We start from the raw sequence: 57,671 nt of genomic DNA, 5'->3' as shown, positions 1-57,671 counted from the left end.
ATGACCGCCCGTGGGAGTGATGCGCAATGACCACCGCGATATCCGGCCGGCCAACGGGATCGGCCGCACATACGAGACGCCCGCGCACGCGCGGGAACACACGCGCGAGAACGCGCGCCGGGCGCCTGCTGGGCGCGCTGCTCGTCCTCGTCTGTGTGGTGAGCGGCCTGTCGGGCCTCTCACCGGCCGTGGCCGCGCCCACCGACGCCGCCTTCAACTCCTCGACCGGCGCGCTGAACGTGGACTACGCGAAATACCTGTCCAAGCACGACATCGTCTACAACCGGCCGACCACTGAGCCCAAGCACGGTCTCACGGTCGGCAACGGCCGTACCGGCGCGATGGCCTGGCAGAACAACGGCCTGAACATGCAGGTGTCCGGTGTGGACACCTCGCAGCAGACCGCCTTCGGCGCCGGGCTGATCAATCTGTCCACGACCCCCGCGATGGACAGCGGCTACTCCACCTTCCAGCAGCGCCTCTCCCTCTACGACGGCACCCTCACCACCACGTACGACAACAACCGCACCGTCACGGTGATGGGCAAGCCCAACTCGGAGGTCATGGGCATCCATGTGGAGGACACCCGCTCCGGGGTCTCCGCGATCAACCTGGATCTGAGCCTGTGGGACGTCGCCGGGCTCGGCAACAGCGGTGATGTGCCGAACATCGACACCTGGCGGACGGTGTCCACGTACGCGGACTCCACCGGCGCCGGACTCAGCCGGGGCCAGGCCGACCCGCAGAACTTCGGCTACACCCTCGGCGCGACCGTGGAGGGCGCCGCGTACACCGCGCGCGTCATCGACGGCCGTAAGGTGCGGCTCTCGATCACACCGGACTCCAGCTACACCATCTGGTTCACGGCGAGCAGCCGGCTCAACGCCCCGGGCCACAACTCGGTCACGGAGGCCAAGCGCGCGCTCGCGGAGGTCAAGGCCGCCGGATACACCAGCACCAACAACAGCTACCTCAACTGGTGGCACGCGTTCTGGCAGAAGTCGTTCGTCCAGTACTCCAACGGGTCCCGTGAAGCGGACTACATGGAGAACGTCTACTACCTCTCCACCTACATGATCGCGGCGGCCGGATACGGCAACTATCCCGCCCACTTCATCAACGGCGTCTTCCGGGCCACCGGGGACGCCACGAAATGGAGCAACGCGTACTGGTACTGGAATCAACGGGACATCTACAACTCGTTCCTGGCCTCCAACCACACCGATCTCATGGCCGGGTTCAACAAGCTCTACAGCCGCAATTTCGACGCGCTGAAGGCGTACACCAGGACCCGGTACAACGTGGACGGCATCTGGGTGCCGGAGACGATGGGCTGGGACGGCAACGCGCGCGGCACGGTCAACAGCGACTTCACCAACAACATCTGGTCGACCGGCACCGAGGCCGCGTACAACATGTACCTCCAGTACACGTACACGAACGACACCGACTACCTGCGGAACACGGCCTATCCGTTCATGCGCGAGGTCGCCAAGTTCTACCAGGCGAAGCTGTCGTACAACAGCTCGACCGGTAAGTACTACGTGGCCACGTCCCACGCGCACGAGACGTACTGGAACGTGCCGAACGCGATCACCGACCTGGCGGCCGTACGCACCCTGTTCCCGCTCGCCATCAAGGCGAGCGGCCAGCTGGGCCTGGACGCCGCGCTGCGACCGCAGTGGCAGAACATCCTGGACAACCTGATCGCGTATCCCTCCGACACCAACGCGAACACCTATCTGCCGCACACGCCCCCGATCGCGCAGACGCGCAACAACGAGAACGTCGCGGCCGAACTGATCTGGCCGTACGACCTCACCGGTATCGGCTATCCCGACCAGCAGAAGGCGGTCAACACCTGGAACGCCAGGCCGTTCCCGTACGGGAACGTATGGGCCAACGACGCGATCCAGGCCGCCAGACTGGGGCTCGGAAATCAGACGCTCCAGGGTCTGAAGACCATGCTCCAGAAGTACCAGAACTACCCGAACGGCATGACCAGCAACACCAACGGCGTCTTCGAGTATCTCGGCGTCCATCTGGCCGCCACGAACGAGTCGCTGCTCCAGTCGTACAACGACAAGATCCGGGTCTTCCCCGCCGTGCCCACCGATTCCACCTTCGTCGGAAAGTTCAGCCTGCTGGCCAAGGGCGGATTCATGGTCAGTTCGGAGCGCGAGGCGGGCGAGGTCAAGTACGTCGGTCTGAAGAGCCAGTTCGGCAACGCGGCCCGCGTCGTCAACCCGTGGGGGACCCAGGAGGTCAGGGTCCGCAGGACCTCCGACAACGCCGTCGTGACGACGTCCAGCAGCGCCGAGATCACCTTCAACACCGGGGCGAACGAGGTGTACGTCGTCGAGCGGACCGCCAAACCGCTCAGCTCCTACAGTCAGACGCAGCTCACCGGCACCGCGAACCAGGGCATGAAGTCCCTGGCCGGCACCAGCTCCACGCTGGGGTCGAACGCGACCGCCGACCCGATGGTGAACAACACCGCGCTGACGTACGACAGCAACTGGCATCTCACGAACAGCCGCGGTTACGGAGACTTCAACGACGACACCCACCACAGCACCACGGTGGACGCGGTCGCGTCGTACACCTTCACCGGCACCGGGATCCAGTATCTGTCCGAACGCAACGGCGACATGGGGACGGTCGACGTCTATCTCGACAACGTCTTCCAGGCCACGGTGAATCTCAGAGCCGACGGCGCGCGACAGGTCCAGCAGGTCGTGTGGGAGAAACAGGGGCTCGCGCGTGGCTCGCACACGATCAGGATCGTGAACCGCAGTACGTCCGTGGGGATGGTGGACGCGCTGCGTATCACCCCCTGACCCACATCCTGACGGACCACCCATGATCGTGGCCCCGCGCGGAGGACGCCGCGCGGGGCCACACCATGAGGGAGGAGCCTCAGGCCGAGAGATCAGCCGCCGGCCGGGGTCACCAGGTGGACGGGGCCGGCGGGGCCACCACCGGCGGACGGTCGTCGCAGGTGATCGTGTTCGGCAGCAGCCAGGGCGCGAGCCACGACTCCGTGCTCCGGCCCCCGTCGTTGCCGCCGAGGTCGATGAGCGCGAACTCCGAACCGGAGGAAGGGAAGTTGAAGGAGCCGCAGTTGTTGACACCGACGGCGCCCACATTCCGCGCGTCCACGTTCTCGAAGGACGCGGACCCCTGCACGCGGGCGCTCACCGCCGACGTACCCGTCCCGTCGATCCTGACGTCCTTGAAGCGGACGCGGTCGATCGCGTACAGGTCTTTCACCGCGTAGTCGCTGACCAGCATGATCGCGTTGTAGGTGCTGTCGAGGTAGTGGTCGCCGGTCACCCGGACGTCCGCGTCGATGTCCTTGTCGAGCGCGTAGAGCCAGAGGGCACCCAGCCCGATGTTCCAGTTCAGCTCGTACGTCCCGGCGCGGACCGTGGTGTTGTCGGTGAAGCGCAGCGCGCCGGTGAACGGCTCGGCGCCGAAGCGGGACCCCGCGTGCAGCGCGCTGCCCTCCCGGACCGGGTCGGCGACGAGATTGGCGGAGACCGTGGTGTCCGTGCCGCCGTAGACCGCGATGCCGTTGGCCAGGACCGGTGACTGCACGGTGTTGCGTGTGAACGTGTTCCTCGCGTTGGCGGTCTTCTCCGACCACATCGCGAGGCCGTCGTCGCCGGTGTTGCGGACGAAGTTGTCGGACACCACCGAATTCGTCACGCCGGTATGGAAGTTGAGGGCGTCGGCGATCTGGTCGACGATGATGTTGCCCGAGACACGGACGTTCGACATCGGCCCGTCGAACCAGAGACCGACCTTGGTGTGCCGGATGTGCAGATCCTTGATCGTCGAGTCGCTCATCGCGCCGCCGACGCCGTTCACCTGGTCGGTGTCGATCCGTTCGCGTACGTCGCCCTCGATCGCGAAGCCCGACAGATGGACGTTCCGGCTTCCGCCGTCGGCCGCGTCCTTGCCGTAGAAGCCGACGCCCGTGTGGACCGAGCCGTCAGGCGCGGGCCGGCCGAGGGTGACCTGGCGGCCCTTGACGATCGTGTGCCAGTTGCCGGCGCCCTCGATCGTGACGTCGTCCACGATGATGTGCCGGTTCACCTGGTAGGTGCCCGGCGGGATGTACACCGTGAGGTGTTTCCGCTTCGCGAAGGCGATCGCCCTGTCGAAGGCGTCCGCCGAATCCCGCCGGCCGAGGGGATCGGCGCCGAACCGCAGGACGTTCGCGGCGGTGAGCCGGACGCGGGGCGCGCCGACGAGCTCCGAGTCGAGCAGGTCCACGACCGTCCAGTCGGCCTTGCTGCCCGCCGGGACCGTCAGCCGTACCTTGTCACCGGCCCGGTACGTCCTGCCGAGCTTCAGGCGCTGCTCGTCGTAGAAGTGGCTCGGACGGAACGGCTTCGTGATGACCGGCGCGGGCGTCGTCGCGGCGGGCACACAGGCGCACTCGGTGATCCACCAGTCGGGGTGGAGCAGGTCGGCGCCGGGGTCGTTCGAGAAGGGGTACTGGTTGTAGAGCCACGCGTACTGCGAGGTGAGCGTCATGGTCTTGCGGTCCTTGCCGTTGACCGTGACATCGAGGGGTGCGGTGATGCCGCCGCCTCCGGGCGCGTCCGGAATGCTGTACCGCACGGTGATCGCGTCGGCGGCCCTGGGCAGGGTGAACTCGACGTACTGCCTGGGCGCCAGCTTCACCGCCGTACGGCCGGAGGCCTCGGAGGGCAGGGTGTACGCGGCCCGGTCCGGCCCGATGACCGCGCCGTTCGTCGCGGCGTTCTCCGCCTCCTGCTCGGCGAAGGCGACGCGGGCGCCCCGGCCCGCGACGAGCGCGGGGTCGAGGGCGGCGCGGGTGACGACGGGTCCGGCGGGTCCGGCGGGTCCGGTGGGTCCGGCGGGTCCGGTGGGTCCGGCGGGTCCGGTGGGTCCGGTGGGTCCGGCGGGTCTCCCGGGCGGCGCGGCGAGGGCGCCGCCGCTCAGCAGGCTGAGACTCAGCCCCAGCCCGACGGCGGCGGCGGTCAGTGAGGTCCACGACGAGGTCCACGACATCTGCGGCTCGATTCTTTTGGGGAGGACGAACGCCGGTGGGGCTGACGCTCGGTGGAGCGGACGTCGTGGGGGTGAGGTGGACATTAGGACCGTCGTGCCGGGCTTCACAAGATGCCTGCGAGCAGTTTTCGCGCCGCTGCACCCGGACTGCGCTGAAAAGTCACCTTCTTGCGTTCCGAATCCTGGTTCCTTACGGATCGGCGGCGCCAACAGCCCCTGCGGCGATGCCAGGTCGCGTAGGGCCGCTCGACGCCGACCAGCCTGCGCGGGCCGGCGCTTTCACCAACCCGCGCAGGCGGGCGGTCTACGGCAGCCGGTTCACCGCGCTGCCGCCGAGGGCGGTCAGCGTCGCCTGGTAGGCCGCCTTCTTGTTGCCGTCGCGATCGAAGAGCAGCGGGTTCTCCCCACTGCGCCAGGAGTCGCTGTCGCGGATGCCCCATACGGTGATCCCGGTGCACCGTGAGACGTTCACGCACGCCCGGACGATGTTCGCGTACGCGGTCGTCGGCGCCTGGGCGATGTCGAGTTCGGTGATCTGTACGTCCACACCGAGGGCGGCGAAGTTCGACAGCGTCGTCTGGAAGCCGGCCGGGGGGCCACCGGTGCCGAAGTGCGCCTGGAAGCCGACGCAGTCGATGGGCACACCGCGTGCCTTGAAGTCGCGCACCATGCGGTACACGCCCTGCGTCTTGGCGTCGCTCCAGTTCTCGATGTTGTAGTCGTTGTAGCAGAGCTTGGCTACCGGATCGGCCGTCCGGGCGGCGCGGAAGGCCTCCTCGACGAAGCCGTCGCCGAGCAGGTTCTGGAACACCGAGGGGCGGTGCCCGCCGCCGCCCCCGTCGGCGAACGCCTCGTTGACCACGTCCCAGGCCTGGACCTTACCCCTGTAGTGGTTCATCACCGTGCCGATGTGGTTGTTCATCACGCCGCGCAGTGTGTTCGCGTCCGTGAGAGAGCTGACCCAGGAGGGCAGTTGGGAGTGCCAGACCAGCGTGTGACCGCGCACGCGCTGGCCGCGCGCCGAGGCGCGGTCGACGATCCGGTCGGCGGGAACGAAGTTGAACGAGCCGCGGGAGCGCTCGATGGTGTCCCACTTCATCTCGTTCTCGGGCGTGACCGAGCTGAACTCGCGGTCCAGGATCGTCGCGTACGTACCGTCGCCCAGCTTGCCGGCCGCCACGGCGGTCCCGAAGTACCGTCCGGACTGGGCCGCCTGGGCACCCAGGGTGCTCGCCCGGATCATTTCGGCCTCCGCGGCGGGCGCGGGTGCGGCGGCGACACCGGTCGTCAGCAGCGCGGAGGCGGTCAGCAGTCCTGACACCGAGGCGCGGGACCGGCTGCGTCGCTTGGGGGGATTCATGGCTCTCCTCGTACGGTCGGAGGCTGATACGGAAGCGCAAGCGGATGCGTGGTGCGTTGCGTTGCTGTGCGTTGCGTTGCTGTGCATTGCCGTGCGGATCGAATCGTTTCGACAACGTCGCGCGAAGTGCCGCCGGCCCTGGAGAACGACATGAGGAGCCGCCCGTCCCGCGCGGGGCCGCGCTGGGCGCGGTCCGCGTCGGGCCGGGCATGGTTCAAGACGTGTGCGTTCGAAGTATCGGACGGACACCGGGGCTTCGGACAGTCTGGATAATAGAAGTCCCGGCGAAGGCGTCAATACCCCTCGCCTCAGCCGGCCGGATGAGGCGGTTTCTCAGGCGTCCAGCCTCCTCAGATGGTGAAACCTCCGTCGACACTGATCGAGGTCCCGGTGATGTAGTGGGCGTCTGTGCTGGTCAGATACGTGACGGTGGCGGCGATGTCGTCCGGTTCCGCGTACTGCCCCAGCGCGGTCAGCCCGCGGATCGCGTCGGCGTTGGGTCCATCGGCGGGGTTGGCATCCGTATCGGTCGGGCCCGGGTGGACGAGGTTGACGGTGATACCCCGCGGCCCCAGATCGCGCGCCAGGCCCTTGGTCATGCCGATGAGCGCGGTCTTGCTCATCGCGTACAGGCTGAACCCGGGAAACGCCGCCCGCTCGGCGATGTTGCTGCCGATACTGACGACGCGCCCCCCGTCGCCCATGTACCGCGCCGCCGCCCGCGAGGCGATGAACGGTGCCCGTACGTTCACCGCCATGGTCCGGTCGAACTCCGCCGGCCCGAAGTCCTCCGCCGGTCCGACCAGGAATACGCCCGCGTTGTTGACGAGAATGTCGAGGGCGCCGAACGTCCCGGCCGTCTCGTCCACGGCTCCGGTCACGGCGTTGACGTCGGCGCTGTCGGCCTTGATCGCCAGGCCTCGACGGCCCTCCGCCTTGATCTGGTCGACCACCTTGGCCGCGCTCTCCGCGTCACGTTCATAGGTCAGCACCACATCGGCGCCTTCCCGGGCCAGCCTCATCGCCACCGCCGCGCCGATGCCGCGGCTTCCGCCGGTGACCAGCGCTACTTTGCCTTCGCTCGTGTTCATGGCAACCAGCCTGCTCGCGGGCGGACACCATGTCCGGCGGTATTACGGCATGACGTTCGATCACCGGCGAGGCTCAGCCACGCCGCGGGTCTGCTCCGGGCTGTTCCGGGTCTGTCCGACGGCCGTGACAGCCGACGGCCCCTCAGAAGGTGATACGGACCTTGAGGGCCGAGCGGTCGTCCATCGCGCGATAGCCGTCCGGGACGCCGTCCAGGTCCACGGTGCGGTCGAAGACCAGGCCCGGTTCGATCGCGCCGGACAGTACGTCCGGCAGCAGCTCGGGGATATAGGCACGGGCGGGGGCGACGCCACCCACCAGCGCCACATTCCGGTCGAACATCTGGGCGATGGGCACGCCGGCGGAGCCGCCGTGCGGCACACCCACGTAGCCCACCGCGCCACCGTCGCGGGCTATGGAGACCGCGGTGCGCATCGACTCCTCGGTGCCGACGGCCTCCAGGACGGCGTGCGCGCCCTGACCGCCGGTCAGCTCCTTGACGGCGTCGACCGCGGCGTCACCGCGCCCGGCGACCACGTCCGTGGCGCCGAAGGCGCGGGCGATGTCGGTACGGGCCCGGTGGCGCCCGAGCGCGATGATCCGCTCGGCGCCGAGCCGGCGGGCGGCGAGCACACCGCACAGCCCGACCGCGCCGTCGCCGACCACGGCGACCGTGCTCCCCGGCCGGACCCCGGCGGCGACCGCGGCGTGGTGGCCGGTGCTCATCACGTCGGACAGCGCGAGCAGGCCGGGCAGCAGCTTCTCCTCGCCGGCCGCCTCCCCGGGCAGCTTGACCAGGGTCCCGTCGGCGAACGGCACCCGGACCGCCTCGCCCTGGCCGCCGTCCGAGCCGACCTCGCCCCAGATTCCGCCCTCGGGACAGGAGGTGTGCAGGCCCTCCCGGCAGAAGTCACAGACACCGTCCGACCAGACGAAGGGCGCGAGCACGAAATCACCACGGGTGAAACCGGTCACCTCGGAGCCGGCCTCCTCGACGATGCCGAGGAACTCGTGTCCGATCCGCTGTCCGGCGACCCGGGTCGCCACGCCCCGGAACGCCCACAGGTCGCTGCCGCAGATACACGCGTCACCGCCTCCGCCGTCTCACAGCAGCTACGGCTCCTGGAGGAGGAGACGCGCACCCGGCTCCTGGAGCGCACGGGACGTTCCGTCCGCCTCACGGCGGCCGGGCGCCAACTGGCCGAGGACACCGAGAACGTGCTCACCGCTCTCGAACAAGCCCGTAACCGCCTGCGCACCGGAACCGGGAAACCAGCCGGCCCCCTCCATTTCGCCTGCTTCCCCAGCGCCCTGGTACCACTGGCCGCCCCGCTCCGCGATGCCCTGGAGAACGTCCACCGGGATCTGAGGCCGCACCTCACCGAGGCCGAACCCGAAGCCGCGGTCCGGCTGCTCCTCCAGCGCCGCGTCGACATCGCGCTCGTCTACCGCTACACCAACCTCGCCACTCCCCCACACCCCGGCGTCGAAACGCACACCTTGCGCAGCGATCCGCTGGTCGCGGTCCTGCGCGGCGATCACCCGGCAGTCCGCCCGGACGGATCCCCGATCGAACCGCGGGAACTCGCGGACACCCCGTGGATCACCGCCCCGCCGCGAACGGCGTGCGGGGACGCCGTCCTCCAGGCCTGCCGGTCAGCCGGTTTCACCCCGCGGGTACGGCACACCCGCACCGACTTCTCCGCCATGATCGCCCTCGCCGCGAGCGGCGGCCATACGGTCCTCATCCCCCGCATGGCAACGGCCCGCCTCCCGCGGGCACTGAGCGTACGACCGGTGACCGACAGCACGCTCGCCCGCACGATCGAGACCGCCGTCCGCCACGGCACCGCCGACGAACCCGCGATCGCCGCGTGCCTCACCGCGCTTCACGCCCTCACCCCCGGCAGCCCGGCGAACACAGCGGACCTGAACAGCGGTGGGGAAGGACTGTCCTCCGCTGTGCCGCCGCCGTAGCCCCGCCGCCCCCGCCCGACAGCGGCGCCGGCTGTTTCAGCGGCCGAAGTCGAAGCTGTCACCCGGCATCGGCGTCAGTCCCAGATCCGCGGGCTCGATGAGCGTCGGCCCGGACGTGCTGATGCCGGACGGGCCGCCGCGCAGGACCCGCACCGTGTCGTCGGCCCCGCTCTCATGCCACGTGCCGCCCGCCAGATCGGCCGCGCCGTCGCCGTTCAGGTCATGGAGCGCCAGCATGGGCCCCATCGGGAGGCCTATGCTCGTCGCGTTCTTGCCGGTCAGGCCCTTCGGTCCGCCGCGCAGCACCATGGTCACCGCATCGCCGGCCTCGCCGGTCTCGACCGGAGCGATGAACGCGACGTCGGCGTAACCGTCGCCGTTCACATCACCCGTCGCCGGCGCGTACCCGAAGCCGCAGCCGGAGGAGACCGGCCTGCCGGGCAGCCCCGCCGTCCCCTCGTTGATCGTCGACGGCTTCAGGCTGGTGCTCTGCCCGCTCCTTCCGCCGTACGCGACCATCAGCCGGCTGCCGCCCTCGGGCACGGCCATGTCGCCGATGGTCTCGCAGGTGAGGCTGACGATCACGTCGTCGAAGCCGTCCTTGTTCACGTCGGACGTGAGGGTGACCGAGCCGTACATGTCGTTGCCGCGCGCGTCCTTGAGGCGCGGGCCCCTCTCCAGTACGCCGTCGGCCGCTCCTCGGTACACGACGGTGGCACGGGGGATCGGCATCTCGTCCGCGAACACGTGCGACCAGGTGACCACCAGATCGTCCTTGCCGTCGCCGTTCACGTCGCCGACGCCGGTGGGCCGGGGTGTGTAGTACGACGACGTGTCGGGCGTGAGGTCGAGCGTCTTCGTACGCATGGGCTTGCCCGCCCGGGTGAACGGGCCGAACCGTACCGTCGCCTCGGAGCCCGTGCTTCCGCTCGTGACGAGGTCGGCGTGGCCGTCGCCGTCGAAGTCGCCGGCGACCGGCGTGGCGCCGGTCAGCCCGACCGCGCCGGAGAGCTTCTTCTTTCCGCCCCAGACCACGAAGACCGTACTGCCGCCGGCCTGCGTGATGAGATCGCTGCGGCCGTCGGCGTCGAGGTCGGCCGAGATGGCCTGGCTGCCGAAGCGGCCGCCGGTGCCCGCCTTGCCGAGGCCGAGACTGTCCTGGGTGATCACCTGGTGGCGCCGGATGTCGGGGCCGGCCGTCGAGCCGTACACCACGGCCGCGTAGCCGGCGGCGTACTTTCCGTCGACGGTGGCCGAGGTGTTGGTGATGACCAGATCCTCTTTCCCGTCGCCGTCGAAGTCGGCGTGGGCCCCGGCGGTGTCGGGGCCGGGGGCCGGCTCGGCCGCGGGCCGCTTCGTGGCCGTGGCGGTCCGCGTCGTGCCCGGTGGGACGGTGGAGTCGGGTACGACGCCGGGGGCCCCGCATGCGGTTGCCACGGTCAGGGCCAGAGGGACGAGAAGTCGTTTCCGCATGGGGAGTTGGACCGCGGCCGCTCCCGAATGGTTGTGCGGGCGGCCGGACCGGACCGTTCGTGGCCCCCTGGCCCACACCCCCCGGCGCCGGCACGCGCGCGTCCGAAGTCGGCTTGTTCTCCCGCACGGGTGCCTCACCACCCACTGTTCGGCGTCGTCCGCGCCTGATTGGCTGAGGCGGCCGGGCGGTGCCCCGCACGCCCGGACCACCGGCATTTCATGAATCACCTTGCGCCCGGCCACGGGATTCCGACTTGAGGAAGAGGTCCTTCATGCACGTGACTCGCCGTCTCACCGCACTGGCCGCGACCGTCGCCGCACTCACCCTGGCTCTCGTATCGCCGGCCGCGGCCTCCCCGGCCACTGCCCCGGCCCCCTCTGCCGCGGCCGCCTCAGCCGCGGCCGCAGTGGGGCCGGTGCAGCTCTACATCGGTGGCCTGGGAAGCGGCCCGTACAACGTCGCCGTGCAGTCGGCCGTCGGCACCGCCCTGGACAACGCCGTGGCCAAGGGCTTCGACCCCGCACGATGCAACCTGGTCAAGGGCCCGACGATCGTCAACCAACTCCCCAACGGATACGTGCAGGTCGCCGTCGAATACCTCTGTGCCGGAGAGCCGTACGCCCCGGGTCCGACGTTCGTCCTGAACCGGTACCACAAGAGCTCCGACACGCAGAGCAACAGCTGGTACCACCCCGCCGGGTACCAGTTGCAGGGGCCGCTGGGCTCGCTCTACACCTACGCGGCTCCGGAGACCACTCCGCTGTACCTCTGCCAGGTCAGAGGCGACCACTTCACCAGCACGGACGTCAACTGCGAGGGCCAGCAGTACGTGACCCGCCTCGGGTGGCTCCACACCAGTCCGCCGGCAGGCGTGGCCACGGTTCAGTTGTTCCGCTGCCTGCGGAACGAGAACCGGCAGATCTTCGACTCCATCCAGGCCACCTGCGAAGGGCAGATCCACGGAGGCGTACTCGGTTACACCCTCGCCTGAAACCCTCGCCTCAAACCCTGGCCTGAAACCCTGGCCTGAAACCCTGGCCTGAAACCCTGGTCGGGCGAGCCCCGCGCAGTGTCGTTTCGGCGATGAAATCGCTGGACCATACGGGTGAGTTGGTGTCCGCGCGGCTGTCGCGGGCGCCAGCGGACTGCCTTAATCCGGGGGTGTGATCAAGAAACTCGTGTGGCGCGGCCTTCCCGCGCTCGCCCTCGCGGCCCTGCCCATCCTGGCCGCCGTTCCCGCCGCCGACGCCGCGGGCAGTGACCGTACCGTCCGGAGCGCGCAGCCCCGAGAGGCGCTGCGCGTCGATTCCCGTTTCTACGCGCCCGCCACCCTCGGCAAGAACCAGGCCTGGACCTCCGGCAACGGCCGCGCCATCCTGCGCGTCCAGAGCGACGGCAACGTCGTCCTCTACAAGGACAATCGTGCCGCCTGGCAGGCCCCGAACGTCTACCCCAACGCCGACCGCCTCGTCATGCAGGAGGACGGCAACCTCGTCGTCTACAACAGGGCCGGCCGGGCTCTCTGGGCCGCCGGAACCTGGCAGAAGGGGCGCTACCTCGCCGTCCAGGACGACGGCAACGTCGTCGTCTACAACAGCGCCAACCGGCCCGTCTGGGCGACCAACACCGGCGACTGACCGGTACTCCCCCATCCAAGCGGCCGCCGCGCGCGTGACGTCGCCGAACGCGCGCGCCGGCCGCCCGGAGCGGGCGTGCCGGATCAGCCGAGGTCGAGCAGTTCCTCGTGGAAGCCGCCGAATCCGCGCTCCCGGTCGACGAGATGGATCTCCAGGATCCAGTGGCAGCGGCGCCCGGCCTTGTCGGTGCGCCGCAGCGGGGTGCCGTTGCCGGGCGCGATGTACGACTCGACGTCCGCGCCGTCGATCGTCTCGTGCGGGAACTCGCCGACCAGATGCCCGGCGTGCCAGCCGCCCAGCTCCCATCCGGCGTCGGTGGCGAGTCGCTCGACCTCGGCGTAGAGCGCCTTGCCGGTGACGCCGGGCTCGCTCTCGAAGAACCGCCGCCCGGCCGCGAAGACCCTCGGGAGGTCGTCCCGCAGCCGATGCCTGACCGGGTCGTCGCCGAGCACGAACGTCCGCCCGAAGTCGGCCTCGTACTCCTCGAAGATCGGGCCGAAGTCGGCGAACACGATGTCGTCCGCGCCGATCAGCCGGTCCGGCGGATTCTCCCGGTACGGCATGAGCGTGTTCGGCCCGGAGCGCACGATCCGCTTGTGCCAGTGCCGGGTCGTGCCGAACATCTCGTTCGCCAGGTCCCGGATGCGGTCGCTGAGCGCCCGTTCGCCCTCTCCCGGGGCGACGAGCCCGCGCTCCTCGATCTCCGCGAAGAGCCGGACGGCCTTCGCCTGGGCATCCAGCAGACGCGCGGCGCGCGTCGGTTCGTCATCCGCCATGTGGGCGACCGTAGGCACACGCATCGTCGTCCCGCAACCGAGTTCGCCCGACACGGCAGGTCAGGGGGTCGTGGTGGAGACGACGTACACCCGGGGGAAGCCGGGTTCCGTCAGGTCCACCACCACGTCCTGGCTGGGTCGCGGGCCCTTCTGCTGGTGGCTGGTGCCCGCCCAGTCGTGGCCAGGGATGTCGAAGTTCCAGCCGACGGTGCGGCGGTCGCGCGGTGTGATCGTGATCGCGTCGTCCTTGAGCGCGGAGCGGCTGGTGCCCATCTCGGTCAGGAAGGTGTCGAGCCGTCCCGAGGTGACGTCGAACTGGACGTAGAGCCGGCTGGTCTTCCAGTTGCTCGTCTCGAAGTAGCGCACCCTGGTGGCGCCCAGCGGTATCGGCACCTCGAAGACGCGGCGCTTCATCTTGGAGGGGCGCAGCGGCTGGAGACCGGTGGCCGAGGACTCGGCCTCCTTGTTCCGGCCGCTCTCGCGGCTCTGCCCGGCCGAGATGACGAGGTAGCCGGCCGGGATGCCGATGAGCAGCACGATGACGATGGCCGTCAGCCAGCGGCGGCGGTTGCGGTGCCCGCGGTCCTCGGGCGGCTTGCCGCTCTCGTCGCGCACGGGCACGGGGAGCTCCACGGTCATGAGGGCGGCTCCTGGGTCGTACGGGGTTCCTGCGTCGGGCGGGCGGTGCGGATGGCCTGGGCGTATCTCTCGTACCGCTCATGGCGCTCCACCCGGCGGCGGTTGGCGCGGCGGAAGCGCCGGGCCACCAGCCGGGCGAGGTCGGCGGCGCCGACCATGCCCGCCTCGGGGCCGAGCTGCGCCTTGGCGATCCGTGCCTCGGGGCGGTAGCCGCGGCCGGTGAGATGGCGGCGGAAGGCGTCGCGGGCGGGGCCGATCAGCAGATCGTCGGCGGCGCTGACCCCGCCGCCGATGACGAAGCAGGACGGGTCGAGCGCGGCGGCCAGATTGGCGATGCCGACGCCGAGCCACTGGCCGATGTCCTGGAACAGCTCGACGCACATGGCGTCGCCCTCGCGGGCGAGTTCGGTGATCAGCGGTCCGGTGATGTCGTGGACGTTGCCCTTGACGCGGTCGATGATGTTGTACGCGACCGGCGAGTCGGCGGCGGCCAGCTCCCTGGCCTCCCGTACGAGGGCGTTGCCGGAGCTGTACTGCTCCCAGCAGCCACGGTTGCCGCACGGGCAGCGGTGGCCGCCGGGTACGACCTGCATATGGCCGAACTCGCCGGCGACACCGAACTTGCCGCGCTTGACCCGGCCGTCCTCCAGGATGGCCCCGCCGATACCGGTACCGAGCGTGATCATGACGAGATGGTCCTCGCCGCGTCCGGCGCCGAAGCGCCACTCCGCCCAGGCCGCGGTATTGGCGTCGTTGTCGACCATCACCGGCACGGCGAGCCGTGAGGAGATCGCGTCCCTGAGGGGTTCGTCACGCCAGGCGAGGTGCGGCGCGAAGAGCACCTTGGAGCGGTCGGCGTCGACCCAGCCGGCCGCGCCGATGCCCACGGCGTGCACGTCGTGGCGGTCGGAGAGGTCGAGGACCAGCTCGACGATGGTGTCCTCGACGACCCGGGGGCTCTTGGACTTGTCCGGCGTCTCGGTCCTGAGCTTCTCCAGGATGTTGCCGTCGGGATCGACGACGCCGGCCATGACCTTCGTACCGCCGATGTCGATACCGACGGTCGGGACGCGGGGCGCGGTGAGGAGGGAGCGGCGCTCACGGGTGCCGACGGTCCTCAGGACGGTGGCGCGGGCGGTGCCGCGGTGTGCGAAGTCGCGGTAGGTGCTCATCGGCCCGGCCTGGTCTCGTCCGTCGGCGCGAGCGGTTCCGGCTCGCCGTGCCGGGTGAGTGGGCGGCTGCGTACGCGCACGAGTCGTGTCGTCCCTGCGGGGTCGGGGGCCGCCTGGCCCGGACGGGCGGCGGCGGCGGACGGTGTCCGCCGTGCCAGATTCTGCCATCCGGGGCGGGCATGGTCGCTGTGCGGCCCGGCGGGGGCCGTACGGTGGCGGCGGCGTCCCAGGTCAGTCCCTGTCGCCCGGACCGTCACCGGTGCGTCCGCCGGGGTGCCCGCCGAGATGGGCGGGCGCCGGAGCGCGCTCCAGTTCGTGGCTCAGCTCCTCCAGCTCGGAACCGCCCGCCATCTGCCGCGTCAGCTCATCCAGGGTGATCGAGTCCTTGGTATGGCTGCCCGACATGACGCCCCGCTTGAGCAGGACGAAGCGGTCACCGACCAGATACGCGTGGTGCGGGTTGTGGGTGATGAGTACGACTCCGAGTCCCGCGTCACGTGCGGCGGCTACGTACTTGAGCACCACCCCGGACTGCTTCACCCCGAGCGCCGCGGTCGGTTCGTCCAGGACGAGGACCTTCGCGCCGAAGTAGACGGCTCGGGCGATGGCCACACACTGGCGCTCACCGCCGGACAGCGTGCCGATCGGCTGGTCGACATCGCGGAGGTCGATGCCCATCCGCAGCAGTTCGGCCCGGGTGGTCTCGCGCATGAGGGCGACATCGAGCCGTTTGAAGGGGCCGCTGCCCCTGGTCGGCTCGGAGCCGAGGAAGAAGTTCCGCCAGACCGGCATCAGCGGTACGACGGCGAGGTCCTGGTAGACCGTGGCGATTCCGCGGTCCAGGGCCTCGCGCGGGGAGGCGAGGGAGGTTTTCTCGCCCTCGATCAGGAAGTCGCCCGCGTCATGCCGGTGCAGCCCGGCGATGATCTTGATCAGGGTGGACTTGCCCGCGCCGTTGTCGCCCAGTACACAGCTGATCTCGCCCGCGTGGACCTCCAGCGAGACGCCTTCCAGGGCGCGGATATTGCCGTAGTACTTACTGACGTCGTCGAGTTCGACCAGCGCGCCGCTCGTGCCGCCCGCCGCGGCACTGCCCGTTGCGCTGCCCGCCGTAGCACTGCCCGCCGTGGTGTCGCCCGTCATCGTGTCGCCTCCGCACGCTTGCGCACCCACGCGTTGAGCAGGGTGGCCAGAAGGAGCATCGCTCCGAGGAAGAACTTGAACCAGTCCGGGTTCCACTCCGCGTAGACGATGCCCTTGCTGGTCATGCCGAAGATGAACGCGCCGACCGCGGAGCCGATCGCGGAGCCGTAGCCGCCGGTGATCAGACAGCCGCCGATGACGGCCGCGATGATGTAGATCAGCTCGTTGCCGACGCCCTCGCCGGACTGGACGACGTCGAACGAGAACAGCAGATGCTGGCCCGAGACCCAGGCGCAGAAGGCCACGCCCATGTACAGCGCGATCTTCGTCTTCAGCACCGGCACACCGACCGCGCGGGCCGCCTCGGCGTTGCCGCCCACCGCGAAGATCCAGTTGCCGAAGCGGGTGCGCAGCAGGATCCAGGTGGCGAGCGCGACCAGCCCGGCCCACCACAGGATGGTGACCTTCAGCTCGACGCCGCCGAGGGTGAGCTGGGAGGCGAAGAGCGCCCTGGCGGAGGGGAAGCCCTCCATGTCGCCGATGCTCTTGGTCGAGACCGTGCCGCTGATCAGCTTCGTCAGCCCGAGGTTGAGCCCGGTGAGCATCAGGAACGTGCCCAGCGTGATGATGAAGCTCGGCAGTTTCGTACGGGTCAGCATGACCCCGTTGAAGACCCCGAAGGCCAGCGTGACCAGCAGCGACACCAGAACGCCCACCCAGACGTTCGCGGTCATCTGGAAGCTGAACATCGAGGAGACCAGCGCGGAGCTGGTCACCATCACACCGGCGGAGAGGTCGAATTCGCCGCCGATCATCAGCAGCGCCACCGGGACGGCCATGATTCCGATCGTGGAGGCCGCGTAGAGGACGGTGCCGAAGCTGGACAGCTGGAGGAACGAGTCCGCCACGAACGAGAAGAAGAGGAAGACGGCGAGCGCGCCGACGACCGAGCCCAGCTCGGGCCGGCCGAGCAGCGTGCGCAGCGGGGAGGCGTGCAGCAGCCGTTCGTCGTCGCCCGCGGGCCGGCCGGGGCGGTCCTTGACCGGCGGGGCGGTCGCGGTCATCGGGTGCCCCGCTTCGTGTACGCGGCGAGCGCGCCGGCGTCCTTCCGCGTGATGATCTGCGGCCCGGTCAGCACGGGGCGTCCGCCGCCGAGGACATCGGCGTTGTACCGGTAGAGCCAGAGCAGGTCCACGGCCTCGTACCCCTGGAGGTAGGGCTGCTGGTCGACGGCGAAGCCGAGCGCGCCGGAGGTGAGCGAGGAGGCGACCTTGGCGTTGAGGTCGAAGGTGTCGATCTCGGCCTCGCTGCCCGCGGACTCCTTGGCCTTGACGGCGGTGTCCGCGAAGGGGGCGCCGAGGGTGACGACGGCGTCGATGCTCCGGTCGGTCTGGAGCTTGGCCTCGATGGACGCCTCGACGTCGGGCATGTTCGTGCCGTCGACGTAGAGGTTCTGGAGCTGCCCGTCGAAGGTCTTCTTCGCTCCGGCGCAGCGCTGCTCGTGGCCGACGTTGCCCTGCTCGTGGATGACGCAGAGGGCCTTCTTCCTGCCGCGCTTGTCCAGTTCGTCGCCGACGGCCTCGCCCGCGATGGTCTCGTCCTGGCCGATGTGGCTGAGCGCGCCGAAGGACGCCGATTCCGCCGCTCCGGAGTTGACGGTGATCACCGGGATACCGGCCTTGACCGCCTTCTCCACGACGGCCTTCATGGCGTCGGGCTTGGCGAGCGTGACGATCAGTCCGTCGACCTTCTTGTCGATGTAGGACTGCACGAGCTGGGCCTGCTGCTGGCCCTCGTCGCTGTTGGCGTAGAGGAACTTGATGTTGTCCTTGACGGCCGCCTGCTTGGCGCCGCTCTGGACGATGTCCCAGAAGGTGTCGCCGCTGCCCGAGTGGGTGACCATGGCCACGGTCCACTCGGGGGTGTCCACCGCGGCCCGCCCCTGGGCCGCCGCCCGCTGGGCCCGCTCCTCCGCGCGCTTGCCGCCGGTGCTGCTGCACCCCGCGAGAACCGAGGCCGCGAGTACCGCCGCCAGCACGGCGCTCGTCGCGCGTACCCCTGTCCGAACCCTTGCCACGACGCCGCGCCCTTCTTGCCGTACTCCGCTGTGCGGCCGGGACCCGTTCGCTCCCGGCGCCGCCCAAGTATCGGTCATGCCGGTCCGGTGGCCGGTCGGCGGGTACCGGGGCGGGTGGACTCCCGGGCGGGCCGGGCCCGCTTCCCGCCCTCCGTTTCCGGTGGTTCGCGTGCTGCGAGGGGTTCGCGCCATGGATCCGCCTTCTGTCCCGGCCGCCCCGTTGCGGCTGGAGGGAGTTCTAGCCGGGCCCGTACGGACGCGTCAATACTTTGTCCGTACATGCTGACGAGGAGACGGCGGCGCCGTGGCCGCTAGGGGCGCACCAGCAGCTGGAACTCGAAGGAGTAGCGCGAGGCGCGGTAGATGTGCGAGCCGAACTCCACGGCCCGTCCGGTGTCGTCGAACGTGGTCCGCTCCATCGTGAGCAGCGGGGCCCCGGTGGGCTCGGTGAGCCGTTCGGCCTCCTCGGCGGTGGCGGCCCGCGCGCCGACCGTCTGCCGGGCGCTGTGCAGGGTGATTCCGGCGGAGCGCATCATCCGGTAGAGACCGGTCGTCTCCAGACGGGGGGTGTCGCAGTCGAACAGCCCGATCGGCAGATGGTTGCGCAGATACGCCATCGGCTCGTCGTGCGCGTACCGCAGCCGTTCGACGAGCCGTACCTCCGCGCCCTCCGACACGCCGAGCGCGGCGGCGACCTCGGCCGTGGCGGGTTCGACGGTGTTGCGCAGTACGCGGGTGGCGGGGCGCTGGCCGGCCGCCTCCAGATCGTCGTAGAGGCTGCTCAGCTCCAGCGGACGTTTGACCTGGCTGTGCACGACCTGCGTGCCGACGCCCCGGCGGCGCACCAGCAGCCCCTTGTCGACCAGGGACTGGATGGCCTGCCGGACGGTGGGACGGGACAGCCCGAGCCGGCCCGCCAGCTCGATCTCGTTGCCGAGCAGGCTGCCGGGCGCCAGTCCGCCCCGCTCGATGGCCGCCTCCAGTTGCTGCGCGAGCTGGAAGTAGAGCGGAACCGGGCTGGTGCGGTCGACGCTGAGCTGGAGCGGCGTGGCGTGATCCGTCTCCGGTCCTGGCGTCTCCTGTCCGGGGCGGGCTGATCTCGGCTGCTGGGGCACGGGGCGAGCGTAACCGCACGGCATGTTGACGGGAAGTCGGTACGTTCGATTGTCAGGACAAACTCTTGACATGACGAGCGCCCTGTGGCCAGCTTGGGGCCATGCGCATCGGACTCATCGGTACCGGCCGTATCGGCACCTTTCACGCGGACGTGCTCAGCCGCCACCCCGACGTCGGCTCACTGGTGGTCGCGGACACCGACGCGGAGCGCGCGGCCGTGGTCGCCGCCCGCACGGGAGCGACCGCGGCCCCCTCCGTCGACGAGATCTTCTCCCAGGGCGTGGACGCCGTGGTGATCGCCTCGGCCACCTCCTCCCACGCCGAACTGATCAGCCGCGCCGCCCGGGCCGGGCTCCCCGCCTTCTGCGAGAAGCCGATCGCCCTGGACCTGCCGGGGACGCTGGGCGCGCTGCGCGAGGTGGAGTCGGCGGGCACGGTGCTCCAGCTGGGCTTCATGCGCCGCTTCGACGCGGGGTACGGCGCGGCGCGCGAGCTCGTACGGTCGGGGCGGCTCGGCCGGCTGCACACCGTACGGGCGATGACCTCCGACCCGGCGCCGCCGCCGGCCGCGTATCTGCCGCTCTCCGGCGGCCTGTACCGCGACTGTCTGGTGCATGACTTCGACATCATGCGGTGGGTGACCGGACGCGAGGTGGTGGAGGTGTACGCGACGGGTTCTGACGCGGGGCCCGCGATGTTCCGCGAGGCCGGCGACGTGGACACCGCCGCCGTGGTCCTGACCCTGGACGACGGGACGCTCGCGACGGCCACGGCCACCCGCTGCAACGGCGCGGGCTACGACGTACGGATGGAACTGGCGGGCGAGCTGGACCAGGTGGCGGTCGGTCTGGACGACCGTACGCCGATCACGTCGGCCGAACCGAAGGCCCCGCCGGCCCCCGACAGCCCGTGGCCGGGCTTCCTGGAGCGGTTCGCCCCGGCGTACGAGGCCGAGCTGGACGCCTTCCTGAAGGTCGTCTCCGGCGAGCTGGAGAACCCGTGCGACGGCCGGGAGGCGCTGCACGCGCTGCGGATCGCGGAGGCGTGCGAGCGCTCCCGGCGCGAACGGCGCCCGGTGCGGCTGTCGGAGATCCCCGTCCAGGACGGTTAGTACTCCAGCGAGAAATCGCGTCCTGAGGTGGTTCTTCTGTCAGCCGAGGCGTCGTGTCAGCCGAGGGCCTTCATCGATCTCCAGTCCTTGGCCAGGGCTACCTTGACCGGCGCGTTCGTGTTGGTCTTCGACGGGTAGTAGATCCGCATCTGACCGTCGACGCCCGAAAGAGCCCAGATGTCGGGGATGCCGTCGTTGTTGACGTCGGGGATACCGAGAGCCGTCGAGATGTTCGCCTCGGTCCAGTTCGTTCCATAGGAGACGTCCCCGTTGAGGGAGTTCCCGGCCAGCTTGAGCGATTCGAGGTCGACGCCGTCGGCATTGCCGGGTTTGCCGTGGCGGACGTACATGTTGCCGTTGTCCAGGTTGCGCCACAGCAGGTCGGGCACGCTGTCGCCGTTGATGTCGGCGACATTGACGATGTCGCGGCGGGCCCACGCGTCGACGTTCATCAGCGTGGCCGTCCGGAACGTGGCGCCGGTGTAGCCGGACAGGACCCAGAAGGCCGGGCCGGCCCGCAGGGCGAGATCGGGCAGGCCGTCGCCGTCGATGTCGCCGACCGCCTTGATCTGGGTCCAGACGGCGGGGGCCGGGGCGTTGGCGGGGAGCAGGATTCTGATCCGTTTACCGATGTCGAAGCTGCCGTAGCCGTCGCCGGGGTAGAGCCAGAAGGCGCCGTCCGGCGTGACGGCGAAGAGGTCGGTGATGCCGTCGCCGGGGTAGGCGTCCCCGTAGTGGGTGATCAGCGCGGCCTTGCCGGTGGTGGGGTTATACCAGTGCTTGGCCGGGTGCAACTGCTTGTCCGAGGTGTACGAGGCGCCCAGGCAGCCGTTCAGCGAGCCGCCAGGGAGCCCGACGCAGTTGTACAGGTCGCCGTCGCCGCTGACCTGGAGGATGTCGGGGATGCCGTCGCCGCCCGTGTCACCAGGGCTGTCGCCCTTGTCGCCGGGCTGGACGTAGAAGGTGTAGTTGGTGACGGCGCTCTTGTTCCCGTTCACGTCGTAGGCGTACACCTGGAGCGAGTTGGGGCCCGAATGCGGGGGCTTCAGGGCGGGGATGGTGGCGGTGCCCTTGGTCGCCGTCACATCGGTCCAGCCCTGGCCGTCGATGCCATACTGGAACTTCGCTGTGTCCGGGGAGGTGAAGGTGACGGCTCCGGTGCCGGGGAATTTGACGGTCGCCCAGGTCAGGCCGTCGTCGGTGGCCTCGGGGAAGACATCGCTCTCGACGGTCGGCGGGGACGGGGCGGAGCCGTCGACTGTGACGGTGCACCGGTTTCCGCTGGTGGGGTAGTACGCGGAGACCAGGCCGCCGGAGTCCTCCGCGCGTACGTCCCAGTAGTACACGCCCTTGTCCACCAGGGTGCTCGACGGGATGGTCAGTGTGCCCTTACCGCTGGACAGACTGGTGACGAGCGTGCCGGCCGGGGTGCTGGCGCCCGACTTCCAGAACCGGAAGCGCAGCCCCTTGAGGTTGCCGTCGGGGTCGGTGGACTTCGCCGACAGGACGAGGTTGGTCTTGCCGATCGTCGCGCCGCCCGCGGTGGTCTTGCAGGTGCTGCCGGGGGTGGAGGTGACGCTGCCGGGCACAGTCGGCTTGCGGTTGTAGACGACGGTCAGCTCCGCCGAGGTCGCCCGGAACTTCCGCCAGGTCTGGGTGTCGCCCTCGCTGGTGGCCTGCATCCCGAAGGTGATGGTGGACCAGCCGCTGTCCGCGCCCTTCTGCGCGCCCGACTTCACGTCGAACGACTCGTAGGCGTCGGGGCAGTCGCTGGACGACCAGCCGTGCGCGAACGACTGCTTCAGGACCGCGCCCTCCCAGCCCGGCTTCTCTTTCCATGTCGTACCCGAGGAGATCGCACCGGTCAGCCCGAACTGGAACTCCCGTTTGGTGCAGGACCAGGAGTGGTTGTTGAGCACCTTGAACTTGGCCGAGGTGACCGTCGCGCCCTTCAGCGTGGTGCTGTACCTCATCCGCCAGTAGGAGCGGGCGGTACCGCCGGTGTCGTCCTCGTGGCCCACTCGTGCGTCGGACGTGCCCGAACTGAAGTTGGTGCCGTTCCAGAAGCTGGTGTTCGGGTACGGCTTGTAGGCCACGGTCCAAGCCAGCCAGCCCGCGTTGAGAGTCGGATCGACGAACACCGGGAATTGGGCCTCAGGATCGCTGAGCAGACCGGTCTCGCCGACCTTCACGTCGATCCGCGCCGTCCCCGTACCGTCTCCGGCCAGCTCCATCGGGGCCGGAGCCTGCCGGGACCCCGGCTCGATTCCAGTCAGTCCGGACAGCTTCAGTACGTCTTCCGGGGTGGCGACCGAGGTGCGCGGCTCGTTCGTGCCCGCCTCCGTTTCCCCGTTCGTCCCCTCGTCCGTCTCCTCGGGCGCCTCTTCGGGCGCCTCAGGGTCACGCCCGCTGGAATCCCAGGCGAACGGCGTCGGCACGGAACCGATCTCCTTACCGTCGGGGTCCAGCACCAGGATCCGGCTTGCCGTCGTGTCGTACCGGAAGACGGCCGTCGACGACCGCAGTCCGTACGACATCTTCGCCAGCGCCGGGTTCCGGGCGGCCTCGCGGTCCTTGACGATGAGCAGTTGCGCGAAACCGCCTTCCTCCCGCGCGACCAGCAGCAGGTCGACGCCCGGCATCGCCTCGGAGTAGAGGGCGCGCGGTCCGTCGAGCACCGGCTCGGGCAGCTCGCCCTGCCAGGTGTACGAGATGACGTGGCCATGGACGACCGTCTCCGCCAACACCGTTTCACCAGGCAGTATTTGAGTGTTCGTCAAGAGCGCTCTGGCATAAGACCGGTTCGCGCGCGTCTTCCCGACGGTGGACGTTCCGTCGGCGAACCGCACCGGTACGGCCGGGTTGACCGGGCGGATCCCCAGTCCGTCGGTGGCGCCGGCGGTGCGGCGCAGGCGGTTGTCGATCGGCGCCCACCGTCCCTCGGCGTTCTTCGCGCGCCGGGGGAGTGCGGCCATCTGCGTGCGCAGTTGGCCGTCCGGCTGAACCCAGGTCATGGCGGTGGCGGTGGTGGCCGTGTCGACGACTACCGCCTTGCCGGTGCGCCGGGCTTCGGCCGCTGCGGCGGCCTCGTCGCGGGGAGCGGTCGCTGTCCTGTGGAGGTCATGCGTCTTGCGGGCTTGGGGTGGTGACGGTTCGTCAGTTTGCCACCAGGGCAGCAGGGCAGCGGTCAGGGCGGCCAGAACCAGGCCGAGACTGAGTGTCAGCCGGGCGCGTGTGCACACGAAGGGGCTGAGAAAACGGGGCGGCGCGGACACGGCGGTCTACTCCCGGGTGAACCAGGCGGATGAGGGCACGGGCGCGGAAACGATCACACGGTCCACACAGCGTGTCCATACGTAAGGAATTTATGAATCTGTGATGGAGCCTTGGTGTGGTCTTGGCCATCAATCGCGAATGTCGGATTCTAGTGATCTTGGCCGGTGGACGTGTGGCGGTAATGGTGATCCTTGGCTGGTCTGACTCATTGGACCGCCAGATGGGGATTTGGCAGTGATTCTCCCGTGAGCGGCATCACAGAGCGTCGCTCGTGCTTCACACAATGCCCTTGAAACCTGCGGCGCTCATGGCAGAAGGTGCGGACCGCCGCTGTTGTTTTTTGCATCGCCTGGGTGGGGTCGTCGCGTATGCGTGTTCAAGGTCCACTGTCCTGGCTGGGTCGAAGACGCCTGGTCAAGACGGAATCACAACGACAGCGCCGGCGGCATGCCCGCATGGCGACCGTCCTTCTGCTGTCCACGACGCTGACCGTCACCTGCCTGGGCGGCAGCGCGTTCGCGGTGCCCGGGCCCGGCATGAGCCGGTCGGTCGAGCTGCCCGAACTGCCGGAGAACACCGCGGTCGACGGTGACGAGGAGGCCGACAAGAGTCTCACCACCGCGCCCGAGGTCCCGGTCGATCCGTACACGCCGACCGCCGTCACGCCGTGGACGGAGGACAGTGGCGTCGCGACGCTGACGAAGGACACCGCGCCCGGCTCCACCGTCCCGGTCGACGACCTGCCGATCGCGGTCGGCGTGCCCGAGGGCGCCGATCCGGCCACTCTCGCGGGCGACTGGAAGGTCGACCTGGCTCCGCCGGCCACGTCTCAGGACGCCGGCGTCTCCGGAATGATCATGCGGGTCACCCCGCCCGCCTCCGCCGATCCGACCGCCCAGGTCGCGCTCGCCGTCGACACCACGGCCTTCGCCGACCTCTACGGGCCCCAGGCCGCCGACCGCTTCGGCCTGATGCTGCTGCCCGACTGCGTCCTGGACGCCCCCGACACCGGCGACTGCGCCGCCGAGGGCGTCACAACCATGTCCGGCAAGGCCGGGGAGAAGGCCGAGCGGCTGAGCAGCTCGGTGGAGGTGGTCCCCGCCGCCGAGTCGCCGACCCGTACCGCCGCCGCCAAGAAGTCGCCGACCCGCAAGATCCTCTCGGGCTCGGTGCCGGTCGCCGGACTGCTGTCCGGGGACACGGGCGACTCCGGCGACTCGGGCGCGTCCGCCTCCGGTGCTTCCGTCCGTACGGCGTCCACCGACACCTCCGTCCTCCCAGCCGTCGACGCATCCGGCCCCCAGGTGGTCGGCGCCCTCGACACCGGCTCCTCCGCCTCCGGCGACTACACCGCCACCCCGCTGCTCTCCTCGGGTTCCTGGTCGGCGGGTTCGTCCTCCGGCGCGTTCACCTACGGCTACCAGGCACAGGTCCCGGAGTCCGCGGGCGGCCTGACGCCGAAGGTCAACCTGAGCTATTCCTCCCAGTCGGTGGACGGCCGCACCTCAGCGGCCAACAACCAGGCTTCCTGGATCGGCGACGGCTGGGACTACAACCCGGGCTCGATCACCCGTACGTACGCGTCGTGCCGTGAGGACTCCAAGAAGTCCGGCTCGAACAACGCCACCCACCGCACCGCGGACCTGTGCTGGGGCTCGAACAACGCCACTCTCTCCCTCGGCGGCACGACCACCGAGCTGGTATGGGACGACGGCAAGTGGACCACCGCCAACGGCGACGGCGCCAAGGTCGAGCAGATCAAGGACAACACCACCGGCAACGGAGCGCGCGACGGCGAGTACTGGGTCGTCACCACCCGCGACGGCACCCGGTACCACTTCGGCAAACACAAGCTACCCGGATGGTCGAGCGGCCGGCCGGTCACCGACTCCGTCCTGACCGTGCCGGTGTACGGCAACCATCCGGACGAGGACTGCTACAAGGCCGGTGACTGGGCAGGGTCCTGGTGCACCCAGGCATGGCGCTGGAACCTCGACTACGTCGAGGACGTCCACGGCAACGCCATGTCCCTGTGGTGGAACAAGGAAGAGAACTACTACGCCCGCAACTTCAACTTCAAGGCCCCGGTCCGATACGACCGCGGCGGCTGGCTCGGCCACATCGACTACGGTCAACGCAACATCAAGGGCAGTGTCTTCACCTCCCCGGCCACGGAACGCGTCGGCTTCACGGTCGCCGAGCGCTGCCTCGCCGAGGGCGCGCTGACCTGCTCGGACGACAATTTCGCCGACAAGGACCCGGGCAAGTACCGCATCTGGTACGACACCCCGGCCGATCTGCGCTGCCAGGCGGGCAAGAAGTGCTGGAACGCCGGACCGTCGTTCTGGACCCGCAAGCGGCTGACCACCATCACCACCTCGTCCCAGCGCCTCACCACCACCGACGCCCGCCAAGTGGTCGACAAGTACACCCTCAAGCAGAGCTTCCCGGTCCTGAAGACCGGTGCCAACACGGCCCTGTGGCTGGAGTCGATCCAACGCACGGGCTACGCCCGGAAGGGCTCGACCGACGACAGCGTCACCCTGAACCCGGTGCGCTTCGAGTCCAACGCCGAGGACATGCCGAACCGCGTGAAGAACGACGCGCGTCCCGGCTTCTCCCGGCTGCGGATCGCGCGCGTCATCAACGAGTACGGCGGCGAGACCGTCGTCACGTACAAGCAGCCCGAAGGGGCGTGCGCCTCGGGCACCGGTCTGCCCGGCGAGAAGGACACCGCGGCGCTCAAGGCCAACACCCGGCTGTGCTACCCCTCGTACTGGAACCCCGACCCCGAGGTCGAGGACATCGACTGGTTCCACAAGTACGTGGTGGAAACCATCGAAGAACTGCCCAACGTCGACGGCGCGTTCGCGACGCAGACGGCGTACGGCTACAAGAACGCGGGCTGGAAGCTCGCCGAGGCCGAGTTCACCAAGAAGTCCACCCGTACCTACGCGCAGTTCGCCGGCTTCGAACAGACCACCGTCATCACGGGCGCGGACGAGACGTCCATCGGCAGCAAGAAATCCAAGTCCGTCACCCGCTACTTCCGCGGCATGGGCGACACGATCCCGGTCAACGACATCACCGGCGCCGAGATCGCCAAGGACCGGGAACCCTTCGCCGGCCGTATCGCCGAGGAACTGTCGTATGCCAGCGCCTCCGACGCGGACACCGACTGGCTCTCGCGCAGTGTCACCGTCCCCGAAGCCACCGAACTGGCCAAACGCGACCGCGACGACGGCCTGAGCCCGCTGCGCGCCTGGCGGGTCACCGAGCCCGAGGATGTCGCGTACACCCGCTCCTCCGGCACCGGCGACGACACCCGCACCCAGCGGACCGTCAGGAGCAAGACGGCCTACGAGCCGGTGTACGGCCTGCCCACCCAGGTCGAGTCCCTCGGTGACACCGGCAAGAGCGGCGACGAGTCCTGCACCAGGCTGGAGTACCTCCACCAGGACGCCAGGAACCTCATCGGCCTCACCAAACAGGTCCTGGTCTCCCCGACCACCTGCGCCGCCGCCGAATTCGCCGACCTGTCCACGCTGAGCGGCGCGACACGCACCGCCTACGACGGCCAGGGCTACGGCACCGCGCTCGCCTCCAGCGCCCTCGGTGAGGCCACCCAGACATGGTCCCTGAACGGCGAGGGAACCGGCTTCCAGGGCGACGGCCGCAGCGAGTTCGACGAAGTCGGCCGCGTCGTCAAGCAGTACGACCCGGACGGCAACGCGGGCACGATCACCTACGACCCGCCCACCGGACAGGTCTTCACGGTCACGGAGACCAACGCGGCGGGACACTCCCAGACTCAGGAACTGGAGCCGGGCCGCTCGACGACACTCCGGACCACGGACGCCAACGGCCAGGTCAGCGAGGCGAGGTACGACCCGCTGGGCCGCATGTCCGAGGCGTGGGGGGCGGGCCGTACCCCGTCCTCCTCGTCCGTCCCGGACTTCCGCGCGACCTACACCATCCCGCGCTACGACGAGAACAACCCCGACCGCAAGCCGCCGTACGTCACCACCTACGTCCGCGGTCACGAGGACCGGATCGAGACGTCTGTCACCCTCTACGACGGTCTCGGCCGCGAGCGGCAGACACAGGAGGAGGCCGACGGCGGCGGTCATCTGATCACCGACACCCTCTACAACACCTCGGGTGAGGTCTGGCAGACCAACAACGCCTACCTCACGCAGGACGCGAAGCCCGGCGAGCTGTTCACCCCGCTCGCCGACACCGCCGTACCCAACGTCACGCGCTACACGTACGACGGCCTCGGCCGGGTCCTGGCCGAGACCCCGGTCCTGAAGGTCCAGGACCCGCTGACCGGCGAGGCCACCTCGCGGCCGGTCCCGGAGCGGGCCACCCGCTACGAGTACGGCCAGGACTGGTCGAAGGTCGTCAACCCGGCCGGCACCTCCGACTACCGCGTCTACACCGACGCCCTCGGCCGCACCTCCCGCGTCGACACCTTCAACCCGCAGGCCCCGGACGGCTTCACCTCGACGCGGTACGCGTACGACAAGCACGGCCGCATGGAGAGGGCGACCAGTTCGGCCCAGCCCCAGCATCCGTGGAGCTGGACGTACGACCACCGGGGCCGCCAGCTCACCGCGACCGACCCGGACACGGGCACCACAAGGACCACGTACGACGCCCGTGACCGTGTCCTGACCACCAAGAACGCCCGGAACGTCACCGTCTGGAACGGCTACGACCTGCTGTCCCGGCCCACTCAGCAGCGCCTCGACGGATCCACCGGCAAGCTGCTGGCCGCCTTCGACTACGACAAGGCGCCCGGCGGCAAGGGCATGCCGTACACCGCGACCCGCTACACGGACGGCGAGGCGTACACCCAGAAGGTCGAGGGCTACACCAAGGACTACCAGCCGACCTCGACCACCCTCACCCTGCCATCCTCCCTGAAAACAGCGTGGGGCCTGGAGAGTTCTTACACGTACGGCTACACGTACAACGACAACGGCATGCTCCAGGAGGCGTCGCTTCCGAAGGCCGGCCAGTTCGACGCGGAGAAGCTCGTCGTCCGCTACAACGAGGACGGCAAGCCGCTCTCCCTCTCCGGCAAGGACTGGTACGCCGCCGAGACCGTCTACGACTCCTACGGCCAGGTCCAGCGCTCGACGCTGGGCGCGCAGCCGAACCGGGTGTGGACGCAGGCGGCCTACGACGAGTCCAGCGGTGAACTGACCGAGCAGTCGGTCTACCGCGAGCAGACCGGCGACCAGAGCGTCGTCGACGGCATCCTCGTCTCCAAGCGGGCGTACACCTACGACCCGTCCGGCAATGTCACCTCGATCCGCGAGCACTCCACCGGCATCGCCGAACGCCAGTGCTTCTCCTACGACCCGCTCGGCCAGCTCAAGACGGCCTGGACGGCAAAGGAGCAGACCGCCTGCACCACCCCGAAGAACAGCGACGGATCGCTGAACGTGGCGGCGGGCCAGGACAACTCCGGTTACTGGCAGGAGTACGAGTACGACCTGGTCGGCAACCGCGAGAAGCTGACCGAGAAGGACCTGACCGGCGCGACGGCGAAGGACGCGGTCACCTCGTACGCGTACGGCAAGGAGGATGGCACCCAGCCGCACACGCTGACCAAGGTCTCGAAGACCTACACCACCCCGGCGGGCGCCCAGGTCAAGGCCGAGGCGGAGCGCCTGTACGAACTCACGGGCGAGACCAAGTCCGTCACCTCGTCCGAGAACGGCGACAAGCAGGAACTGTCCTGGACCTACGACGGTCAGGTCGAGCGCATCACCGGCCAGGGCACGGGCGGCAAGACCCCGTACGTCGGCCTGGCGGACAAGTGCCTCGACCTGAAGAACGGCCTGGCGACCGCCGCCCAGCCGCTCCAGCTCTACCCGTGCAACACGTCCACGGCCCAGAGCTGGCGCTTCACACCGACGCCGGAACAGGCGGATGCAGACCGCGGCGCGCTGACCGTCCATGACGACTGGTGCGCGCAGCCGGCCGCCAACACCGAGGGCTCCGCGCTCGGGATCCGGAAGTGCGACGGCAAGGCGGACCAGGAGCTGAAGCGGACGGCCACCGGCCAGCTCATGCACCTGGAGTCACGCCTGTGCGTGACCGTCAAGGACGGGAACACGGCGAACGCGACCCCCCTCGTGCTGGCCGCCTGTGCGACCGACAAGGCCGAACAGCTCTGGTCCGCACAGAACGACACCCGCTACGTGTATGGCCCCGACGGCAGCCGGCTGCTCTCCATCAAGGGCAAGCAGGCCACGCTCTCCCTCGGCGACACTGAGGTCACGGTCGCGGCGGGCGGCGCGCTGCTCCACACGCAGCGCACCTACGCGGCGCCGGGCGGCGCGGTCATGCGGTACGCCAACGGCGAGGGCGCCGATCAGTTGGTCGCGCTGGCGGGTGACCACCAGGGAAGTACCTACGCCGAGGTCGCCCTGAACAGCACGAACACGGTCCGGATCCGCAAGCAGGACCCGTTCGGCAACCAGCGTGGCACCAGTACGGTCGGCGCCAATCTTCAGTCGCACACCGGTTTCCTGGGCGCGACCCGTGACGACTCCTCAGGCTTCCAGCCTCTGGGAGCCCGGCTCTACGACCCGCTGGTGGGCCGCTTCCTGTCGGCGGACCCGGTCCTGGACCTGAACGACGTCCTCCAGTCCAACGGCTACACCTACGCCCACAACAACCCCGTCACGATGTCCGACCCGACGGGTCTGGCCATCTCCCTGACGGCGTCGGAGCGCGCGGCGGCCCTGGCCGGCGCGGGCCTCTCGGCGGCCCAGGTCTCCCAGGCCCAGGCGATGAACGGCAAGTCCCTCACCTCGGTGATCCTCGCGGTGGCATGGGAGACCCTGAAGGACTTCATCGGTATCAACGAGGCGTTGTCCTGCTTCGGCGGCGACATGTGGTCGTGCGGCAGCCTGATCATCGGGGCGATCCCCTGGAGCAAGCTGGGCAAGATCCCCTCGGTGCTGAGGGCCGTCAACCGCACGATCAGCGCCATTCAATCCTTCCGCGTGGCCAAGAAGGCGGCGGAGCTGGTCCTGAAGTCGGCGAAGGCGGCGGAGGCGGCGGCGCTTCGGGCCAAGAAGGCGGCGATCGAGAAAGCGAAGAGGGAAGCCGCCCAGAGAGCCAAGAAGAAGGCGGCGGAACAGGAGAAGAGAATCGCCGACCGGGCCGCGGCCCAAGCCAAGAAGACCGGCAACGCGGTCCAGAAACAGGCCCAGGCGAAGGCCGCCCCGAAGGTCTCCCTGCAGAAGGCATCCAGCGGAGGCGGCGGCGCCTCCAAGGCCGGCGGCGCCAAGCCGGGCGGCACTTCGGGCGGCACGGCCCGCACCAGCGGCGGCGGCTCCAGCGGAAGCGGCGGCTCGGGCAAGGCGGGTGGGGGCGGTTCCTGCGAGACGCCTGACAACAGTTTCGTGGCGGGCACGAAGGTCCTGATGGCCGACGGCACCACGAAGCCGATCGATCAGGTCAAGCCGGGCGACAAGGTCGTCGCGACCGACCCGAAAACGGGCGAGACCCGCGTCGAGACAGTCACGGCGGAGATCAAGGGCCATGGTCTGAAGCAGCTGGTCAAGGTCATCATCGACACCAACGGCGAGAAGGGCACGAAAAAAGCCGAGGTAACGGCGACGGACGGCCACCCCTTCTGGGTCCCCGAACTCGCCGAATGGATCGACGCCACCGACCTCCGCCCAGGCCAGTGGCTCCGCACCGGCGCCGGCACCATCGTCCAGATCACGGCGGTCGAGCACTGGACGGTCCCGGACGAAACGGTCTACAACCTCACTGTCGGTAACCTGCACACGTACTATGTGCTGGCTGGGGCTACCCCGGTCCTCGTCCACAATTGCGGTACGGTTTATCGCGGCGATACGCGGTCGCCCGCTGAGATCGAAGAGGCTGGCGGTTTCATGTCCCGCAACCCGGATGGGGGAACAAATCTTGGAGATTACGTAGAAAACAATACCCCCAGTAACTACATATCGACTTCCAGCAATGCACAGACTGCTGCCACATTTCCCACCTACGCCAGGGATGGGTACGTGTACGAGATTAGTGGGGCACCGGGCGGAATCGATGTGAACGAGCGCATGGGTGGCATGAACCCAAACGCCCACGAGGCAGAGATAGCCTTCGAAGGCGGAATTCCATGGGCGTATGTGACCCGAATCTGGAAGAAGGATGAGTGGGGTGAGATCGACTTCGACTACGATGAGCCAATTTGGGAGAGGTAGCGATCCACCCCGGTTGATTGGGGAAGGGCTTGGAAGGCTCAGAGACCCAAGGACGACCGCTGCGCTATGGGTGTGACATCACCCTTGGTGATGTCACACGCCTGGAATCGTTTCTCATGGCGCGAACTGCGGGACTTGCCCAGGCGGAGCGCGGATCTGACGAGCGGCAAATGGCGCGCACTGTCAGAAGTGCCCTGCATCACCTCGTGGTCACGCTTCAAAATTCTCTATCCTTCTCGGATCGGGGCAATGAGGCACAGTCATTGGTGCGCATGCGGGTCACAGTGTCGTGGAACGCCCTGTGGGCACTGGTATCTTCATGGAAGTGGCATGAAGAGTACGATCTGGAGCGATGGCGCTCCGTCAAGTACTGGGATGAAAACCAAAAGGAAGAATTTGAGAAGTGTTTGGCTGATGAATTCTCCAGGAGTCGGCGCCGCGACATCTCGGGGAATGATGGCCAATAAGGACTGAAGGCGCCGTGCATTTTTAGGAAATAAGTCGCGCCAATCTTCCCTGCTCTGGCAGAGGGAAGTTTTGAAGCCCCGCCGGGTTCCGATTCCGGTGGGGCTTCTGGGCGCTGACGGCAACTCTGTCGGCAACATCAGCGGACGATGGACCATCCGCCTCCACGGCGTCTGGCACTCCAGCGTCACCCTGCTCCTCGAACAAGGCATCGACCTCGTCATGATCAAGGAGTTCCTCGGTCAGCCGCAGTCCGGCACGGTTACTTGCGCCAGCACGATTCGCGCGATGCTCCCAACGGGCACAGAACTTACGGTGAGACTCCAATTCGACAGGCGCACTACTTGCGCAGTGATCTTCGCGGCTTCCACAATCTCTTCAGCCACCAGGAAAGAATCCGCCAAGCAGGGGAGATGAAGATCCTTAGCAGAACGGATCTCGTAATGGTGCAGTCAAATAATGGAACTCTCCGAATAGCTCGGACAGTACTGTGCTCCCCTTGGTGAAGGTGCACATGGACCGGACTCAGCAGGGCCGCGCCCGTGGCTCAGCCGAGATAAGGGGCAAGGGTGGCCGCAGTGGTCGACGACCGCAGGTAATTCTTGGCGTGATGGAAGTCGAAGTGGAACCCGACGACGGCCGTGTGGTCCAGGGCGACGCCGTCGAAGAAAACGCCGAGGCCCGGAGGAATGGCCACGGGGTCGCCGGGATCGGCGATGTTGACCCAACGTGCCACGCCCGGTGGACGCGCGCCCCGCAGCGCTGGCGCGACGCCCTTGGGGGAGGGTAGTAGTCGCTTGAAGACGGCGCGTGGCAGGGCCAGGGGCGAGCTGATGGTCAGGAACAGCCCCGGGGCAGTTCCGGGTGTGCGTGCGGGGCTTCGTAGGCGACCACCAGATTCGTTGCCAACGGGACCGAATCACCGCCTGATTGACCTGGTGAGCCGTCCTGATCGTTGATGTGCCACAGCTGCCGGACAAGGGAGTCGACGATCTGGCCGGTCCCCAGGCGGCGGGCGTGGACGACTGCGACCCGCTCGTTCTCGCCGGGGGCCGAGCCACCGAGACCACGCCACAGGGCCCTGGTATGCCTGCGCAGCGTCGGGTGCGCGGCACAGACAAGCACGCCCAGCAGGTCCGACTTGCCCGCCGCCGGCTTGCCCGCTACCACACGCAGGCCCGGCCCTGCTGTCTCGTCGTCCAATCAGGTGGAGGGCTCGTGCAGTTCGTCCTCGCGGCCGCGGAAGTAGCCGTCCTCCCAGCCGCGGTTGACGGGCTCCGCGCCGCCCGCTCGCCGCATGAAGTGCTCAGGATCCCAGGCCCAGTTGGTCAGCGCAGCGATCTCGGGCTCCATTCCGCTCGGCAGTCCTTGTCGGGTGCGGGTCTCGCCGTGCGAGGGATTAGGGAAGAAGGGGAGCTGCGAGAGGTCGGCGTGCGAGGGGACAAGGCTGGTGGTGATCTTCTGTGGCAGCCCTTCGTCGCCCGACGCGGCCGGGTCGTGGACCGTACGCTCGACGTCTTGGAAGACGACGGCGGGCGGGATATACCGGACCGACGGATCGAACCGGATCTCACGGGCGCGGTACTTCCCAAGGACCGCCGTCAGGGCCTTTCTGAGCCGGTAGCCGAAGGCCGGGTCCCTGGGGCCGGTCGCGGCGAGCACCCACGCCTTACGGGCAGCTACGTCCATCCGCGCGTGCCAGGACCACGCGACACGTAGAGACCGCGGAACGCCTCAGCTCCAGCCACCGATGCGGGTCCAACACCACGTCAGGGTACGTGGCCACGCCACCCTGCGCGGAGGGGACGGGGATGCCGCGGTTGCTGTCAGCAATCATTTCGGTGAGCTTGGCCAGGGCTTCCGTGCGGGTGGTGCCGTAGACGCGCACGCGCTTGCTACTGGCTGGAGAACGTCGCCGTCCAGCGGCCCGCGCCGGCCTGCCCGAGTCCGACCCAACGACCACGCTCGTCGTCGGCCACTGGGACTACTTCGGCTCGGGCTACGGCTCCGGCGCCGCGCTCCTCGCCGTCGCTGTCCGGTATCGCAGAGGACTGGAATGGCAGTTCGCGGCGGAAGGCGGCTGCTGATGACCACGGCCTCCGAGGGGGCTCCGGAGGAACTGCTGACCGTGCCCCAGGCCATGGCCCGCCTCCAGCTCGGCCGTATTGCGTCAACCGCTACCTCATCCCCGGCCTCGGCCAAGAAGAAGCTCACCAAACTCGCCGCCAAGGACGTCCGCGCCTGGCTTGGCCAGGGCGTGTTGCGAAAGCAGTGTCGTCCGCCCGCAGGGCGGGCGGGACATCGACGGCACGCCCACAGCGGGGCCGGTTTCCCTTCTGCCTCTACCAGCGCACCGGCAGCCCGCGTACCCCGCGGATCAGCAGTCCTGGCAGCCACTCGTACGGGCCCGCCGCCGGGTCGAGCGCCAGGTCCGGGCAGCGCTCAAGCAGCGTGCGGATGGCGATCCTGCCCTCCAGCCGGGCGAGCGGCGCGCCCAGGCAGAAGTGGATGCCATGGCCGAAGGCGAGATGGCCGGGGCCGCGGCCCGGGGTGGTGGAGCGGCGGATGTCGAAGGTGTCAGGGGCGGGGAAGCGGGCCCGGTCGCGGTCGGCGGAGGCCAGCGAGATCAGAACCGTCTCGCGCGCCGGAATCTCCGTGTCGCCGTAGGTGACCGGCTCGCTGCTGAACCGTACGGTGCTGGTCTCCACCGGCCCCTCGAACCGCAGCGTCTCCTCGATCGCCCCGTCCAGCAGGCCGAAGTCGGCTCGCAGAGCGGCCAGTTGACCGGGATTGCCGAGCAGCGTCCGCACCGCGTTCGCGATCAGGTTGACGGTCGTCTCATGACCGGCGATCAGCAGGACATAGGCCCAGGCGCGCAGTTCGGCCGCGGACAGCCGGTCACCGTCCTCCGCGCGGGTGCGCAGCAGGGTGGAGAGCAGATCGTCGCCGGGCGCCGAGGCGCGCTTGTCCTCGATGAGCGCGTCGAGATACGCGCAGAGCTCGATGGTGTTGTCGCGGGCGCCGGTGGCCGTGGTCGGCGCGACGATCTCGTTCGTCCAGGCCCGGAAGGTGTCACGGTCCGCGTGCGGCACACCGAGCAGTTCGCAGATGACGGTGATGGGCAGCGGGAAGGCCAGCGCGTCGACCAGATCGCCCTGTCCGGCCGGGACCATGGCGTCCAGCAGGTCGTCGGTGATCTGCTGGACGCGCGGGCGCAGCTTCTCCACTCTGCGCGGGGTGAATTCGGGTGCGACCAGCTTGCGCAGTCGCGTGTGGTCCGGCGGGTCGAGAGTCAGCACGTGCGGGCCCATGATCGCCTCGTCGGTCGACTCGTACCCCATCACGGAGAGCGACTTCGACAGCCGCGCGTCGGCGAGGGCGAGGCGCCCCTCCTCGTATCCGACGACCAGCCAGAAGCGATTGCCGTCCGGGGTCCGGATCTCGTGGACGGGGCCCGTCTCACGCATCTTCTCGTAGTACGGATAGGGATTGACGTTGAAGTCCGGTCCGTAGTCTGCCAGTTCGATAGCCGCCATCGGATCAGCGTACGTCGCCGCCGCGGCCACCGTCCTCTCCCATGGCCGGATCGGCGTCATGCACCAACAGGGCGATCTGGACACGGTTGTTGAGGCCGAGTTTGGCCAGGACGCGGGAGACATGGGCCTTGACGGTGGGGACGCTCATATAGAGCCCGGCGGCGATCTCGGCGTTCGACTGGCCACGGCCCACGGCGAGCGCGACCTCCCGTTCGCGCTCGGCGAGGGAGTCGAGCCGGTCCGCCGCAGCGGCGTCCCGCCGGGCGCCGCCGGGCGCCTCCGCCACATGGGTCATGAGCTGGCGGGTGACGGCCGGTGAGAGCACCGGGTCCCCGGCCGCCACCCGCCGTACCGCGGTGACGATCTCGGCGGGCGGGGTGTCCTTCAGAACGAATCCGGCCGCCCCGGCGCGCAGCGCCCGCAGCACCTGTTCGTCCGCGTGGAAGGTGGTCAGCACGAGCACCTCAGGGGCGTCCTGGCGGCGGCGCAGCGTCTCCGTGGCCGTCAGACCGTCCACGGCGGGCATCCGGATGTCCATCAGCACCACATCGGGCGCGGTCCGCTCGATCAGCGCCGGGACCTCGGCGCCGTCGGCGGCCTCGCCGACGATCTCGATGTCGTCGGCGCCGCCGAGCATGAACGTCAGTCCCGCGCGGACAAGGGGGTCGTCGTCGACGATGATCAGCCGGATACTCATGAGGCCCACGGTAGCCAAGCGCGGACGGCGAACCCGCCGTCGCCGGTGGCTCCGTGCTCGAACCGGCCGCCGGCCAGCAGCGCGCGCTCGGTCAGCCCGATCAGCCCCTGGCCGGAACCGGGCACTCTCGGGACCTCGCCACGCGGCGCGGCGTTGCGCACTTCGACGGTGAGACCGTCCCCCGGCCCGCCGCTCACCTCGACGGTGGCCTCGGTGCCCGGCGCGTGCTTGCGGGCGTTGGTCAGGCCCTCCTGGGCGATGCGGTAGGCGGTACGGCCCGTGGCGGCGGGCACCGCCGTCGGATCGTCGACCCGGCTGTCCAGCGTCACCTTCATCCCGGCCTCCCGCGACTCGGCGACCAGCGCGTCCAGGGTGGCCAGAGTGGGCTGCGGCCGGTGGCCCTCGTCACCGGGCGCCCGCAGCACCCCGATGATCATGCGCAGGTCCTGGAGCGCCTCGTGCGCGCTGTCCCGGATCACCCCGGCGGCCCTGGCGACCTCGGGCGCCGGCGCGTCCGGCCGGAACTCCAGCGCGCCCGCGTGGACGCTGAGCAGCGTCAGCCGGTGCGCGAGCACGTCGTGCATCTCCCGCGCGATGGCCTCGCGCGCGAGCCGCTGCGCCTGTTCGGCCCGCAGGTCGGCCTCGGCCTCGGCGCGGGTCGCCCGCTCGCGCAGCGCGACGACGAGCTGGCGCCTGGCCCGTACGAGCATGCCCCAGCCGGTGACCATCAGGACCAGCACGACGGTCGCGACGATGCCGGTCGTCAGCGACGTCTCCGGATCGGGCCGGACCCATGCCTGAAGGCACCCGGCCACCAGGGACAGTCCGCCGACGGCCGCGACGGTCCGGAACGGCCGGTGCACGGCCACGCAGAAGAGCGCCACGAGCGCGGCCCCGCCGGTGACCGGCGCCACCACGTTGACCACGGCGAGCACGACCGCGAGCACCACGGGCCAGCGCCGCCGCGTCCACAGGGCGCAGCAGGCCAGCACGCCCACGATCATGTCGGCGAAGACGACGCCCTCCGGGTTGCCGGCCCTCTCGCCGGCCTCCAGGGCGAGCAGCCCGATGCCGGCGGCGAGGACGAACATCAGGGTGTCGATGATCCAGTCCCGCACGGTCCGCCGCGGCCGGGCACGGCCACGGTCGCCGGGCAGCTCGGGGCCTCGTGGGTCGATCATCTCCGAGGGGAGCAGCCAGGGGTAGTCCGTGCGTGTCATATTGACAATTTACGCAGGTGGGGCGGGCCCGAGCGGGTCGGCGAGGTCGGCGGCTACCAAAGTCGGAGGAGAGCCGACGATGGTCTCCGCGCGGTACGCCTTCCGGCGGGGGGTCGTGGTTCGCGGTACGGCTCGGCCGGGGCCGATGACCGGGCGCGGTGCGCCTTCGGCCACGAGCCGATGACCCGGCGACGGTCCCTTCCGGCCGCAGGCCGGTCGTCGGGCGCCATGCCCTTCGACCGCAGGCCGATAATCGGGCGCGGCGCCTTCCGGCCGCGGGCCGGTCGTCGGGTGCCATGCTCTCCGGCCGCAGGCCCGTCGCCCGGCGCCGTGCCTTCCGGCCGCGGGCCCGTCACCCGGCGCCGCGCCCTCCGGCCGCAGACCCGTCACCCGGCGCCGCGCCCTCCGGCCACAGGCCCGGCGCCGTGCCCTTCCGGCCGCAGGCCGATGATCGGCCACGGTCCCTTCCGACCGCAGGCCCGTCACCCGGCGCCGTGCTCTCCGACCGCAGGCCCGTCGCCCGGCGCCGTGCCTTCCGGCCGCGGGCCCGTCACCCGGCGCCGCGCCCTCCGGCCGCAGACCCGTCGTCCGGCGCCGTGCCTTCCGGCCGCGGGCCGGTGGTTCGGTGCGGTGCGCCTTCGGCGGGGGCGTGGTTCGCGGTGCGGTTCTGCCGCCGGCACCGGCCGTGGCGACCGCGGCCCGTCGCCCACCGCGGCTATCCCCCGCCCAGTTCCCTGTGCCGCGCCGCCAGCCCGGCCGCTCCCGTCTCCGTCAGGCCCCCGAACACCCGCAGTCGCGAGACCCCTCCGTCCGGGAAGATGTCCAGTCTGACCTCCGTCGCCACCACCGCCGCACCGAGTGCGAACCGGTGGTTCGTATCCGGCTGCAGCCTCGTCCGGGGCAGCGCCTCCGTCCACTCCCCCGTCTCCCCGTCCCGTACCGACAGCGCCGCCCACCCCGCCGCGTTGCCCTTCAGATACGCCGTGTCGATCTCGACGGCGCGGATCTCGGCCTGTGCCACCAGCCGGTAGTGGATCCAGTCGTTCCCCTTGTCCCGGCGGCGCCGGGTCTCCCAGCCGTCGTCCATCTGGTGGGAGCGGCCCGGCTGGATCGTGTTCGTGGCGGGCGAGTAGAAGCGGTCGGAGGCGTCCTCCACCCCGCCGCCGTTCTCCAGCGCGACGAGGTCGAACGTACCGAGGACCCCGAGCCACGCGGGATCGGGCGCGACCTCGCCGTACACGCGGAGCCTGGCGACGCCGCCGTCGGGGTGCTGGTTCAGCCGCAGATGCGTGAAGCGCTGTTCCACGTCCACCGCGAAGCCGTTCGCGGCGTGGCCGCCGATGGCCGTACGGGGCACCAGCGCCGTCCACTTCACGCCGTCGCCGAGGAGGTCCTCGGGCGACGGGGAGCCGGGCAGCGAGGTGGCCTCCACCGAGACCGCCCGCGGGTAGTTGCCGCGGAAGTGGGCGGTGTCGACGACGATTCCCCGGATCACCCCCGGCGCGCCGAGCCTGATCAGGGCCCAGTCGTGGTCCTCGTCGGCCGGGTGCGGCCGGTCGGCGCCGGAGCCGCGGCGGCGGCGGGTCTCCCAGCCGTCCATGATCTTGCCCTTGTGGCCGAAGCGCTCCGGGTCGAACTCCGCCGCTCCGGGTTTCAGCAGGTTCTCGCGTTCGGCGAAGAACTCGTCGTTGGCGGCGATGACACCGGCCCCCAGCCGGCGGTCGGCGAGATCGGCGAGGTGGGCGAAGGGAAACTCGGTGGTGCGGTAGTCGGCGTACGGGTCGCCGCCGCCGTACGGGCGGGCGTCACCGGTGAACAGGGCTTCGGGCACGGTCAGTCGTTCCTTTCGAGCAGGTGGCCGGTGGGCTCCGTGAGCACGCCGTCGTGGCTGATCCGGGTGCCGCGCAGCCAGGTGGATCTGATGACGCCGAACAGCGTCCTGCCCGCGTACGCCGTCACCTGATTGCGGTGGTGGAGGCGGGCCGGGTCGACGGTGAAGGTCTCGTCGGGCGCGAGGACCGCGAAGTCGGCGTCGCGGCCCGTCTCGATGGCGCCCTTGCGGGTCAGTCCGGCGAGCGCGGCGGGGGCCGTCGACATCCAGCGGACGACGTCCTCCAGCGGCAGGCCGCGCCGGCGGGCCTCGGTCCATACCGCGGGCAGGCCCAGCTGGAGGGAGGAGATGCCGCCCCAGGCGGTCGCGAAGTCGGCGGTCTTGAGATCGGTGGTGCAGGGCGAGTGGTCGGAGACGACGCAGTCGATGGTGCCGTCGGCGAGGCCCTGCCAGAGCGCGTCCTGGTTCGCGGCCTCGCGGATCGGCGGGCAGCACTTGAACTCCGTGGCCCCGTCCGGGACTTCCTCCGCGGTGAGGGTCAGGAAGTGCGGACAGGACTCGACGGTGATCCGGACGCCGTCCCGCTTGGCCTCGGCGAGCAGCGGCAGCGCGTCGGACGACGACAGATGCAGTACATGGACCCGGGCGTCGAGCCGCCGGGCCTGGGCGATCAGGCTCGTGATCGCGGCGTTCTCGGCGCCGCGCGGCCGGGACGCCAGGAAACCGGCGTAGGCGGGGCCGCTCGGCGGGGGCGCCGCCGCCAGTTCGCGCGGGTCCTCGGCGTGCACGATCAGCAGCCCGCCGAAGCCGGCGATCTCGGCGAGCGAGCGGCCGAGTTGTTCCTGGTCCAGCGCGGGGAACTCGTCGACTCCGGACGGCGAGAGGAAGCTCTTGAAGCCGAAGACCCCGGCGTCGTGGAGCGGGCGCAGATCCTTGACGTTGTCCGGGACGGCGCCGCCCCAGAAGCCGACGTCGATATGGGCCTTCGTACGGGCCACCTCGCGTTTGGTGCGCAGGTGGGCGGCCGTGGTGGTGGGCGGCAGGGAGTTCAGCGGCATGTCCAGGAGCGTGGTGATCCCGCCGGCCGCCGCCGCGCGGGTGGCGGTCCAGAAGCCTTCCCACGCGGTGCGCCCCGGGTCGTTCACATGGACGTGGGTGTCGACGAGCCCGGGGAGCACGGCATCGCCGCCGACGTCCTCCAGCCGGGCGCCGGGCGGCACCTCCGCGTCGTACGGCAGCACGCCCGCGATCCTGCCGTCGGCGACGGCGATCGAGGCCGCCCGCGTCCCTTCCGGCGTGATGACGCGCGTCGAGCGCAGTACCAGGCTCACATCGGACACCGGTGCCCCTCACTGAGCGAGATTCAACGAACTGTTGAAGGAGTCTTCACTCCCGGCCCTGACCAGTCAAGACCGGACCGGGCCCGAATGTTTCCGTACAGTGAAAACTTGATTTCGCGATAGAGAATGGACCAATCGCACACAATTGACCGTCGGCGCCGGACGGAAACGTCCTGACCGGCAGAGACGCTCCACCATCGATCAAGTACCCGCTCGCACGGCCCGATAGGCTGCTTGCCTGCACCGCCCGCCCTGAAAGGACCGTTGCCGTGCCGTCGTCCAGCGCCAGCACCACCGACGCCACCAAATCCGCCCCCGCCAGCGGCGGCGTCCAGTCCCTTGAGCGCGCCTTCGACCTGCTCGAACGAATGGCGGACGCGGGCGGCGAGGTCGGGCTCAGCGAACTCTCGGCAAGCAGCGGGCTGCCGCTGCCGACCATCCACCGGCTGATGCGCACGCTGGTGGCCTGCGGCTATGTGCGCCAGCAGACCAATCGCCGGTACGCGCTCGGCCCGCGGCTGATCCGGCTCGGCGAGTCCGCGTCGCGGCTGCTCGGTACGTGGGCGAGGCCCTATCTGGCCCGGCTGGTCGAGGAGACCGGCGAGACGGCGAACATGGCGCTGCTCGACGGCGACGAGATCGTGTATGTCGCGCAGGTCCCCTCGAAGCACTCGATGCGGATGTTCACCGAGGTCGGCCGGCGGGTACTGCCGCACTCCACGGGCGTGGGCAAGGCACTGCTCGCGCACATCCCGCCGGAGGAGGTCCGCGCCCTGCTGTCCCGTACGGGGATGCCCGCCGCCACCGAGAAGACGATCACGACACCCGACGGCTTCCTGGACGCCCTGGAGCTGGTGCGTCGCGCGGGGTACGCGGTCGACGACAACGAGCAGGAGATCGGCGTCCGCTGCCTGGCGGTTCCGGTGCCCAACTCCCCCACGGCCGCGGCCATCTCCATCTCCGGTCCGGCGGGCCGGGTGACGGAGGAGGCTACGGATCGGATCGTTCCGGTGCTCCAGGAGGTCGCGCGGGATCTCTCCGAGGTGCTGGCGAACACGGCGCAGGCGCAGTCACCCGCCTAGGGCGTGGCGCGAAAGTCCCGCCCGGCCCGCGGCGCCCGCCACGCGGCGCCCGGCACGCGCGCTCGCCGCGTTGTCGGAGTGGTCCACGTACGTCCAAGTACACAGATGATCCTCCGCCGCCGAGCATGGTCACTCCACGGGTTTCAGTTCCTGTTCGGCCCAGACGATCTTGCCCTCGGCGCTGTAGCGGGTGCCATGTTTCCAGGCGAGCCGCGCGACGATGAAGAGCCCTCGGCCACCCTCGTCGGTCGCACGGGCATGGCGCATGCGCGGGGCGGTGTCGCTGGCATCGGAGACCTCGCAGACGAGCACGCGGTGTCGGATCAGACGGAGGGTGACCGGCGCGGCACCATGGCGAAGGGCGTTGGTGACCAGTTCGCTGACGATGAGTTCGGTGGTGGCCGCGAGATTCTCCAGTCCCCACTCGGTCAGCTGGGCGGTGACCAGCGCGCGGGCCTGACCGACGACGACCGGCTTGTCCGCCAGCTCCCAGGAGGCGACCTGCGTCGGCCTGAGCGAGCGGGTCCGGGCGAGGAGCAGGGTGGCGTCGTCGAACGGTGCCTGGGTCGGCAAGGTGTCGATCACGGCCGAGCAGAGCTCTTCCAGGGGCCGGTCCGGCCGCGCCGCCAGGGCAGTGCCCAGTCGGCGCAGCCCCGCGTCGATGTCCTGGTCGCGGGTCTCGACCAGTCCGTCGGTGTAGAAGGCGAGTACGGAGCCCTCGGGGAGTTCCAGCTCCGCGGCTTCGAAGGAGGCAAGTCCGACGCCGAGCGGCAGGCCGGACGGCAGGTCGGGGAAGGTGACCTGGCCTTGAGGTCCGACGATCGCGGGCGGCGGGTGCCCCGCTCGTGCCATCGTGCAGTGCCGTGTCACCGGGTCGTAGACGGCGTAGAGGCAGGTGGCCCCCACCGCCACGGTCGTGTGGTCCTGGGAGTCGGCGCCCTCCTCGGCGAGGCGGTCGATCGTGTCGTCGAGGTGGGCCAACAGCTCGTCGGGCGGCAGGTCCAGGTTCGCGAGCGTATGCACGGCCGTGCGGAGCCTGCCCATGGTCGCCGCGGCGTTGATGCCGTGTCCCACGACGTCACCCACGACCAGCGCGACCCGGGCACCGGACAGTGGGATCACATCGAACCAGTCACCTCCCACTCCGTCCTCCGTGTCCGCGGGAAGGTAGCGGGAAGCCACCTCGACGGCGTCCCCGCCGGTGAGGCGGCGCGGGAGCAGGTTGCGCTGCAGTGCGAACGCCGCGGCACGCTCGCGGACGTACCGGCGGGCGTTGTCCAGTGACAGCGCGGCGCGAGAGACGAGTTCCTCGGCGAAGAGCAGATCATCCGCTTCGAAGGGCGCCGGGTCCTCCATACGGACGAAGACCGCCACCCCCAGCACCGCCCCGCGCGCGTGGATCGGCACGACCATCAGGGAATGCATCCCGTAGTCGCGGATCTTCTCCGACCGCCCCGGATCCTGCCCGAGCCACGTGCTGCCGACGTCCAGCACCGGTTCCAGGTGGGATCTGCCCGAGGTCAGGACCTCGGTGAAGGGCGAGTACGCGGGGACGAAGACTTGCTCCCCCCGTGGCCAGAGGGACTCCGGAGCCCCCTCGTGAATCGATGCGACGCCGGCCCGGCGGAAGGCCGGTATACGTCCGTTCGCCGCGCCGAGCCGGGCCAGGGAGTCCTCGCCCAGCGGCACCGACTCCGCCAGGTCGACGGTGACGTATTCCGCGATGCGTGGCACGGCGAAGTCGGCCAGTTCCTGCCCGGTCCGCATCACGTCCAACGTGCTGCCGATCCGCGTGCCGGCCTCGCTGAGGACGGCCAGGCGCTCCCGTGCTCGCTGTCTGTCCGTCACATCCACGCTCATGACACACACCCCCAGGACGTGGCCCTGAGCGTCATCGAGGCGGAAGAAGGAGGTCGAGAACGAATGCTCCCGGCGTGGGTCCGCTCTGTCCGGCGCACCGGGCAGACACACCCGGTACTCAAGGTCGACTGTCGGGATGCCGCTCTCCAGGACCTGCCGCATGACCGCCTCGACCTTCCGGGCCTCGCTTCCCGGCAGTACCTCCGTCAGCCGCCGCCCGAGCCGTATGTCACGGGGAAGGCCGTCCTGAAGTGCCAGGGCGTCGTTCACCCAGGTACAGCGCAGTTCCGGATCGCGGACGGCGATGCCGATCGGCGCGCTGGACAGAAGCGACTCCACCCCCGCCCCGTTCACCGGCCACGAGGAGATCCCGGTCATGTCGGCCACGGAGACGAGCCAGTGGGTCCTCGCGCCCCGCCCCTCCAGCGGGCAGGCCCGGAGGGTCACATCCAGAGGGCTGCCGTCGCGGTGGCGGAGCCCGGCGCCCCCGGGCCAGCCGCACTCGGCGCGGCCGCGCTCCGCCCATGCCGATGCCTTCGAGACGCCGTCAAGGGCAGGCAGCACCTCCGCGGCGGCGCGGCCGACCGCGTCCGCCGCCGGGAAACCGACGAGCCGCTCGGCGGCCTGAGTCCACCCGACCACGGTCCCTTCCGCATCGACGACCGCTATGGCCGCGCCGATCGTCCGCCCTGTCTCGTTTCCCGCGCTCGGCGGCATGTCCCTACACGTGACCATGGCGGCCGTCCCTCCTGTCGGGTGCGTACCGGACGACAGGAGGACCCGTGTCGGCGATGCGATCGAGCCAGTCCGACAGCAGCGCGCGCTCGGAACGCGTCAGTACGGTGGTGCCGCTGTCGCGCAACGCCTCGCGCAGGGCCACGGCTCGCCCGGCGACGCCCGTCGCCGCCTCCTGCTCGCACTCACCCGTGGTCGTGATCGTTCGCAGTACGTGTTCGCGGGCGATCGCCGGAAGTTCGAGGTCCCGCTCAGAAGGCGGGGTCGCGATCAGTGACAGCACGACGCCGAGACCACTGGCGTGCATGAGCCGAGTCGCGCGCTCCACGCTCATGCGGAGCCGGCCGGCGACCGCCACCCGGGTCAGGTTCCGGCGCAGGATCGCGCTGGTCTCCGACCCGGCGGGGATGTCCCCTCGGTAACGCCCTTCGCCGTACATCAGTACGTAGAAGCCCGGCCGCGAAAGACCGAAATCCACATGCAGGTCCCACGAGCGGCGCAGGTCGGCGAGGGGGTCGTCGGTCTCCTCCAGAGCCTGCTTCTCGATGAGGTACTGCCGGAACCCGTAGGCCGCGAGCGCGTCGAGCAGCCCCTCTTTGTCACCGAACAGCCGGTACAGCGTCGGTGGCTGAACCCCGGCCGCGGCGCTCACCGCCCGGGTGGAAACAGCCGCGCGGCCCTCGCTCGTCAACAGATCCGCTGCGGCGCCCAGCACCCGATCCCGAGTGCGCGCGGTTCGCTTCTGCATACACCTAATTTACAGGCGATATCATCATTTCAAGCTCATTGATATGATTTTTACGAGGGCCCGACAGCTGCGCGCCGGCGAGAAGCGCGCGCCGACGGGAAACATGAACCCCGTCAGTGCCTGCGGGGCGCGTCACCGAAGAGATCGACCGCGGCCCGTACGCTCATCAGCGCCTGCCCCAGCGCGCTGACCGAACCGATCGAGCCCACGATCAGCAGCAGCGAACGGCGCATGCGGGATGCCTCGGGAGCGCCACTCGCCACCATCGCGGCAAGGGCCGCCAGCTCGTCCTCCGCGATGGCGCGGTCCCTGAACTCGGCCTGGTAGCCGGCCAGTTCACGTCTGAGCCGGGACACCGCGGCCCGCAGCTCCGCGACCCTCGGGTCCTCGCCCTTCTCTGCCACCGGCGTCTGCTCCACGCTCCGCAACAAAGCTCTCCCCCTTGCCCCTCGCCCGTACACGCCGTTGCGCCGGGCCCGTTTCTGTACCGCCGCACACCAAAGGCCGACTCCCCGGACGGTGGTCAAGCGCCAAGGTTCGCGGGCAAGTTAACGCCATTACGCGCGGTACGCGCCACTCCACGGAGCGAAGTACGACGGATTGAGGTACGCAGTACTCATGCCAGGCACAGCGAAGGACACGCGCCCGCCCGCCCCGCCACATCCCGTGATCGCCGGGCTGCTGCTCGCCGCCGGCGGCGGGCGCAGGCTCGGGGGACGGCCCAAGGCGTTGCTGACGCATCGGGGGCGGCCACTGGTCGAGCATGGCGCGCGTGCGCTGCGCGAGGGGGGCTGCGGGCCGGTGCATGTGGTGGTGGGGGCGGCGGCGCACGAGGTACGGGGCCGGGCCGAGCTGCCGGGATGCGTACTGGTCGACAATCCGCGATGGGCCGACGGCATGGGGTCCTCGCTGCGGGCGGGGCTGGCCTCGCTGGCGGGTACGGACGCGGAGGCGGTCGTGGTGCTGCTGGTGGACCAGCCGGGCATCGGCGCGGCGGCGGTGGCCCGGGTGGCGGGCGCGTACCGCACCCCGGATTCGCTCGTGGCGGCCTCCTACGACGGGAAGCGCGGCCATCCCGTGCTGTTCGGCGCCCGCCGGTGGGCGGAGATCGCGGCGGACGCGGAGGGTGATCGCGGTGCGCGGGCGTATCTGCGGGCACACGAGAGCGAGATCGCGCGCGTGGAGTGCGGGGATGTCGCGCGGGCGTACGACATCGATACGGAGGAGGATCTGTCGCACCTCGCACCGTGAGCGGGGGCCGTGGCACTCGGAGCCGTGGTCTGTCGACCCGGAGAATCTCGACATCAACAAACCATTGAACTTCCACCATGAGGAAACTATTATCCACAGGTCAGAAGCGCCTGACCCCCCATACGGCGCCGGCGACCGTACCCCCATGCCTCGGCACTCCGTGCCGTACTGGGCCGAACGGCGGTCCCAGGCACCGCCCGTGAAGGAGTGACAGCTCATGTCCGCACCAGCGCCCTCCCCGCTGGCCGTCGTCGATGCCGAACCGCTGCCCCGGCAGGACGAGGTGCTCACCGAAGCGGCCCTCACCTTCGTGGCGGAGCTGCACCGGCGGTTCACCCCGCGCCGTGACGAGCTGCTGGCCCGCCGCGCCGAGCGCCGCGCCGAGATCGCCCGTACCTCCAGCCTGGACTTCCTGCCGGAGACCGCCGCGATCCGCGCGGACGACAGCTGGCGGGTCGCGCCGTCGCCTGCCGCGCTGGACGACCGCCGGGTGGAGATCACGGGTCCGACCGACCGGAAGATGACCGTCAACGCGCTCAACTCAGGTGCGCGCGTCTGGCTCGCCGACTTCGAGGACGCCTCCGCCCCCACCTGGGAGAACGTGATCCTCGGCCAGCTCAATCTGAGCGACGCCTACCACCGCCGTATCGACTTCACCGACCCGCGCTCCGGCAAGTCGTACGCCCTCAAGGACGCCGATGCGCTCGCGACCGTCGTGATGCGCCCGCGCGGCTGGCATCTGGCCGAGCGTCACCTCCAGCTGAACGGCGAGCAGGTGCCGGGCGCGCTGGTCGACTTCGGGCTGTACTTCTTCCACAACGCCAAGCGCCTGATCGAGCTGGGCAAGGGCCCGTACTTCTATCTGCCGAAGACGGAATCGCATCTGGAGGCCCGTCTCTGGAACGATGTGTTCGTCTTCGCCCAGGACTACGTGGGCATCCCGCGGGGGACCGTCCGCGCGACCGTGCTGATCGAGACGATCACCGCCGCGTACGAGATGGAGGAGATCCTCTACGAGCTGCGCGACCACGCCTCCGGGCTGAACGCGGGCCGCTGGGACTATCTCTTCTCGATCGTCAAGAACTTCCGTGACGGCGGCGCCAAGTTCGTGCTGCCGGACCGCAACGCGGTGACGATGACGGCCCCGTTCATGCGCGCGTACACCGAACTGCTCGTCCGTACCTGCCACAAGCGCGGCGCCCACGCGATCGGCGGTATGGCGGCCTTCATCCCGTCCCGGCACGACGCCGAGGTCAACAAGGTCGCCTTCGAGAAGGTCAAGGCCGACAAGGACCGCGAGGCGCACGACGGCTTCGACGGCTCCTGGGTCGCCCACCCCGATCTGGTCCCGATCGCCATGGCCTCCTTCGACGCGGTCCTCGGCGACCGCCCGAACCAGAAGGACCGGCTGCGCGAGGACGTCTCCGTCGCCGCGGGCGATCTGACCGCCATCGACTCGCTCGACGCGCGGCCCACCTACGAGGGTCTGCGCAACGCCGTCCAGGTCGGCATCCGCTACATCGAGGCGTGGCTGCGTGGCATGGGCGCGGTCGCGATCTTCAACCTGATGGAGGACGCGGCGACCGCGGAGATCTCCCGTTCGCAGATCTGGCAGTGGATCAACGCGGGCGTCGAGTTCGAGCACGAGGGCCGTACCGTACGCGCCACCGGGGAACTGGCCCGCGCCCTCGCCGCCGACGAACTCGCCGCGATCCGCGCCGAGATCGGCGAGGAGGCCTTCACCGCCGGCCGCTGGCAGCAGGCCCACGATCTGCTGCTGACGGTCGCGCTCGACGACGACTACGCGGACTTCCTCACGCTCCCGGCGTACGAGCAGCTGCGCGGCTGACGAATCCCGGGGGGGGGCGCGCGCCCGTGGCGCGCCCCCGGGACCACCTCACCCTGTTCGTCAGACGATGACCGGCACGGAGTTGGCGGGGTTGGTGGCCCAGCCGGTGACGATGGGCTTGTCGACGGTGGCGGGCTCGGGGAGCTTGAGTTCGGCGGGGTTGGGGTCCTCTTCGCCGACGCCGATGATGACGTTCTCGAACTCGACGCCTGAGTCGTCGCTGGTGGTCTTGGGGCTGATGCCGGTGTAGGCGGCGGCGGAGCCGGTGAGCTTGATGGGGTCCTCGCCGCCCTGCCCGACGGGGGAGGCGACGCCGTCGGCGTCGGAGCCGAAGGACACGCTGGGGGTGTTGATGTCGAGGTAGCAGGTGATGCCGGACTTGGCCTTGGCGGTGACGAGGTAGTAGCCGCCGGCCTGGGACTCCGAAGTGACCGTGAAGTCCAGGTCGTTGGCGCCGCAGGACTGCCCGTAGCCACTCTTCCCGCCGTCGCCCGAGCCGGCCTTGTCGCCGGAGCCGCCGGAGTCGGAACCGCCGGTGGACGAGCCGCCGGAGTTGGAGTCGCCGGCGGAGGTGCTGTCGCCGGAGGCGTCGTCGCTCCCGCCACTGCCCGCGGAGGCGACGGCGGAGGGCGCCGCGGAGCTGCCGGTGTCCGCGCCGTCGCCGGGGTTGCAGGCGGTGGTGGCGGCGGCGAGGGCCGTCACGGCCGCGGCGGCCAGGGCGAGACGGGCGGAACGGGCGGCGAGACGCGAACGCATCATGATCTCCAGCGACTGTCGGTTGCGGTGTTTCCTGCTGACACCGACGACACTAGGGCCGGCTCGATCCTGAAATGATCCTGCGCATGTCCGGGTTCTGTCTCAGCGACTGCGGTTCCACGAAACGGCGTTGGATCGCACAGCCGCAGCTCAAGGGGCATGTCCGGGGGTCTTGGGGGACGGAAGCCTCGGTACGCTCGCGATCAGCCGCCGCGAGTACGGATGCGAGGGCGCGCCCAGGACGGACGTGGTGTCGCCCTGCTCCACGACCCGCCCGCGTTCCAGCACCGCCGTCCGCTCGCACAGCGCCGCCACCACCGACAGGTCGTGCGAGACCATCGCGATGGTCAGCCCCCGTGTCTCCTTCAGCTCGACGAGCAGGTCGACGATCCTGACGCGGGTGGTGACATCGAGCGCGCTGACCGGTTCGTCGGCGAGGAGCACGCGGGGCTCGCACACCGTGGCCCTGGCGATGGCGATGCGCTGGCGCTGGCCGCCGGAGAACTCGTGCGGATAGCGGCGGGCGGCGTCGGCGGGCAGCCCGACGGCCTCCAGAGCGGCGGCGACGCGCGGATCCTCCTCCCCGCGCGGCACCGGCCGGCTCAGACCGAGCGAGCGCAGCGGTTCCGCGACGATGCCGCTGACCCGCTGCCGGGGGTCGAGCGAGGAGTACGGGTCCTGGAACACGCTCTGTACGCCGCGCCGGAAGCGGCGCATCTGGTCGCGGTCGCGGAGCCTCAGCTCGTCCCCGTCGAACAGGATCCGCCCGCTCGTGGGGCGGCTGAGGCCGAGCAGCAGCCGCAGCACCGTGGTCTTGCCCGCCCCGGACTCGCCGACCAGCCCGAGGCTGTGGCCCGCGGTGATGTCGAGGGAGACGTCGTGCAGGACGGGGGGCGCGCCCCGGTACGCGAACCCTGCGTTCCGCGCGGCCAGGATCGCGGGGGCGGGGGTGTCGGCAGGGGCGGCGGCCCGGTGGCCCGGCGCCGGGGTGCCGGGGTTCGGAGTGGTCATCGGACGATCCGTTCCAGTGCGCTTTCGAGATGCCGGGCGCTGTCCACCAGGTCCCGGGTGTACGGGTGCCGGGGGCGCCGCACGATGTCGTCCACACTGCCGGACTCGACGGCCGACCCGTCCTTGAGCACCAGGACGTGATCGGTCACGGACGAGACCACCGCCAGGTCGTGGCTGACGAACAGCAGCGCCATGTCGCGCTCGGCGACCAGCCCGTCCAGCAGCGCGAGCACCTCGGACTGGACGGTGACATCGAGGGCGGTGGTGGGCTCGTCCGCGATCAGCAGGGCCGGTTCGCAGGCCAGCGCCATGGCGAGCGCGACCCGCTGGCGCTGTCCGCCGGAGATCTCGTGCGGATAGGCGCGCGTGATCCGCTCGGGGTCGGGGAGCCGTACCTGATCGAGGGCCTCCGCCACGGCGCGGCGCAGCGCCGCTCCGCGCAGCCCGCGCCACCGGCGCAGCGGTTCGGCGAGCTGGCCGCCGATCCGCATCAGCGGGTCGAGCGCGGTCAGGGGCTCCTGGAAGACGACGGTGGCGGCCCGGCCGCGCAGCGCCGTCAGCCGCTGCTCGGACGCGCCGATGACGTCCGTGCCCGGTGCGTCCGGGGCCGGTCTCAGGACGATGCTGCCCGAGGCGTGCATTCCGGGGGGCAGCAGGCCCAGCACGGCGAGCGCGGTGAGGGACTTGCCGGAGCCGGACTCGCCGACCAGGCCGAGCCGGGAGCCCGCGTCGACCGAGAACGTCAGGCCGGAGACGAGGGTCCGGCCCTGGTCGGTGCGGATCGTCAGTCCGTCGACATCGAGCACCCGCGTGGCGCGCGCGTTCATCGGGTCCTCCGCCGGGTGGGGTCGAGGGTGTCACGCAGTCCGTCGGCGATCAGATTGACGCCCACGACCAGCATGACCAGCAGTACTCCGGGGGCGATGACCCCGGTGGGCGCGGCGAACACGGTCGCCTGGGCCTCCTGGAGCATGCGCCCCCAGGACGCGTTCGGCGGCGGGGCGCCGAGCCCGAGGAACGACAGGCTCGCCTCGGCCATCACTGCGAGGCCGAACTGCTGGGCGAGGTTCACCACCAGGGTGGGCCAGATGTTGGGCAGCACATGGCCGGTGATGACGCGGGGCCAGGAGGTGCCCGAGGTGCGCGCCGCCGTGATGTAGTCCTGCGCCAGGACCCGTTTGACCAGGATCCGGGTCAGCCGGGCCACCACGGCCGTCATCGCGAGCCCGATGGCGAGGATCGCGGAACCGAGCGAGGCGGAGCGGGCCGCCACCATCAGCATCGCCAGCAGCAGGGTGGGGAAGGCGATCAGGACGTCCAGCAGGGTGGAGAGGGTGTCGTCGAGCCAGCGGGTGGCGAAGCCCGCGGCGAGCCCGAAGCAGACACCGAGCACCGTCCCGATCGCGATGGCGCCGAGGCCGGCCTCCAGCGCGATGCGCGCGCCGGTCATCAGCTGGGTCAGCAGATCGCGGCCGAGCTTGTCGGTGCCGAGCAGATGCGGCAGTCCGGGCGCCGCGAGCCGGCCGCCGGTCGTGTCGTCGGGGGCGTACGGGACCCAGAACAGCGAGACCAGCGCGGTGACGACGATCAGGCCGAGCAGGACGCAGCCGGCCAGCAGGGCCGGGGAGCGCCGGGTACGGGCGGCCGGGAGCCGCTTCGTGCCGCTCGCCGCGGCGGGGGCGGCGGGCTCCACGGCCGCGGCGGCCTCGTCCGGGCCGGGGGTCAGGTCGGTCCGCTCGCTCATCGGGTGCCTCCGGACAGCCGGCCGCGCAGCCGGGGATCGATCAGCCGCTGCGCGAGATCGCTGAGGAACCCGATCACCAGCACCGCGAAGGTGCTCACGAAGAGGACTCCCTGGACCGTGGGGTAGTCGTGCTGGGCGACGGCCTGGGCGAGGAGGCTGCCCAGGCCCGGCAGCGCGAACACCGTCTCGACGACCACCGCGCCGAGCAGGGTGGTGGCGAGTTCGATCCCGAGGACGGAGATGACCGGCACCGCGCCGTTGCGCATGCCGTGCCGCCACATCGCGCGGTTGAAGGACGAGCCCAGAGCCCTGGCCGTCCGCAGATAGTCGCTGTCGAGGACATCCAGCGCCGCGGACCGTACGTACCGGATGAGGGAGGCCGACATCACCAGCGCGACGGTGATCACCGGCAGGGCCAGCGAGGTGAGGGCCTCCCCCGGCCGCGCCCAGCCGTCCTGCGGAAAGCCTCCGGCGGGCAGCACGCCGAGGCGCAGTGCGAAGACGGTGATGAGGATCATCCCGATCCAGAAGACCGGTACGGCGATGCCCAGTTGGGAGATCCCGCTGATCAGCGTCCCGTACCAGGTGGCCGACCGGTGGGCCGCGACGAAGCCGACGGGGACGGCGATCACCACGGCCAGCAGGAAGGAGAGCAGCGTCAGCGGGACCGTGACATCGAGCCGGGAGGTGATCTCCGGGCCGACCGGGAGCGTGCTGACGAACGAGTTGCCCAGGTCGAAGGTGGCGAGCTGGTGGAGCCAGTGGACGAACTGTTCGGGTACGGGGCGGTCCGAGCCGATCTCGTGGCGGGCGGCGGCGATCTGCTCCGGGGTCGCGCCGACCGAGAGCAGGGAGTTCGCCGGGTCACCGGGGAGCAGCCGCAGCAGCAGGAAGAGCACCACGCTGGCCAGGAACAGTGAGCCGGCCAGGAAGGCCAGCCGTCGCAGCAGGTAGGAGATCATCAGGCAGGGGACCGATCGACGGAAGCGGGGATTCCGCCGTGCGGGCCCGGAGTGAGGCGGCCGGGCCCGTACGGCGGGGCGGAGCGTCGGCTCACATGGAGCCTCGGCCCACAGGAAGCGTCGGCCCACGTGGGCTTTGGCTCTCATGGAGCCTCGGCCCACGTGGGCTTCGGCTCGGGCGGGAGCGTCAGCTCTTCTTGATGCCGTAGGCGTGGAACTGCGCGTTGAGACCGTTGAGCGGGTAGCCCGACAGCTTGGTGTTGGCCACCACGATCTGCGGATAGAGGTAGAGCCAGTCGCTCGCCGCGTCCTCGGCGATCTGCCGGTTGACCTTCTTCAGCAGGGCCGTCTGCCCGTCGGTGGTGTCCGACTGCTCGGCCTGCTTCACCCACTCGGTGACCTGCTTGTTGTCGTAGCCCCAGTAGAAGTCCGGGTTGCCGTACCAGACGACGTCGCGGTCGTTGACATGCTCCTGGAGCGTCGCGCTGAAGTCGCGGTTCTTGTAGACCTTGGTGTACCACTCGTCCGGCGTGATGACGTTGATGTCGACCTTGATACCGACCTTGGCCAGCTCCGACTTGATGAAGGTGGCGGCCGTCGGGTGCGGGTCGTAGTTGGGGGTGTCGAGCGTGAAGCTGAAGCCCTTGGGGTAGCCGGCCTCGGCGAGCTGCTTCTTGGCGAGCGTCACGTCGTACGGGTTGACCTTGGTGAGGTCCTCGTACCAGGGGTCGGTGGGCGGGACCATCGAGCCGATCAGCGTGCCGTGGTCGCCCCAGACCGACTGGAGCAGCTTCTTGTTGTCGATCGCGGAGCTGACGGCCTTGCGCACCTTGACGTTGTCGAACGGCTTGACCCGGTCGTTGAACGCCAGCAGCAGCTTGGTGGTCGAGTTCCCGTCGTTGACCTTGTAGTTCGGGTTGTTCTTGAACTGGTCGAGGGCGTCCGGGCTCTGCTCGCTGGTCACCACGTCCACGGCGTTGGTGAGCAGCGCGTTGTTGAGGGCGGTCGCGTCCTTGTAGTAGTGGAAGACGACCTTCGCGTTGGTCGCCGGCGTACCCCAGTACCCCGGGAAGCGCGCCAGGCTGAGCGCGGAGCCCCGGGTCCACTTGTCCAGTGTGTAGGGGCCGGTGCCGTCCTCCGAGGTCTTGAGGTCCTTGGCCGCGGAGTTGACCACCCACACATAGCTGAGGTTGTAGACGAAGGAGATCGACTTGGACGACAGGGTCACCTTGACGGTGGCCGGGTCCGGGGTCGTGATCGACTTGACCATGTCGAAGCTGCTCTTGCGCGCCGACTGGGAGTTCTCGGCGCGGACCTTCTCGATGCTGTACTTCACATCGGCGGAGGTGAGCGCCTTGCCCGAGTGGAACGTCACGCCGTCGCGCAGCGTGAAGGTGTACGTGAGCCCGTCCGGGCTGACGGTGTAGTCCTTGGCGAGCCGCTTCTCGGTCCTGCCGCTGTCGGTGAGCGTGAACAGCCCCTCGTAGACATTGCCGTTGAGCGCCTCGGTCACGCCCTGGCCGCCGCCGCCGGTGTTGTCCAGGTTCTGCGGTTCATAGAGCGAGCCGATGCCGACGGTCGCGTTCTTGTCGTACGAGCCGGAGGGCGCGTCGCTCGTTCTGTCGGTCCCGGAGCCGCAGGCGGTGAGGGCGAGGGACAGGGTGACCACCAGGGTGCCGCCGAGCAGCGGTACGGACTTTCTCATCACTTCTACTCCTGATCGACTGCCGGACGGGTCCCCGGGGAGGGGTGGTGGGGTCCGGCTGTGGTGCCTCGGGTGTGCTCAGTTGACCGTGTAGCCGTCGCGGAAGACCGGAAGCTTCTCGCCCGCCTCGACGGGCAGGTGCAGCCGGTTCTGCCGCGGCGGCAGTGGACAGTTGTACTGAGCGGAGAATCCGCACGGCGGCACGAAGGCGCGGTTGAAGTCCAGTACGACCGTTTCGCCGTCCGGCTCGCGCGGGACGAACAGGAAGCGGCCGGCGCCGTAGGTGTCGCCGCCGTTCGTCGGGTCACCGAAGACCAGGAGGAGCGTCCCGTCGTCGTCGAAGGCCGACAGCGTGTAGTCCACACCGTCCAGTGTGACGTGAATATCGCCGGGGACAACCAGTTCGCGACTGCCTCCGCTGTCGCGCATGTGCTCGAACGGCACCCGGCGGTCGGTGGATACCGAGGTGAAGGTGGCCTCGATCACCCAGTCCGGACGGAACGGATATGAGGTGATATGCGAGAAATGGCGGATGGCCGGCGCGTCCGCGTCCCAGAAGCGCAGCGCCTCTTCCGGCTCGCCGGTATGGAGGTTGGTCCGGCGGACGGTGGTGAGGGTCACACCGTCCGGGACCACGGTCCTCGCGCGTTCCTCGGCGGCGTCCACACCGGGATCCAGCCACCGGGTCTCCGTGAGCGCCAAGTTGCCGACGGGGCCGGTCACGGCGGTCCGCCGCGCGGCGTGCCAGGACTCCAGCGCCTCCCGGGCCTGCTGGACGGCGGCGGACGTCTCGGCCTTCTCGGCCTTCTCGGGTTCCTGTGCGGCGGCCGCGGTCGCCTCGGAAGAACGCGTATGCACGGACATGCGGGACTCGCTCCGGTCTGACGGAAGGGTTCGATCCCGCGCGGCATCGCTGTGGGGTCTGGAACGACTGGATCGTACATACATAGGGTTATTTCCAGCCATGATTGACCATCCTTCGAGACAGGTCGTCTCGAAGGTCTTACGGAGCGATGAGTTTCGGCGGCCGGGCCGGTCTCCCTCATATGGACACACAGACAGCGATGGAGCCGTTCGACCTGGGGCCCGCGTGCGGCGAGGTCGCGCGGCTGCTCGGCGGTATCAAGGATGATCAGCTCGCCGGGCCGACGCCGTGCCCCGACTACGCGGTACGGGAGGTGCTGGCGCATCTCGTCGGGCTGACGGTGGCGTTCCGCGACGCCGCGGCGAAGAAGTCGGGGCCGACGACGGACACACCGCCGGACGCGGGCCTGCCCGTACTGCCGGACGACTGGCGCGAGGTGCTGCCACGGCAACTGGACGAGCTGGCCGAATCCTGGCGTTCGCCCGCCGCCTGGGAGGGCGCGACCCGGGTCGGTGGGGTCGATCTGCCGGGCGCGGTGGCCGGGCTGGTGGCTCTCAATGAAGTACAGATCCATGGCTGGGACCTGGCACGGAGCACGGGGCAGCCGTACGCCCCCGCCGAGGCGTCGCTCCGGGCGTCCTTCGCGATGCTGGCCCCGCCCGCGGCGGCCGGCTCCGGCGGGCCCGACGGAGCCGGCGTGACCGGCCAGGGCGATGCGACGGGCCAGGGCGATGTGGCCGACGCGACCGGCCCGGCCGACGCTCCCGCTGACTCGGGCGAGGCTCCGGACGGGGTGTTCGGGCCACCGGTCGAAGTCCCCGAGGACGCGCCGCTGCTGGACCGGGTGGTCGGCCTGACCGGTCGCCGCCCCGACTGGCGGCCCGGGGAGTGAGCCGGGGCCGGTCGCCCGAGGGTCCGGGGGGCTCTGCGGTCGGCCGGCCCGGCAGCGACGCCCTGGCAGCGCCGGCGGGCCTCCCGAGTGCGGTCAGTCGGTGGCCAGGGCGTCGGTGCGCCGGGACGCGGCGGCGGTGCGCAGCAGTGCACGGGCCTTCTCCTGGAAGCGCGCGTCCGAGGAGACCACATCCGATTCCGAGCCCGTCCCCCACACCCGACGGTCCCGTTCCGCCAGGCCGGCCAGCCGGTGGAGTTCGGGCTCCGTCAGGGATTCGGCGCCGAGCGACGCGAGCGCTTCCAGGGCGCCCATCGGGTCCGCGTCGCGTTCGGCGCAGCTCAGGAGCGTGTCCGCGAGCCGCACACGGCGGGCACCGTCCGTCTGGTGAGCACCGTCGGCGTGGTGGGCACCGTCCGCGTGGTGGTGCGTGGCGGCTCCGGTGGCGAGCAGGGCCTGGGCCATCGACGGCGCCCGGTCGGGATCGGCCAGGCCCCGTTCCAGTGCGGGACGGAGCGCCGTCGCGGCCGGGCCGAGGCGGGCGGCGGCGCGGGCGGCGTTGACGGCTGTCCAGCGCATCCACTCGGAGTCCGTCGCCTCCAGGACGGCCGCGATCACCGGCAGCGCTTCCCCCGGATCACCGGTCAGGCTCCACAGGGCCAGGGCGATGTCCAGGTCGGCGTCCAGGCGCGGTGCCATCACGCGGTCGTCGTCCGTGCTGAGCGCCGCCCGCAGCCGCGGAACCAGTACGTCGGCTTCCTTGCCGAGATCGGCCGTGGCACGGGCGGCCTGCCGTATACGGCGGGTGTCGTCCACGGCGAGTTCGGCGGCGAGGACGGTCAGCAGCGGCTCCGGACCGCCGGTGACGGCGTCGGTGCCGGAGTCGCCGGCGGGGGAACGGAGTGAATGGAGCGCCCGCGCGGCGGCGAACCGGCCCTGCTCGGGCCCCGATACGGCGGCCTCCTCCAGCGGCACGACGGCCC

General features: G+C 70.0%; 44 protein-coding genes (2 of these 44 only partly in view). 12 read left to right on the top strand and 32 right to left on the bottom strand.

Annotation, left to right across the window (positions count from 1 at the left end):
- Nucleotides 1–30 carry the end of a PQQ-dependent sugar dehydrogenase gene (locus tag ACZ7LS_RS10985; RefSeq protein ID WP_385129283.1) on the top strand. 2,520 nt of this gene lie to the left of the window's left edge, so the window shows 30 of its 2,550 coding nt (coding positions 2,521–2,550); its start codon lies off the left edge, out of view; its stop codon occupies nt 28–30.
- Entirely contained in the window at nt 27–2,840 is a 2,814-nt protein-coding gene (locus ACZ7LS_RS10980) for a glycosyl hydrolase family 95 catalytic domain-containing protein (RefSeq protein WP_385129281.1), read from the top strand. The genes ACZ7LS_RS10985 and ACZ7LS_RS10980 overlap by 4 nt, the downstream gene beginning before the upstream one ends.
- A gap of 109 nt (nt 2,841–2,949) precedes the next feature.
- On the opposite strand, the gene ACZ7LS_RS10975 is transcribed toward ACZ7LS_RS10980, so the two are convergent.
- From ACZ7LS_RS10975 to ACZ7LS_RS10960, 4 genes are all read right to left on the bottom strand, one after another.
- Nucleotides 2,950–5,046 (bottom strand): glycosyl hydrolase family 28-related protein, encoded by a 2,097-nt coding sequence (locus ACZ7LS_RS10975; RefSeq protein ID WP_385129279.1) that lies wholly within the window; start codon nt 5,044–5,046, stop codon nt 2,950–2,952.
- Nucleotides 5,047–5,350: 304 nt separating this feature from the next.
- Nucleotides 5,351–6,406: a glycoside hydrolase family 10 protein gene (locus ACZ7LS_RS10970; protein ID WP_385129277.1), complete on the bottom strand. Its 1,056-nt coding sequence runs from the start codon at nt 6,404–6,406 to the stop codon at nt 5,351–5,353.
- 350 nt (nt 6,407–6,756) lie between these two features.
- Complete coding sequence (locus ACZ7LS_RS10965) at nt 6,757–7,497, bottom strand: SDR family NAD(P)-dependent oxidoreductase (RefSeq protein WP_382881011.1); 741 nt, start codon at nt 7,495–7,497, stop codon at nt 6,757–6,759.
- A gap of 142 nt (nt 7,498–7,639) precedes the next feature.
- Nucleotides 7,640–8,575 carry a zinc-binding dehydrogenase gene (locus tag ACZ7LS_RS10960; protein WP_385129441.1) on the bottom strand — a complete coding sequence of 312 codons (936 nt, stop codon included), beginning with the start codon at nt 8,573–8,575 and terminating at the stop codon, nt 7,640–7,642.
- Between ACZ7LS_RS10960 and ACZ7LS_RS10955 the strand changes: the two genes are divergently transcribed.
- Nucleotides 8,507–9,472, top strand: a complete 966-nt coding sequence (locus tag ACZ7LS_RS10955; protein ID WP_385129274.1) for a LysR family transcriptional regulator — start codon at nt 8,507–8,509, stop codon at nt 9,470–9,472. The two genes, ACZ7LS_RS10960 and ACZ7LS_RS10955, sit on opposite strands and share 69 nt — an antisense overlap.
- A gap of 36 nt (nt 9,473–9,508) precedes the next feature.
- On the opposite strand, the gene ACZ7LS_RS10950 is transcribed toward ACZ7LS_RS10955, so the two are convergent.
- Nucleotides 9,509–10,945, bottom strand: coding sequence for an FG-GAP-like repeat-containing protein (locus tag ACZ7LS_RS10950; RefSeq protein WP_471064296.1), 1,437 nt, complete (start codon nt 10,943–10,945; stop codon nt 9,509–9,511).
- Nucleotides 10,946–11,217: 272 nt separating this feature from the next.
- Between ACZ7LS_RS10950 and ACZ7LS_RS10945 the strand changes: the two genes are divergently transcribed.
- Entirely contained in the window at nt 11,218–11,937 is a 720-nt protein-coding gene (locus tag ACZ7LS_RS10945) for a hypothetical protein (protein ID WP_385129272.1), read from the top strand.
- Between the two features lie 172 nt (nt 11,938–12,109).
- A complete protein-coding gene (locus ACZ7LS_RS10940; RefSeq protein WP_382523157.1) occupies nt 12,110–12,583 on the top strand; it encodes a hypothetical protein in 474 nt (157 codons plus the stop codon).
- An 83-nt stretch (nt 12,584–12,666) separates the two neighbouring features.
- Here the strand turns inward: ACZ7LS_RS10940 and ACZ7LS_RS10935 are convergent, their stop codons facing one another.
- From ACZ7LS_RS10935 to ACZ7LS_RS10905, 7 genes are all read right to left on the bottom strand, one after another.
- Nucleotides 12,667–13,359 carry a M24 family metallopeptidase gene (locus ACZ7LS_RS10935; protein ID WP_382668010.1) on the bottom strand — a complete coding sequence of 231 codons (693 nt, stop codon included), beginning with the start codon at nt 13,357–13,359 and terminating at the stop codon, nt 12,667–12,669.
- 60 nt (nt 13,360–13,419) lie between these two features.
- Nucleotides 13,420–13,998, bottom strand: coding sequence for a hypothetical protein (locus ACZ7LS_RS10930; RefSeq protein ID WP_382523163.1), 579 nt, complete (start codon nt 13,996–13,998; stop codon nt 13,420–13,422).
- Nucleotides 13,995–15,170, bottom strand: coding sequence for an ROK family glucokinase (locus ACZ7LS_RS10925; protein ID WP_382523166.1), 1,176 nt, complete (start codon nt 15,168–15,170; stop codon nt 13,995–13,997). Before ACZ7LS_RS10925 ends, ACZ7LS_RS10930 begins: the two co-directional genes overlap by 4 nt.
- 231 nt (nt 15,171–15,401) lie before the next feature.
- The gene (locus ACZ7LS_RS10920) at nt 15,402–16,313 is read right to left on the bottom strand and encodes an ATP-binding cassette domain-containing protein (RefSeq protein WP_382523168.1); all 912 of its coding nucleotides are present in this window, start codon (nt 16,311–16,313) and stop codon (nt 15,402–15,404) included.
- The gene (locus ACZ7LS_RS10915) at nt 16,310–17,377 is read right to left on the bottom strand and encodes an ABC transporter permease (protein WP_382523170.1); all 1,068 of its coding nucleotides are present in this window, start codon (nt 17,375–17,377) and stop codon (nt 16,310–16,312) included. Before ACZ7LS_RS10915 ends, ACZ7LS_RS10920 begins: the two co-directional genes overlap by 4 nt.
- Nucleotides 17,374–18,390 (bottom strand): sugar ABC transporter substrate-binding protein, encoded by a 1,017-nt coding sequence (locus ACZ7LS_RS10910; RefSeq protein WP_385129268.1) that lies wholly within the window; start codon nt 18,388–18,390, stop codon nt 17,374–17,376. The genes ACZ7LS_RS10915 and ACZ7LS_RS10910 overlap by 4 nt, the downstream gene beginning before the upstream one ends.
- Before the next feature lie 311 nt (nt 18,391–18,701).
- Nucleotides 18,702–19,505, bottom strand: a complete 804-nt coding sequence (locus ACZ7LS_RS10905) for a GntR family transcriptional regulator (RefSeq protein WP_382523175.1) — start codon at nt 19,503–19,505, stop codon at nt 18,702–18,704.
- A 101-nt stretch (nt 19,506–19,606) separates the two neighbouring features.
- On the opposite strand from ACZ7LS_RS10905, the gene ACZ7LS_RS10900 reads away from it, so the two are divergent.
- Complete coding sequence (locus ACZ7LS_RS10900) at nt 19,607–20,617, top strand: Gfo/Idh/MocA family protein (RefSeq protein ID WP_385129266.1); 1,011 nt, start codon at nt 19,607–19,609, stop codon at nt 20,615–20,617.
- A 56-nt stretch (nt 20,618–20,673) separates the two neighbouring features.
- On the opposite strand, the gene ACZ7LS_RS10895 is transcribed toward ACZ7LS_RS10900, so the two are convergent.
- Nucleotides 20,674–23,892 carry an FG-GAP-like repeat-containing protein gene (locus tag ACZ7LS_RS10895; RefSeq protein ID WP_385129264.1) on the bottom strand — a complete coding sequence of 1,073 codons (3,219 nt, stop codon included), beginning with the start codon at nt 23,890–23,892 and terminating at the stop codon, nt 20,674–20,676.
- A 456-nt stretch (nt 23,893–24,348) separates the two neighbouring features.
- Here ACZ7LS_RS10895 and ACZ7LS_RS10890 point away from each other — a divergent pair, with 456 nt between their 5' ends.
- Entirely contained in the window at nt 24,349–32,142 is a 7,794-nt protein-coding gene (locus ACZ7LS_RS10890; protein WP_385129262.1) for a scabin-related ADP-ribosyltransferase, read from the top strand.
- Nucleotides 32,143–33,154: 1,012 nt separating this feature from the next.
- Here ACZ7LS_RS10890 and ACZ7LS_RS10885 read toward each other — a convergent pair.
- From ACZ7LS_RS10885 to ACZ7LS_RS10875, 3 genes are all read right to left on the bottom strand, one after another.
- Nucleotides 33,155–33,343, bottom strand: coding sequence for a hypothetical protein (locus ACZ7LS_RS10885; RefSeq protein WP_382668055.1), 189 nt, complete (start codon nt 33,341–33,343; stop codon nt 33,155–33,157).
- Between the two features lie 101 nt (nt 33,344–33,444).
- Entirely contained in the window at nt 33,445–33,810 is a 366-nt protein-coding gene (locus tag ACZ7LS_RS10880; RefSeq protein WP_385129260.1) for a hypothetical protein, read from the bottom strand.
- Nucleotides 33,811–34,296 (bottom strand): hypothetical protein, encoded by a 486-nt coding sequence (locus ACZ7LS_RS10875; protein WP_385129258.1) that lies wholly within the window; start codon nt 34,294–34,296, stop codon nt 33,811–33,813.
- 203 nt (nt 34,297–34,499) lie between these two features.
- Between ACZ7LS_RS10875 and ACZ7LS_RS10870 the strand changes: the two genes are divergently transcribed.
- Nucleotides 34,500–34,694 (top strand): hypothetical protein, encoded by a 195-nt coding sequence (locus ACZ7LS_RS10870; protein ID WP_385129455.1) that lies wholly within the window; start codon nt 34,500–34,502, stop codon nt 34,692–34,694.
- A gap of 255 nt (nt 34,695–34,949) precedes the next feature.
- On the opposite strand, the gene ACZ7LS_RS10865 is transcribed toward ACZ7LS_RS10870, so the two are convergent.
- The 5 genes from ACZ7LS_RS10865 to allB all read right to left on the bottom strand — a co-directional run bounded on the left by ACZ7LS_RS10865 (nt 34,950) and on the right by allB (nt 41,231).
- Nucleotides 34,950–36,143 carry a cytochrome P450 family protein gene (locus ACZ7LS_RS10865; RefSeq protein WP_382523193.1) on the bottom strand — a complete coding sequence of 398 codons (1,194 nt, stop codon included), beginning with the start codon at nt 36,141–36,143 and terminating at the stop codon, nt 34,950–34,952.
- Nucleotides 36,144–36,147: 4 nt separating this feature from the next.
- Nucleotides 36,148–36,840 carry a response regulator transcription factor gene (locus tag ACZ7LS_RS10860; RefSeq protein ID WP_382523196.1) on the bottom strand — a complete coding sequence of 231 codons (693 nt, stop codon included), beginning with the start codon at nt 36,838–36,840 and terminating at the stop codon, nt 36,148–36,150.
- Entirely contained in the window at nt 36,837–38,060 is a 1,224-nt protein-coding gene (locus tag ACZ7LS_RS10855) for a sensor histidine kinase (RefSeq protein ID WP_382523199.1), read from the bottom strand. Before ACZ7LS_RS10855 ends, ACZ7LS_RS10860 begins: the two co-directional genes overlap by 4 nt.
- A 715-nt stretch (nt 38,061–38,775) precedes the next feature.
- Complete coding sequence (gene alc, locus ACZ7LS_RS10850; RefSeq protein ID WP_382523202.1) at nt 38,776–39,891, bottom strand: allantoicase; 1,116 nt, start codon at nt 39,889–39,891, stop codon at nt 38,776–38,778.
- Between the two features lie 2 nt (nt 39,892–39,893).
- Nucleotides 39,894–41,231: an allantoinase AllB gene (gene allB, locus ACZ7LS_RS10845; protein ID WP_382523205.1), complete on the bottom strand. Its 1,338-nt coding sequence runs from the start codon at nt 41,229–41,231 to the stop codon at nt 39,894–39,896.
- 269 nt (nt 41,232–41,500) lie between these two features.
- On the opposite strand from allB, the gene ACZ7LS_RS10840 reads away from it, so the two are divergent.
- Entirely contained in the window at nt 41,501–42,313 is an 813-nt protein-coding gene (locus tag ACZ7LS_RS10840) for an IclR family transcriptional regulator (protein ID WP_382523208.1), read from the top strand.
- 129 nt (nt 42,314–42,442) lie between these two features.
- On the opposite strand, the gene ACZ7LS_RS10835 is transcribed toward ACZ7LS_RS10840, so the two are convergent.
- The 3 genes from ACZ7LS_RS10835 to ACZ7LS_RS10825 all read right to left on the bottom strand — a co-directional run bounded on the left by ACZ7LS_RS10835 (nt 42,443) and on the right by ACZ7LS_RS10825 (nt 46,087).
- Entirely contained in the window at nt 42,443–44,890 is a 2,448-nt protein-coding gene (locus tag ACZ7LS_RS10835) for a SpoIIE family protein phosphatase (protein WP_385129439.1), read from the bottom strand.
- 4 nt (nt 44,891–44,894) lie between these two features.
- Entirely contained in the window at nt 44,895–45,656 is a 762-nt protein-coding gene (locus tag ACZ7LS_RS10830) for a TetR/AcrR family transcriptional regulator (RefSeq protein WP_385129255.1), read from the bottom strand.
- Nucleotides 45,657–45,769: 113 nt separating this feature from the next.
- Nucleotides 45,770–46,087 carry a DUF5955 family protein gene (locus tag ACZ7LS_RS10825; protein ID WP_382523216.1) on the bottom strand — a complete coding sequence of 106 codons (318 nt, stop codon included), beginning with the start codon at nt 46,085–46,087 and terminating at the stop codon, nt 45,770–45,772.
- A gap of 187 nt (nt 46,088–46,274) precedes the next feature.
- Here ACZ7LS_RS10825 and ACZ7LS_RS10820 point away from each other — a divergent pair, with 187 nt between their 5' ends.
- Together ACZ7LS_RS10820 and aceB are read left to right on the top strand one after the other, a co-directional pair.
- Complete coding sequence (locus ACZ7LS_RS10820; RefSeq protein WP_382881795.1) at nt 46,275–46,907, top strand: nucleotidyltransferase family protein; 633 nt, start codon at nt 46,275–46,277, stop codon at nt 46,905–46,907.
- A gap of 217 nt (nt 46,908–47,124) precedes the next feature.
- Nucleotides 47,125–48,756 carry a malate synthase A gene (aceB, locus tag ACZ7LS_RS10815; RefSeq protein WP_382523221.1) on the top strand — a complete coding sequence of 544 codons (1,632 nt, stop codon included), beginning with the start codon at nt 47,125–47,127 and terminating at the stop codon, nt 48,754–48,756.
- Between the two features lie 60 nt (nt 48,757–48,816).
- Here aceB and ACZ7LS_RS10810 read toward each other — a convergent pair whose 3' ends face one another.
- The 7 genes from ACZ7LS_RS10810 to ACZ7LS_RS10780 form a co-directional block, all read right to left on the bottom strand.
- Nucleotides 48,817–49,512, bottom strand: coding sequence for a DUF4232 domain-containing protein (locus ACZ7LS_RS10810; protein ID WP_385129437.1), 696 nt, complete (start codon nt 49,510–49,512; stop codon nt 48,817–48,819).
- Nucleotides 49,513–49,662: 150 nt separating this feature from the next.
- Entirely contained in the window at nt 49,663–50,523 is an 861-nt protein-coding gene (locus ACZ7LS_RS10805) for an ABC transporter ATP-binding protein (protein ID WP_382523224.1), read from the bottom strand.
- Nucleotides 50,520–51,350: an ATP-binding cassette domain-containing protein gene (locus ACZ7LS_RS10800; RefSeq protein ID WP_382668078.1), complete on the bottom strand. Its 831-nt coding sequence runs from the start codon at nt 51,348–51,350 to the stop codon at nt 50,520–50,522. The genes ACZ7LS_RS10805 and ACZ7LS_RS10800 overlap by 4 nt, the downstream gene beginning before the upstream one ends.
- Nucleotides 51,347–52,267, bottom strand: a complete 921-nt coding sequence (locus tag ACZ7LS_RS10795) for an ABC transporter permease (protein ID WP_382523230.1) — start codon at nt 52,265–52,267, stop codon at nt 51,347–51,349. Before ACZ7LS_RS10795 ends, ACZ7LS_RS10800 begins: the two co-directional genes overlap by 4 nt.
- Nucleotides 52,264–53,229, bottom strand: coding sequence for an ABC transporter permease (locus ACZ7LS_RS10790; protein ID WP_382523233.1), 966 nt, complete (start codon nt 53,227–53,229; stop codon nt 52,264–52,266). The genes ACZ7LS_RS10795 and ACZ7LS_RS10790 overlap by 4 nt, the downstream gene beginning before the upstream one ends.
- Before the next feature lie 187 nt (nt 53,230–53,416).
- The gene (locus tag ACZ7LS_RS10785; RefSeq protein WP_382971165.1) at nt 53,417–54,934 is read right to left on the bottom strand and encodes an ABC transporter substrate-binding protein; all 1,518 of its coding nucleotides are present in this window, start codon (nt 54,932–54,934) and stop codon (nt 53,417–53,419) included.
- A gap of 78 nt (nt 54,935–55,012) precedes the next feature.
- Entirely contained in the window at nt 55,013–55,798 is a 786-nt protein-coding gene (locus ACZ7LS_RS10780; RefSeq protein ID WP_385129250.1) for a DUF1684 domain-containing protein, read from the bottom strand.
- A gap of 182 nt (nt 55,799–55,980) precedes the next feature.
- Between ACZ7LS_RS10780 and ACZ7LS_RS10775 the strand changes: the two genes are divergently transcribed.
- The gene (locus ACZ7LS_RS10775) at nt 55,981–56,691 is read left to right on the top strand and encodes a TIGR03086 family metal-binding protein (RefSeq protein WP_382668087.1); all 711 of its coding nucleotides are present in this window, start codon (nt 55,981–55,983) and stop codon (nt 56,689–56,691) included.
- A gap of 93 nt (nt 56,692–56,784) precedes the next feature.
- Here the strand turns inward: ACZ7LS_RS10775 and ACZ7LS_RS10770 are convergent, their stop codons facing one another.
- On the bottom strand, nt 56,785–57,671 hold the final stretch of the coding sequence (locus tag ACZ7LS_RS10770) for a hypothetical protein (RefSeq protein WP_385129248.1). It continues 1,357 nt past the right edge of the window; 887 of the gene's 2,244 nt are visible here — the last part of the coding sequence; its start codon lies beyond the right edge, outside the window; its stop codon occupies nt 56,785–56,787.

This window comes from Streptomyces sp. NPDC039430 (genome assembly GCF_055639435.1).
The sequence above is the reverse complement of the archived record's forward strand: the minus strand, read 5'-3'. Positions and strand labels throughout refer to the sequence as shown.

What these genes read in the sequence shown, in the direction of transcription:
- ACZ7LS_RS10980 (WP_385129281.1), top strand. Translation starts at nt 27, where the DNA reads ATGACCACCGCGATATCCGGCCGGCCAACGGGATCGGCCGCACATACG.
- ACZ7LS_RS10975 (WP_385129279.1), bottom strand. Translation starts at nt 5,046, where the DNA reads ATGTCGTGGACCTCGTCGTGGACCTCACTGACCGCCGCCGCCGTCGGG.
- ACZ7LS_RS10970 (WP_385129277.1), bottom strand. Translation starts at nt 6,406, where the DNA reads ATGAATCCCCCCAAGCGACGCAGCCGGTCCCGCGCCTCGGTGTCAGGA.
- ACZ7LS_RS10965 (WP_382881011.1), bottom strand. Translation starts at nt 7,497, where the DNA reads ATGAACACGAGCGAAGGCAAAGTAGCGCTGGTCACCGGCGGAAGCCGC.
- ACZ7LS_RS10950 (WP_471064296.1), bottom strand. Translation starts at nt 10,945, where the DNA reads ATGCGGAAACGACTTCTCGTCCCTCTGGCCCTGACCGTGGCAACCGCA.
- ACZ7LS_RS10945 (WP_385129272.1), top strand. Translation starts at nt 11,218, where the DNA reads ATGCACGTGACTCGCCGTCTCACCGCACTGGCCGCGACCGTCGCCGCA.
- ACZ7LS_RS10935 (WP_382668010.1), bottom strand. Translation starts at nt 13,359, where the DNA reads ATGGCGGATGACGAACCGACGCGCGCCGCGCGTCTGCTGGATGCCCAG.
- ACZ7LS_RS10930 (WP_382523163.1), bottom strand. Translation starts at nt 13,998, where the DNA reads ATGACCGTGGAGCTCCCCGTGCCCGTGCGCGACGAGAGCGGCAAGCCG.
- ACZ7LS_RS10925 (WP_382523166.1), bottom strand. Translation starts at nt 15,170, where the DNA reads ATGAGCACCTACCGCGACTTCGCACACCGCGGCACCGCCCGCGCCACC.
- ACZ7LS_RS10920 (WP_382523168.1), bottom strand. Translation starts at nt 16,313, where the DNA reads ATGACGGGCGACACCACGGCGGGCAGTGCTACGGCGGGCAGCGCAACG.
- ACZ7LS_RS10915 (WP_382523170.1), bottom strand. Translation starts at nt 17,377, where the DNA reads ATGACCGCGACCGCCCCGCCGGTCAAGGACCGCCCCGGCCGGCCCGCG.
- ACZ7LS_RS10900 (WP_385129266.1), top strand. Translation starts at nt 19,607, where the DNA reads ATGCGCATCGGACTCATCGGTACCGGCCGTATCGGCACCTTTCACGCG.
- ACZ7LS_RS10890 (WP_385129262.1), top strand. Translation starts at nt 24,349, where the DNA reads ATGGCGACCGTCCTTCTGCTGTCCACGACGCTGACCGTCACCTGCCTG.
- ACZ7LS_RS10875 (WP_385129258.1), bottom strand. Translation starts at nt 34,296, where the DNA reads ATGGACGTAGCTGCCCGTAAGGCGTGGGTGCTCGCCGCGACCGGCCCC.
- ACZ7LS_RS10865 (WP_382523193.1), bottom strand. Translation starts at nt 36,143, where the DNA reads ATGGCGGCTATCGAACTGGCAGACTACGGACCGGACTTCAACGTCAAT.
- ACZ7LS_RS10860 (WP_382523196.1), bottom strand. Translation starts at nt 36,840, where the DNA reads ATGAGTATCCGGCTGATCATCGTCGACGACGACCCCCTTGTCCGCGCG.
- ACZ7LS_RS10855 (WP_382523199.1), bottom strand. Translation starts at nt 38,060, where the DNA reads ATGACACGCACGGACTACCCCTGGCTGCTCCCCTCGGAGATGATCGAC.
- ACZ7LS_RS10835 (WP_385129439.1), bottom strand. Translation starts at nt 44,890, where the DNA reads ATGCCGCCGAGCGCGGGAAACGAGACAGGGCGGACGATCGGCGCGGCC.
- ACZ7LS_RS10830 (WP_385129255.1), bottom strand. Translation starts at nt 45,656, where the DNA reads ATGCAGAAGCGAACCGCGCGCACTCGGGATCGGGTGCTGGGCGCCGCA.
- ACZ7LS_RS10820 (WP_382881795.1), top strand. Translation starts at nt 46,275, where the DNA reads ATGCCAGGCACAGCGAAGGACACGCGCCCGCCCGCCCCGCCACATCCC.
- aceB (WP_382523221.1), top strand. Translation starts at nt 47,125, where the DNA reads ATGTCCGCACCAGCGCCCTCCCCGCTGGCCGTCGTCGATGCCGAACCG.
- ACZ7LS_RS10810 (WP_385129437.1), bottom strand. Translation starts at nt 49,512, where the DNA reads ATGCGTTCGCGTCTCGCCGCCCGTTCCGCCCGTCTCGCCCTGGCCGCC.
- ACZ7LS_RS10805 (WP_382523224.1), bottom strand. Translation starts at nt 50,523, where the DNA reads ATGACCACTCCGAACCCCGGCACCCCGGCGCCGGGCCACCGGGCCGCC.
- ACZ7LS_RS10800 (WP_382668078.1), bottom strand. Translation starts at nt 51,350, where the DNA reads ATGAACGCGCGCGCCACGCGGGTGCTCGATGTCGACGGACTGACGATC.
- ACZ7LS_RS10795 (WP_382523230.1), bottom strand. Translation starts at nt 52,267, where the DNA reads ATGAGCGAGCGGACCGACCTGACCCCCGGCCCGGACGAGGCCGCCGCG.
- ACZ7LS_RS10790 (WP_382523233.1), bottom strand. Translation starts at nt 53,229, where the DNA reads ATGATCTCCTACCTGCTGCGACGGCTGGCCTTCCTGGCCGGCTCACTG.
- ACZ7LS_RS10785 (WP_382971165.1), bottom strand. Translation starts at nt 54,934, where the DNA reads ATGAGAAAGTCCGTACCGCTGCTCGGCGGCACCCTGGTGGTCACCCTG.
- ACZ7LS_RS10780 (WP_385129250.1), bottom strand. Translation starts at nt 55,798, where the DNA reads ATGTCCGTGCATACGCGTTCTTCCGAGGCGACCGCGGCCGCCGCACAG.
- ACZ7LS_RS10775 (WP_382668087.1), top strand. Translation starts at nt 55,981, where the DNA reads ATGGACACACAGACAGCGATGGAGCCGTTCGACCTGGGGCCCGCGTGC.